52 protein-coding genes and 1 pseudogene (2 of these 53 cut by a window edge) are annotated in these 57,671 nt (G+C 41.9%); 16 read left to right on the forward strand and 37 right to left on the reverse strand.

Annotated elements, in window-relative coordinates; translation table 11 throughout:
• The 3 genes from N480_RS17645 to msrA form a co-directional block, all read right to left on the reverse strand.
• On the reverse strand, positions 1 to 423 hold the beginning of the coding sequence (locus tag N480_RS17645) for a PepSY-associated TM helix domain-containing protein (RefSeq protein WP_063373757.1). Its footprint begins 1,200 nt before the window's first position; only the first 423 of its 1,623 coding nucleotides appear in the window; it begins with the start codon at positions 421 to 423; its stop codon lies off the left edge, out of view.
• On the reverse strand, positions 420 to 728 hold the full coding sequence (locus N480_RS17650) for a hypothetical protein (RefSeq protein WP_063373758.1): 309 nt from the start codon (positions 726 to 728) through the stop codon (positions 420 to 422). The genes N480_RS17645 and N480_RS17650 overlap by 4 nt, the downstream gene beginning before the upstream one ends.
• Before the next feature lie 1,637 nt (positions 729 to 2,365).
• A complete protein-coding gene (msrA, locus tag N480_RS17660; RefSeq protein WP_081231941.1) occupies positions 2,366 to 3,574 on the reverse strand; it encodes a peptide-methionine (S)-S-oxide reductase MsrA in 1,209 nt (402 codons plus the stop codon).
• A gap of 410 nt (positions 3,575 to 3,984) precedes the next feature.
• Between msrA and N480_RS17665 the strand changes: the two genes are divergently transcribed.
• The 8 genes from N480_RS17665 to N480_RS17700 all read left to right on the forward strand — a co-directional run bounded on the left by N480_RS17665 (position 3,985) and on the right by N480_RS17700 (position 12,140).
• Positions 3,985 to 5,499 (forward strand): leucyl aminopeptidase, encoded by a 1,515-nt coding sequence (locus N480_RS17665; protein WP_063373761.1) that lies wholly within the window; start codon positions 3,985 to 3,987, stop codon positions 5,497 to 5,499.
• A 170-nt stretch (positions 5,500 to 5,669) separates the two neighbouring features.
• Positions 5,670 to 6,326 (forward strand): 5-oxoprolinase subunit PxpB, encoded by a 657-nt coding sequence (pxpB, locus tag N480_RS17670; protein WP_063373762.1) that lies wholly within the window; start codon positions 5,670 to 5,672, stop codon positions 6,324 to 6,326.
• Positions 6,320 to 7,255, forward strand: a complete 936-nt coding sequence (locus N480_RS17675; RefSeq protein ID WP_063373763.1) for a biotin-dependent carboxyltransferase family protein — start codon at positions 6,320 to 6,322, stop codon at positions 7,253 to 7,255. The genes pxpB and N480_RS17675 overlap by 7 nt, the downstream gene beginning before the upstream one ends.
• Positions 7,252 to 7,992: a DUF969 domain-containing protein gene (locus tag N480_RS17680; RefSeq protein ID WP_063373764.1), complete on the forward strand. Its 741-nt coding sequence runs from the start codon at positions 7,252 to 7,254 to the stop codon at positions 7,990 to 7,992. Before N480_RS17675 ends, N480_RS17680 begins: the two co-directional genes overlap by 4 nt.
• A complete protein-coding gene (locus tag N480_RS17685) occupies positions 7,989 to 9,011 on the forward strand; it encodes a DUF979 domain-containing protein (RefSeq protein WP_063373765.1) in 1,023 nt (340 codons plus the stop codon). The genes N480_RS17680 and N480_RS17685 overlap by 4 nt, the downstream gene beginning before the upstream one ends.
• Positions 9,004 to 9,666 (forward strand): pyroglutamyl-peptidase I, encoded by a 663-nt coding sequence (gene pcp, locus N480_RS17690; protein WP_063373766.1) that lies wholly within the window; start codon positions 9,004 to 9,006, stop codon positions 9,664 to 9,666. The genes N480_RS17685 and pcp overlap by 8 nt, the downstream gene beginning before the upstream one ends.
• A 203-nt stretch (positions 9,667 to 9,869) precedes the next feature.
• Positions 9,870 to 11,540 (forward strand): asparagine synthase B, encoded by a 1,671-nt coding sequence (gene asnB, locus N480_RS17695; protein WP_063373767.1) that lies wholly within the window; start codon positions 9,870 to 9,872, stop codon positions 11,538 to 11,540.
• Positions 11,541 to 11,666: 126 nt separating this feature from the next.
• The gene (locus tag N480_RS17700) at positions 11,667 to 12,140 is read left to right on the forward strand and encodes a peroxiredoxin (protein WP_063373768.1); all 474 of its coding nucleotides are present in this window, start codon (positions 11,667 to 11,669) and stop codon (positions 12,138 to 12,140) included.
• A gap of 108 nt (positions 12,141 to 12,248) precedes the next feature.
• Here the strand turns inward: N480_RS17700 and N480_RS17705 are convergent, their stop codons facing one another.
• Positions 12,249 to 12,521 (reverse strand): hypothetical protein, encoded by a 273-nt coding sequence (locus N480_RS17705; protein WP_063373769.1) that lies wholly within the window; start codon positions 12,519 to 12,521, stop codon positions 12,249 to 12,251.
• A gap of 231 nt (positions 12,522 to 12,752) precedes the next feature.
• Positions 12,753 to 13,196 (reverse strand): Lrp/AsnC family transcriptional regulator, encoded by a 444-nt coding sequence (locus N480_RS17710; protein ID WP_196761517.1) that lies wholly within the window; start codon positions 13,194 to 13,196, stop codon positions 12,753 to 12,755.
• 106 nt (positions 13,197 to 13,302) lie between these two features.
• Here N480_RS17710 and N480_RS17715 point away from each other — a divergent pair, with 106 nt between their 5' ends.
• Positions 13,303 to 13,896, forward strand: a complete 594-nt coding sequence (locus tag N480_RS17715) for a LysE family translocator (protein ID WP_063373771.1) — start codon at positions 13,303 to 13,305, stop codon at positions 13,894 to 13,896.
• A gap of 82 nt (positions 13,897 to 13,978) precedes the next feature.
• Here the strand turns inward: N480_RS17715 and N480_RS17720 are convergent, their stop codons facing one another.
• From N480_RS17720 to N480_RS17765, 10 genes are all read right to left on the reverse strand, one after another.
• Complete coding sequence (locus tag N480_RS17720; protein WP_063374233.1) at positions 13,979 to 14,500, reverse strand: O-acetyl-ADP-ribose deacetylase; 522 nt, start codon at positions 14,498 to 14,500, stop codon at positions 13,979 to 13,981.
• A gap of 14 nt (positions 14,501 to 14,514) precedes the next feature.
• Complete coding sequence (locus tag N480_RS17725) at positions 14,515 to 15,492, reverse strand: MBL fold metallo-hydrolase (protein ID WP_063373772.1); 978 nt, start codon at positions 15,490 to 15,492, stop codon at positions 14,515 to 14,517.
• Between the two features lie 26 nt (positions 15,493 to 15,518).
• Complete coding sequence (gene amt, locus N480_RS17730) at positions 15,519 to 17,441, reverse strand: ammonium transporter (RefSeq protein ID WP_331245801.1); 1,923 nt, start codon at positions 17,439 to 17,441, stop codon at positions 15,519 to 15,521.
• Between the two features lie 76 nt (positions 17,442 to 17,517).
• On the reverse strand, positions 17,518 to 19,389 hold the full coding sequence (locus N480_RS17735; protein ID WP_063373773.1) for a DUF885 domain-containing protein: 1,872 nt from the start codon (positions 19,387 to 19,389) through the stop codon (positions 17,518 to 17,520).
• 204 nt (positions 19,390 to 19,593) lie between these two features.
• Entirely contained in the window at positions 19,594 to 20,220 is a 627-nt protein-coding gene (locus tag N480_RS17740; RefSeq protein WP_063373774.1) for a LysE family translocator, read from the reverse strand.
• Positions 20,221 to 20,310: 90 nt separating this feature from the next.
• The gene (locus tag N480_RS17745; RefSeq protein ID WP_063373775.1) at positions 20,311 to 20,745 is read right to left on the reverse strand and encodes a GNAT family N-acetyltransferase; all 435 of its coding nucleotides are present in this window, start codon (positions 20,743 to 20,745) and stop codon (positions 20,311 to 20,313) included.
• A 36-nt stretch (positions 20,746 to 20,781) separates the two neighbouring features.
• Entirely contained in the window at positions 20,782 to 21,174 is a 393-nt protein-coding gene (locus tag N480_RS17750) for an MmcQ/YjbR family DNA-binding protein (protein WP_063373776.1), read from the reverse strand.
• Positions 21,175 to 21,180: 6 nt separating this feature from the next.
• Positions 21,181 to 21,594, reverse strand: coding sequence for a DUF3574 domain-containing protein (locus N480_RS17755; protein WP_063373777.1), 414 nt, complete (start codon positions 21,592 to 21,594; stop codon positions 21,181 to 21,183).
• A 195-nt stretch (positions 21,595 to 21,789) separates the two neighbouring features.
• The gene (gene def, locus N480_RS17760; protein WP_063373778.1) at positions 21,790 to 22,293 is read right to left on the reverse strand and encodes a peptide deformylase; all 504 of its coding nucleotides are present in this window, start codon (positions 22,291 to 22,293) and stop codon (positions 21,790 to 21,792) included.
• A gap of 212 nt (positions 22,294 to 22,505) precedes the next feature.
• On the reverse strand, positions 22,506 to 23,498 hold the full coding sequence (locus N480_RS17765) for a D-cysteine desulfhydrase family protein (protein ID WP_063373779.1): 993 nt from the start codon (positions 23,496 to 23,498) through the stop codon (positions 22,506 to 22,508).
• Between the two features lie 183 nt (positions 23,499 to 23,681).
• Here N480_RS17765 and N480_RS17770 point away from each other — a divergent pair, with 183 nt between their 5' ends.
• Positions 23,682 to 24,563: an alpha/beta hydrolase gene (locus N480_RS17770; RefSeq protein ID WP_063373780.1), complete on the forward strand. Its 882-nt coding sequence runs from the start codon at positions 23,682 to 23,684 to the stop codon at positions 24,561 to 24,563.
• 68 nt (positions 24,564 to 24,631) lie between these two features.
• On the opposite strand, the gene N480_RS17775 is transcribed toward N480_RS17770, so the two are convergent.
• Positions 24,632 to 25,039 carry a GFA family protein gene (locus N480_RS17775; protein WP_063373781.1) on the reverse strand — a complete coding sequence of 136 codons (408 nt, stop codon included), beginning with the start codon at positions 25,037 to 25,039 and terminating at the stop codon, positions 24,632 to 24,634.
• A gap of 137 nt (positions 25,040 to 25,176) precedes the next feature.
• Between N480_RS17775 and N480_RS17780 the strand changes: the two genes are divergently transcribed.
• Positions 25,177 to 27,669, forward strand: coding sequence for a cation:proton antiporter (locus N480_RS17780; protein WP_063373782.1), 2,493 nt, complete (start codon positions 25,177 to 25,179; stop codon positions 27,667 to 27,669).
• 70 nt (positions 27,670 to 27,739) lie between these two features.
• On the opposite strand, the gene N480_RS17785 is transcribed toward N480_RS17780, so the two are convergent.
• The gene (locus N480_RS17785; RefSeq protein WP_063373783.1) at positions 27,740 to 28,027 is read right to left on the reverse strand and encodes a YciI family protein; all 288 of its coding nucleotides are present in this window, start codon (positions 28,025 to 28,027) and stop codon (positions 27,740 to 27,742) included.
• An 88-nt stretch (positions 28,028 to 28,115) separates the two neighbouring features.
• Here N480_RS17785 and N480_RS17790 point away from each other — a divergent pair, with 88 nt between their 5' ends.
• Complete coding sequence (locus tag N480_RS17790) at positions 28,116 to 28,445, forward strand: winged helix-turn-helix transcriptional regulator (protein WP_063373784.1); 330 nt, start codon at positions 28,116 to 28,118, stop codon at positions 28,443 to 28,445.
• Positions 28,446 to 28,583: 138 nt separating this feature from the next.
• Here N480_RS17790 and N480_RS17795 read toward each other — a convergent pair whose 3' ends face one another.
• The 5 genes from N480_RS17795 to N480_RS17815 form a co-directional block, all read right to left on the reverse strand.
• Positions 28,584 to 28,829 carry a hypothetical protein gene (locus N480_RS17795; protein ID WP_063373785.1) on the reverse strand — a complete coding sequence of 82 codons (246 nt, stop codon included), beginning with the start codon at positions 28,827 to 28,829 and terminating at the stop codon, positions 28,584 to 28,586.
• 93 nt (positions 28,830 to 28,922) lie between these two features.
• Positions 28,923 to 29,309 carry a tautomerase family protein gene (locus N480_RS17800; protein ID WP_063373786.1) on the reverse strand — a complete coding sequence of 129 codons (387 nt, stop codon included), beginning with the start codon at positions 29,307 to 29,309 and terminating at the stop codon, positions 28,923 to 28,925.
• 183 nt (positions 29,310 to 29,492) lie between these two features.
• Positions 29,493 to 29,852: an Mpo1-like protein gene (locus tag N480_RS17805; protein WP_063373787.1), complete on the reverse strand. Its 360-nt coding sequence runs from the start codon at positions 29,850 to 29,852 to the stop codon at positions 29,493 to 29,495.
• Between the two features lie 194 nt (positions 29,853 to 30,046).
• Positions 30,047 to 30,532, reverse strand: a complete 486-nt coding sequence (locus N480_RS17810) for a DUF523 domain-containing protein (RefSeq protein ID WP_063373788.1) — start codon at positions 30,530 to 30,532, stop codon at positions 30,047 to 30,049.
• A 94-nt stretch (positions 30,533 to 30,626) separates the two neighbouring features.
• Entirely contained in the window at positions 30,627 to 31,307 is a 681-nt protein-coding gene (locus N480_RS17815; protein WP_231102283.1) for an alkylmercury lyase family protein, read from the reverse strand.
• Positions 31,308 to 31,538: 231 nt separating this feature from the next.
• On the opposite strand from N480_RS17815, the gene N480_RS17820 reads away from it, so the two are divergent.
• Entirely contained in the window at positions 31,539 to 33,548 is a 2,010-nt protein-coding gene (locus tag N480_RS17820) for an alpha-amylase (RefSeq protein ID WP_063373789.1), read from the forward strand.
• Positions 33,549 to 33,659: 111 nt separating this feature from the next.
• Here N480_RS17820 and N480_RS17825 read toward each other — a convergent pair whose 3' ends face one another.
• Entirely contained in the window at positions 33,660 to 34,691 is a 1,032-nt protein-coding gene (locus tag N480_RS17825; RefSeq protein WP_063373790.1) for a methionine synthase, read from the reverse strand.
• 125 nt (positions 34,692 to 34,816) lie between these two features.
• Positions 34,817 to 35,791 carry a DUF1852 domain-containing protein gene (locus tag N480_RS17830; RefSeq protein WP_063373791.1) on the reverse strand — a complete coding sequence of 325 codons (975 nt, stop codon included), beginning with the start codon at positions 35,789 to 35,791 and terminating at the stop codon, positions 34,817 to 34,819.
• Positions 35,792 to 36,289: 498 nt separating this feature from the next.
• Here N480_RS17830 and N480_RS17835 point away from each other — a divergent pair, with 498 nt between their 5' ends.
• Positions 36,290 to 37,105: a sulfite exporter TauE/SafE family protein gene (locus N480_RS17835; RefSeq protein ID WP_063373792.1), complete on the forward strand. Its 816-nt coding sequence runs from the start codon at positions 36,290 to 36,292 to the stop codon at positions 37,103 to 37,105.
• A 95-nt stretch (positions 37,106 to 37,200) separates the two neighbouring features.
• On the opposite strand, the gene N480_RS17840 is transcribed toward N480_RS17835, so the two are convergent.
• The 8 genes and pseudogenes from N480_RS17840 to N480_RS17875 form a co-directional block, all read right to left on the reverse strand.
• A complete protein-coding gene (locus tag N480_RS17840; protein ID WP_063373793.1) occupies positions 37,201 to 37,770 on the reverse strand; it encodes a hypothetical protein in 570 nt (189 codons plus the stop codon).
• 187 nt (positions 37,771 to 37,957) lie between these two features.
• Entirely contained in the window at positions 37,958 to 40,498 is a 2,541-nt protein-coding gene (locus tag N480_RS17845; RefSeq protein ID WP_063373794.1) for a glycoside hydrolase family 3 protein, read from the reverse strand.
• Positions 40,495 to 41,754 (reverse strand): sugar MFS transporter, encoded by a 1,260-nt coding sequence (locus tag N480_RS17850; RefSeq protein ID WP_063373795.1) that lies wholly within the window; start codon positions 41,752 to 41,754, stop codon positions 40,495 to 40,497. Before N480_RS17850 ends, N480_RS17845 begins: the two co-directional genes overlap by 4 nt.
• 93 nt (positions 41,755 to 41,847) lie before the next feature.
• Positions 41,848 to 44,817, reverse strand: a complete 2,970-nt coding sequence (locus tag N480_RS17855) for a TonB-dependent receptor (protein ID WP_063373796.1) — start codon at positions 44,815 to 44,817, stop codon at positions 41,848 to 41,850.
• A gap of 578 nt (positions 44,818 to 45,395) precedes the next feature.
• Positions 45,396 to 48,053, reverse strand: a pseudogene (locus N480_RS17860) (family 16 glycosylhydrolase); the annotation flags it as partial.
• 282 nt (positions 48,054 to 48,335) lie between these two features.
• Positions 48,336 to 49,178, reverse strand: coding sequence for a LytR/AlgR family response regulator transcription factor (locus N480_RS17865; RefSeq protein ID WP_063373798.1), 843 nt, complete (start codon positions 49,176 to 49,178; stop codon positions 48,336 to 48,338).
• 14 nt (positions 49,179 to 49,192) lie between these two features.
• Positions 49,193 to 50,299 (reverse strand): sensor histidine kinase, encoded by a 1,107-nt coding sequence (locus N480_RS17870; RefSeq protein ID WP_063373799.1) that lies wholly within the window; start codon positions 50,297 to 50,299, stop codon positions 49,193 to 49,195.
• Positions 50,300 to 50,555: 256 nt separating this feature from the next.
• Positions 50,556 to 51,542 carry a rhodanese-related sulfurtransferase gene (locus N480_RS17875; protein WP_063373800.1) on the reverse strand — a complete coding sequence of 329 codons (987 nt, stop codon included), beginning with the start codon at positions 51,540 to 51,542 and terminating at the stop codon, positions 50,556 to 50,558.
• A gap of 265 nt (positions 51,543 to 51,807) precedes the next feature.
• Between N480_RS17875 and N480_RS17880 the strand changes: the two genes are divergently transcribed.
• Both N480_RS17880 and N480_RS17885 read left to right on the forward strand, forming a co-directional pair.
• Positions 51,808 to 53,136 (forward strand): DEAD/DEAH box helicase, encoded by a 1,329-nt coding sequence (locus N480_RS17880; protein WP_063373801.1) that lies wholly within the window; start codon positions 51,808 to 51,810, stop codon positions 53,134 to 53,136.
• Positions 53,137 to 53,139: 3 nt separating this feature from the next.
• Positions 53,140 to 53,967 (forward strand): S1 RNA-binding domain-containing protein, encoded by an 828-nt coding sequence (locus N480_RS17885; protein ID WP_063373802.1) that lies wholly within the window; start codon positions 53,140 to 53,142, stop codon positions 53,965 to 53,967.
• A gap of 77 nt (positions 53,968 to 54,044) precedes the next feature.
• On the opposite strand, the gene N480_RS17890 is transcribed toward N480_RS17885, so the two are convergent.
• The 5 genes from N480_RS17890 to N480_RS17905 form a co-directional block, all read right to left on the reverse strand.
• Positions 54,045 to 55,148 carry a serine hydrolase domain-containing protein gene (locus N480_RS17890; RefSeq protein ID WP_063373803.1) on the reverse strand — a complete coding sequence of 368 codons (1,104 nt, stop codon included), beginning with the start codon at positions 55,146 to 55,148 and terminating at the stop codon, positions 54,045 to 54,047.
• 209 nt (positions 55,149 to 55,357) lie between these two features.
• Positions 55,358 to 55,783: a hypothetical protein gene (locus tag N480_RS17895; protein ID WP_063373804.1), complete on the reverse strand. Its 426-nt coding sequence runs from the start codon at positions 55,781 to 55,783 to the stop codon at positions 55,358 to 55,360.
• Positions 55,784 to 55,931: 148 nt separating this feature from the next.
• A complete protein-coding gene (locus N480_RS25420; protein ID WP_155732891.1) occupies positions 55,932 to 56,105 on the reverse strand; it encodes a DUF6435 family protein in 174 nt (57 codons plus the stop codon).
• An 86-nt stretch (positions 56,106 to 56,191) separates the two neighbouring features.
• The gene (locus N480_RS17900) at positions 56,192 to 56,548 is read right to left on the reverse strand and encodes a VOC family protein (protein ID WP_063373805.1); all 357 of its coding nucleotides are present in this window, start codon (positions 56,546 to 56,548) and stop codon (positions 56,192 to 56,194) included.
• A 263-nt stretch (positions 56,549 to 56,811) separates the two neighbouring features.
• Positions 56,812 to 57,671: the 3' portion of a methyl-accepting chemotaxis protein gene (locus N480_RS17905; RefSeq protein ID WP_063373806.1), read on the reverse strand. It continues 775 nt past the right edge of the window; the window shows 860 of its 1,635 coding nt (coding positions 776-1,635); its start codon lies off the right edge, out of view; it ends in the stop codon at positions 56,812 to 56,814.

Below are 57,671 nucleotides of genomic sequence, written 5' to 3' on the forward strand. Positions count from 1 at the left end.
GATACCAGCAGAACGGTGTAAATAATCGATAAGCATCGACAGTTCATTTACATGCCGCAATTCTGATACCAACTTACCTTGCGCATCCAAAGTGGCGTGCATCATTTGATCATCAAGCGAAAATCCGCCTGCTGAGCCACTGTCATACCAGTATACAGGTGAACTATGTTCATCAAAGCTTACTGTAACATTACCTACAGTATCAGGATATGCAGCAAAAACTTGTCGTAATAAAACATCATGCTGCCCGGTAGCAACTTGCTGTAATTGATAATCAGGAGGCGTTGCCCAGTCATCAATCGCACTACCAAACATCGTCAATGCACCTGCAAAAAAGCCGATAAATAGTAGTAAACCCGCAGTTATGCCAGTCCATGTGTGTACGCTTTGATAAGTTCTAAGAATATCAGATCTTATTTTCATAGCATGCCCCTTAAACCCGCTACGATGGCAATTGTTAAGCACGCAAAACCACCTAGCCAAGTCCAAGCTTGTTTGCCTGTTCTAAATAAGTAGACAAAACTCAAAACGATTAACCAAATAGGTGTAATAATCCACATGTTAAACTGTGTTTTCCAAAGCCGCTGCTCTTCAGAAATATGCTGAGTCAACCCATCTGGGCCTAGCCATGCGAAAATACCCACAACCCCTATACTCAAAAAGAAACCTGCAAAAATGCCAGCAAGCGTTTTACTCCACCAATGAGACTGAATTTTAGATTCATTCATAACTGCTAGTTTCTCCTCAATACCAAAATAAGCATGGGAACGCTAAACAGCGCTGTCATTAAAGTCACCAACCATAGAAAGACCGCAGCAGAAGCCGTAAAATTTAATAGCGCTATGATCATGCCCATCAACAAAAATATATATCCGAGCCTTTTAGATAATTTGCTTAATGGATTTTTTAATAATCGTTGGTGACGGCTAGTTAGGTAGATTAGCAGTATGCCAGTTGTGACTAGCAGTACTATCAAAAAAGTATACAAACGCGTGCTCCTTGTTTCGCATTGTTCATTTACACATACTTGCGGATTATAAACAAAACAGGAACGTAATGATAATGGTTATTATTACATTGCATTCTACTTAATGAATTGGCTCATAATAATCGCTTTGTTAGACCAAATACGTTACCTATAACATGATCGCTATGTGCCGTATTAAACCCAATGTTAGCAATATTTTAGTTTAATTAACGAAGGCACAGCAAAAAACCGCTTATTCGTAGCTAGTTTTTGTCTAGAGTGCGGGCACTACTGCACTTTATATCAGAGTGATGAGTTTTGAGTAATGGGTAGTTATTGAAAGTCATTATTCACACTGGTTGGAGGCTAGCTTAAGCGGTTTAATAGTCAATTGCTAGGTGTTTACAACGTTAGTACCAATTAAAAAAGAACGGGATTTCTAAGTCTCCCGTTTAATATTTTAAAGCTTAAGCTTCATGCTTTTAGACAAGAATTCACGATACGGGTAGCAAACGATATACATGTGAACCACGGTTTGAACAAACATAGCCATGAAAAGGTATGGAACATTAAAAACCTCTGTGATCTCGTAGCCTCGCAATATGAATTGAATAAAGCAAAGCGTCAGGTTATTAATTAACATATATACAAAAAGCTTCGAAGGCTGCTCTATATGGACTTTAGTGAACTTATGAAGCGCATATAAAGAGGCGGCTGCAAATAGAACAAATAGCATTTTGCATAAATAAAATAGCTTCCTCTTAGTGATGTAATCTGTACTTAAACTAAGTACTAATTCATCGGTGTACACACTACCGAACCAGTTTAATAAAGCCATAGAAGCGACAATAATCCAACACGCCTGTTGATGAAATAAATCACTTCCCTCTTTTGTTTTGATCAACGACACCAGCTGAACACGCCATTTAAATAGATAAACAGGTAGAAGCAACAAAAGACTGAATAAAAGAAACTGATTGAACAAGGCAAATGTAGCCCTAAAGAACTCTAAAGACTCTACCAAAACGATAGCCCTTTATGCCGTTCGTTATACCGCGTGTTTAATTCGAACATAAAACTCCCAATTGCTCAAAATAAGACTATTTGCCACTCTATTGGCAACACAAGATAATGAACTTCTTTATGTTTGACAATAAAAAGTTTAGGGCTACGTGTTTATCGACCAGATCGTAATTAACGGCGCTATGTCGTTATATTGTCTAGCGTTTACACTAGAACTAAAGTTAAAAGTGAGTTTGATTAGATTCGCAAATACCGTACGAAATAAGTGGCTGGTTAAAAACACTGAGGGTCGTTTATTTTGCTGTGAGCAGTTTAACAATGGGATATGATTGCCCTAGCATTTCAAGCAAGGGCAATAGAGCTATACATGTGGCCTTAGCCTCGTGCTTTGAAGTCTAACACCGTCGCGTTAATACAATAACGGTCTGTGCCATTTGGTCCCTCGTTTTTAAAAACATGCCCAAGGTGAATTCCCGACGATTTTGACCTTATCTCTGTTCTTACCATCCCATGACTCAGATCTCTATGATAAGTGACACTATCTTTAACTGGGTATTTGAACGATAACCACCCCGTACCTGAATTAAACCTATCCCGAGTATCAAAAAGAGGAGCTCCGCTTAGTTTATCAACAAACATTCCGTCCGGTGTATTCTTGAAAATATCATACTGTTTACAAAAAGGTCTTTCAGTCCCCTTTTGAAAGGCTATATCGTAGGCTTCCGAGTCGCCTAGTTTAAATGCACCCAGTACTTTGTAAAAAGTTTCTCTGTCCATGTAACCTTGAAAGCCTGTCACCTCCTTGCCATTTTCAATAAGAATGATAGTCGGTGTAGCCCATGTAGCCGACATGATCTCTAATCCCTTTAGTTGGTCAGCATATCTATAGTGTAATGGAATCGAACCTTCATAATCGTTTACGACATTATTTTTAAATTTTTCGCAATATGGACAATAACTACGAGAATCTAGAACCACGATGTGCTTACCTTTGAGCAGCGCTTGATTGTCTATTGCAGGCTTATCAACCGTTTTATTAAAAGTAACGCCAGTGCTGTGGTCTGGACAATATCCGTTCGGGTTTTTAGCTAAATAATTTTGATGATACTCCTCTGCCGGATAAAACTTTTTAAGCGGCTTTATCTTGGTTTGAATATCGTTATACCCTTTTTTCTGTAACAGGAGCTGGTATTCAGACTTGAGTCGAAAAGCTGTTTCTTTTTGCTCATCATTACTATACAAGATCACGGATCTGTATTGCGTACCGACATCATTGCCCTGTCTATTTTTCTGTGTGGGATCGTGGCTTTCAAAATATGCTTTGATTAAACGCTCTGTTGAAAGCAAGTTAGCGTTGTAAGTTACTTTAACCACCTCTGCATAGTTATTATCGTCAAACCTTCTTTGCGAACTAATGATATTTTTATAGGTTGCTTTAAAGCCTTTACCGTCTGCGTACCCAGACTCGGCATCAATGACCCCTATCATCGCTTCGTAACGTTTTTCAGGCCCCCAAAAGCACCCAGAACCCAACACGATGGTTTCTACGTTGACGCTTGCATTGTCCATTTGCGGTTTTGGCATCTCACTACCAAACGCGCTAAAAGTGTAACAGCCTAGTACAAAAGCAACTATTAGATTACTTTTCACACATATGCTCCTTAATTTTGTTTATCTGACTAATCAGACCGCACTTCAGTCAAATCCATTTCAATCGAACTGGCTATTTAGGGGATTACCCTTAGAAATTTTTAGTTAAGCAAAATCGTTTTTAAACTAATTAACAGTAACGTATCGGCTTAAACACTCTACTCATGTTCGGTTTTCAATCTGCTGCAAACCGTATAACCAATTGCTACACTATAATCACAGTGAGTTATTTCAAGTTGCACTTGCAACTCACCCTAGAATCCAAGCAATTCAACGACATTCAATTAATATGATATTGAAAATAAGGTAAAACGTTGTCACTCAATATTCAGAGGATTTTTAACATGTCTTTTATTTCTCGTCTTTCAACGATTGCCGTTGCCCTAGGCGCATCAGTCTCTGTACAAGCAGCCGATATTCAATTCACCTCAAAGCTGCAAGAAGCTAAATCTTTAGTTGTATTCAAAACTGAAGACCAAAAGCCTGCATTGAAATTTTTAGATAAGGCGACAAGAGCGCAATTAAATAAAGCACTAGAAAGCGAAGAATTCCAAGGTAAATTCGGTAAAACTGTAGAAGTTTTGGCCCCTGTTTCTTCTGAGTACGCACGCATTGTTGTTGTTGGCTTAGGTAAAGAAGATGAACTAAACGCAAGTAAAATGACAAAGCTCGGTGGCAACCTACATGCACAACTCGAGGCTAAAAAGTCAGAGACTGTCGCCATTGCTTTTGAAAACTTTGAGGGTGAAATTAACAACTCAGAGCTTGCTGCTCAATTAGCACATGGTATTAACCTTCGTGACCACACTTTCGAAGTATACAAAAAAGAGCCAAATACCTTTAACGTTAGCTATAGCATCGACGTAGACAGCAAGCGTAAAGCCGCAAAAGAATATTTAACACTTGAGCACATTCAATCAGGTGTTTTCTTAGCACGTGATCTAACCTCTGAAATCGCCTCAGAAATGACACCTGTAGACTTTGCCAAAGCAGCAAAAGAACTTGAGCAGTATGGTGTTGAAGTAAAGGTATTAGAGCCTGCTGAAATCAAAGAACTTGGCATGGGTGCCCTAGAAGCCGTCGGTCGCGGCAGTGCGCAAGGTTCTCGATTGGTTATTGCACACTATAAAGGCAATAACGACACACCTATCGCCCTAGTAGGTAAAGGGATTACTTTTGACTCAGGTGGCTACAACGTAAAAACGGGTAAATCAATTGCTTTAATGAAAGTGGACATGGCAGGTGCAGCCGCTGTTTTAGGCACTGTCCAAGCAATGGCAAAGGCAAAAGCGGATGTTAACGTTGTAGCCGTTATGCCGATGGCCGCCAATATGGTTTCTGAAAACTCTTTCGCACCAGGTGACGTGCTGCGCACTGCGGAAGGTTTAAGCGTCGAAGTATTAAATACAGATGCCGAAGGTCGACTGATTTTAAGTGATGCACTTTGGTATGCTCGTCAATTTTACAAGCCAGAAATCATGGTAGATGTGGCAACTCTTACGGGCTCTAAAATTAGAGCTGTGGGTAACGACTACTCAGCTATTTTTTCTGAAGATGATCAGCTTGTTAAAGAGTTCACTTTGGCCGGTAAAACTGTAAACGAGCAAGTCTGGAGGCTACCGCTTGGCTATAAAGGTGCATTAAAATCAGACATTGCAGATCTAACTAACATTGGTTCATATGGCCCTGGTGCTTCTACAGCGGCTACTTTCTTACAACACTTTGTTGGCGATACTCGCTGGGTACACTTAGATATTGCAGGTAACGCAATTTCTAAGAAAACCAAAGATGAAGTACCTGCCGGTGGCACTGGTTACGGTGTAAGAATTCTAAGTGAATGGTTATTGAGCGGTAATTAATCATTTTAAGAGAAAGGCCATGCATCAGCATGGCCTTTTTGTATTGGTTATACCCTTTTATCGTATGGTCACACTTCTTCCAAAAATGTATATTGAATGCGCAACCAAAATGTAATGACAACAAAAATATAATAATCAAGTCGCGTTCTAATCACAGTAAAGACAATTGAATGACAAACAACAAGACCTATATTTTGGGCGAACGTGCACTCGTTATCGAAATCGCCCAAACGACCCTATCACAGCAGCAACAAAATAAACTATTTGCGATGCATACTTGGATGCGGCAACAAAAAGTCTTTATTGATATCGTTCCCGCTAAAACAACGATCACTGGTTACTTAATGCATTCGCAAGACCCAGATTATTGGCTACAAAAAATGCAAGACGCTTGGGACAATATTGAGCCTGAACAATATCAACCAAGAACACATGAAATTATGACCCAATATGGGGGAGAATCAGGGCCTGATTTAATAGAGGTCGCAAACTTACTCAATTTGTCGCCATCTCAAGTTATCGAGCTGCATTCATCTCAAGCGTATCAAGTCAAATTTTTAGGCTTTTTACCCGGATTCGCTTATTTAGGAGAGCTAGACAAACAGCTTCACTTACCAAGGTTGGCATCGCCCAGAACACATGTACCCAAAGGCTCTGTGGCCATTGCAGAAGACCTTACAGCTGTTTATCCGAGTGAATCACCCGGTGGTTGGCGGCTTATAGGCCAAACAAACATGACACTATTCGATCATCACTCAAAAACGCCAAGTATTTTTCAACCAGGAGATATTGTGAAGTTTATTCCAAGCAAGGAGAGCATATGTTAAAAACTTTAAAAGGAGGGATTCAAGCCTGCGTACAAGATGGTGGACGCAGTGGCTATCGGCATTTAGGGGTATCTCAAGCAGGTGTGCTCGATCCACTTGCGATGCATTATGCCAATGCATTGCTTCACAATGAAGATGACTGCGCGGTGATCGAAATCACAGTTGGTTTATGCCAATTTGAATTCAAAGAAACAACTAATTTTGCAATCACAGGGTCAGATTTAGGTGCAAAGTTAAATAACAAACAGCTTGCTAGTGGCTGGCGATACTCTGCTACAGTTGGTGACAAACTGACTTTTAGTTCAAGCAAGGATGGACTAAGAGCCTATTTAGCTGTTCAAGGCGGATTTAGATTAAAGCCTGTTTTAGACTCTAACTCAACCGACCTTCAAGCTGGCTTTGGCGGATTAACGGGAAATGCACTTAAAGATGGCGATGTGCTCGATTACAATCGTAAATCACCTTTGCCAAGCGTCGGGGCTGCTCAGCCACCCTACAACAAAAAAATTCGAGTTGTAGCGGGACCCCATTCAGATTTAATTAGTGAAGCGCAATTCAAACAATTATTTGAACAACATTGGCAAGTCCTACCTCAAAGTAATAGGATGGGAATTCGCATAGATAGCAAACTAGACCTATGCCACAAGCAAAGCATACCGAGCCAAGCTGTAATGCCAGGCATAGTGCAATTGCCGCCTAATGGAAAACCCATTATTCTGAGTAATGATTGTCAAACAACGGGAGGCTATCCTATCATCGCGCAAGTCATTGAAGCTGATTTAAGACATTTAAGCCAACTTGCTTCAAACCAGCACTGCTCGTTTGAGTTAGTAACCCGTCAAGATGCAAAAAAGGCGTTAATTGAACAACAGCAACATCTTGCTCAGTTTAAAATCGCCATAAACAATAACGATAAGAATCTAATATGAGTGAACTTAACCTACTCCCTTTAACAGGGATCTTAGTTGTGGTGTTAGGCTTTGCCTTTCGCTTCAACCCCTTATTGGTTGTCACCGTAGCTGGCCTAATTACTGGCTGGGCGGTAGACCTCAATTTCGCTGAACTACTTGCTACATTTGGCGAAAAATTTATGAATTCAAGACAGCTAGCCAGCTTTTTATTGATTCTTCCTGTGATTGCCATTCTTGAACGATATGGACTGCAAAATAGAGCTAAAAACTGGATTGCGAATATTAAAGGGGCTACTACTGCGCGTATTCTCAGCGTTTATTTTGTGGTTCGAGAGTCTTCTGCTGCATTAGGATTACTGAGCCTCGCTGGTCAAGCGCAAACAGTACGTCCGTTATTGGCCCCTATGGCGCTCGGCGCTGCGGCGAACGCACACGGAGAATTGCCAAAGGAAGTTAAAGATATGATAAGCGCGCATTCTGCCGCTTGCGATAATATCGCCGTATTTTTTGGAGAAGATATTTTTATTGCATTTGGCGCTGTTCTTCTCATGGATGCGTTTTTGAAAGAAAATGGTATTGCGGGTATTGAACCGCTTCATATTGGCTTGTGGGCCATTCCGACAGCTATTGCGGCATTAATTGTTCACTTGTTTAGGCTGGCTAGACTTGAAGCAAAAATCTGCAATAAAATCGCAGAACTTAAGAGTACCTCAGCAAATTATAATAAATCAATCGACAGCGAGGAGACAGCATGAGCGCAGTAAGTTCAAATACTCAGGGCGCTCAGCCTGCACTTCTATCCATAGATAATATTTACTTGTTAATTGGGTTTGTTGTTTTATTTTTAGTCGTCAAAACTTTGCAAGACAAAAACCACCCAAAACGTTTAACCACAGCATTATTTTGGATGCTTTTTGGTAATGTATTCTTATTTGGTGATTTATCGATCGCCTTGTTAGGTGAAACAATAACTTACCAATGGGTTGGGGTCAGTGTTTTACTTATCGCTGCGTTAGCTGGGTTGGGCCTAGTCTCGATGGGCACCTACAATATGCCAAAAGAAGATGAACTAGAGCGACATTCACAAAGCATCGGTAATAAGCTTTTTATTCCTGCAGTACTGATCCCAATCATTACCGTAATTTGTACTTTGTTTTTGGGTGGCCTAAATATCGGTGGCGTTTTTCTTTTTGATCAAAATCACTTAACACTCGCGTCTCTCACATTAGCCTGCGGTGGAGCACTACTAGTGGCTTGGAAGTTTACATCTGGAAGTCCCGTTCAAGCACTGGGTGAATCGAGAAGACTAGTAGACTCTATTGGTTGGGCAGCCATCCTTCCGCAAATGCTAGCTATGCTAGGCGGTGTGTTTATCGTTGCAAATACTGGCACTGCTATACAAGACATTGTAACCTTGTTTATTTCTCCAGATAATCGCTTCATGTTGGTCGTGTTGTACTGTGTTGGTATGGCATTATTTACGATGATCATGGGTAACGCATTTGCTGCATTCCCAGTCATGACAGCTGGTATTGCTGTACCTTTCTTAATCCATGGCCATGGAGCAAGCCCGGCACCATTAGTTGCAATTGGCATGTACTCTGGCTACTGCGGTACGCTGATGACACCTATGGCCGCTAATTTTAATATTGTCCCAGCCGCTTTGTTAGATTTAAAAGATAAATATCAAGTGATCAAGGTTCAGATCCCTACTGCAATCGCATTGTTGATTGTAAACATTTTCCTCATGTATGGAGTTATCTTTAATGACTAATGCAAATCACCCGACAGTGTTGATCACCGGCTTTGAACCATTTGGCGGTGAGAAAGTAAACCCGTCTTGGCAAGCCGTACAACAATTAGAGGGGCTTATTATCGAAGGGCACGTTGTGATCACACGAGAATTACCCTGTGAGTTTGATACTTCCTTAGAGTCACTCTATAACAATATCGCGTTGCATGAACCCGCACTTGTTTTATGCGTTGGCCAAGCCGGAGGTAGAAGTGATATCAGTATAGAGCGCATTGCAATCAACATTAACGATGCGCGAATACAAGATAATGCAGGCCACCAGCCAATAGATACGCCTGTTGTTAAAGGTGGACCAGACGCTATTTTTGCCAAGTTGCCTATTAAACATATGCTTTGGGATTTGCATGAGAATCATATACCGGCCAGTATTTCAAATACTGCGGGTACCTATGTATGTAATCATGTTATGTATGGCCTTTGCCACTATATTGACAATCATAAGCAAAATTTAAAGGGCGGTTTTATTCACATTCCTTATTTGCCTAGCCAAGCCGTGCACCATAACGGTGCACCAAGTATGTCTCAGTCTACTGTGATTTCCGCCCTGAAATCGATGATTTCGTCAGCCTTAAGACACGATCAGGATCTCGAAATCGCGGCAGGCACAACACACTGATCCTTTCTAACCACTTTGGTGCAAAACCGCACTAAAGTGGTTACATTCACTCCGCTTTATGTTGGTAATTTTGTATGTGACTTATGCAAAATTTTCTGATAGTTATATCCTCTAAGCAGTAAAAATATCACCACAACAAAACTGCTGCGTCGACAGCATAACTACAAAAATACGTCATCAAACACAACAGGAATGAGGGTACTATGTGTTCAATATTTGGTGTTTTAGAAATAAAAGGTTCAGCCGACAAGTTAAGATCGCAAGCTATTGAAATGTCTAAAAAGCTTAGGCACCGAGGACCAGATTGGTCAGGTGTTTATGCAAGCGACAAAGCTATTTTAGTTCATGAGAGACTAGCAATCGTAGGGGTTGCAAGTGGCGCCCAGCCATTATTTAACCCAGAAAAAACGCACGTTTTAGCGGTTAATGGGGAAATATACAACCATAAAGCGCTTGCAGAAACATTAAGTGTCCCTTTTGAGTTTCAAACTAAATCTGACTGCGAAATTATCTTGGCACTTTACAAGCAAAAAGGTCCTGAGTTTTTGGATGATCTAAACGGGATTTTCGCATTTTGTTTGTACGACGAAGAAAATGACGCCTACTTAATTGGTCGAGATCATATCGGTATCATTCCACTTTACACAGGTAGAGATCAGCATGGAAACTTTTATGTCGCCAGCGAGATGAAAGCACTCACGCCGATATGTACTCAAATTGAAGAGTTCCCTCCAGGACATTATTTGTATTCGAAAGAAGGTTCGTGCCATAAATACTATCAAAGAGATTGGCAAAGTTTTGAGTCGGTACAAAACAACGCTGCCAGCGCTAAAGACGTTAAAGAAGGACTCGAGTCAGCTGTCAAAAGGCAACTAATGTGTGATGTACCTTATGGTGTTTTATTATCCGGAGGCCTAGACTCCTCTGTAATTTCAGCTATCACACAGCAGTACGCAGCAAAGCGTGTCGAAGATAATGACGCAAGCGATGCTTGGTGGCCTAAACTACATTCATTCTCAATTGGGCTTGAAGGTTCGCCAGATCTCGCCGCCGCACAAAAAGTTGCAGATCGAATCGGCACTGTTCACCACCCTATTCACTTTACTGTTCAACAAGGTATCGATGCTTTAAAGGAAGTTGTCTATCACCTTGAAACTTACGATGTCACCACGATACGTGCGTCTACGCCAATGTACTTAATGGCGAGATACATCAAAGCAATGGGTATTAAAATGGTGTTATCTGGTGAAGGCGCCGATGAGTTGTTTGGCGGATACCTCTATTTCCACAAAGCGCCTAATAGCAAAGAGTTCCACGAAGAACTAAATCGCAAAGTATCTAAGTTGCATATGTTCGACTGTTTGAGAGCAAACAAGTCTATGGCTGCTTGGGGTGTTGAAGCTCGTGTGCCATTCCTCGACAAAGAGTTTGTCGATGTCGCCATGCGTACTAACCCAGAGTATAAAATGTGTAAAGAAGGCCGTATAGAAAAACACATTATCAGAGAAGCATTTGATGGTTACCTGCCTGATGATGTGCTTTGGCGTCAAAAAGAACAATTCTCAGACGGGGTTGGCTACTCTTGGATTGACTCCCTGCGCGAGTATGCTGAAGCACAAGTCTCTGATCAAGATTTAGCGAACGCACAATACCGTTTCCCCATCAATACACCTGACAGTAAAGAAGCGTTTTTCTATCGCACCATATTTGAAGAGCACTTTCCAGGCGACGCTGCCGCTAAATGTGTACCGCACGGAAAGTCAGTCGCTTGCTCAACGCCTGAAGCTCTTGCTTGGGATAAAAGCTTTGAAGAAAATGCTGATCCTTCTGGCCGAGCGGCAAATGTACACAATGATGCCTATAAAAATGACTAATCCCACCTTTTTGCCTACAGTTGATTAGCTGTAGGCAACATATCTCTATAACCCTGCTGCTTGTCGGTGTTTTAATGTTTAAGAAAGTAATACACTGCACTAAATTCAATATAAAGAGAAAACCATATGATTGAACAAGGACAAAATATTCCAGCGTCGGTACTATCTGAATTAACTGCTGATGGCATGCAAACGCTTTCAACCCAAGATTTATTTGCCAACAAGAAGGTCGTTGTTTTCGCCGTACCCGGCGCATTCACGCCGACTTGTTCTGCTTCTCACCTTCCAGGGTTTGTCACTCTTGCTGATAAAATTAAAGCAAAGGGTGTCGACGACATCATGTGTGTATCTGTAAATGACGCGTTTGTAATGAAGTTTTGGGGCGAAGCACATAACGCTGAAGAAATTCGCATGCTAGGTGACGGTGACGCAAGCTTTACTAAAGCATTAGGCCTTGAAATGGATACAGAAAGCTTCGGTGGTGTACGCTCCCAGCGCTATGCAATGGTAGTTGAAAACGGTATCGTCACACAACTTAACCTAGAAGCACCAAAATCGTTTGAAGTAAGTAAAGCGGAAGTTATTTTAGAGCTTTTATAGCCTTATAATGTAGCCGTATTCAATTGAAAACGGCTTTTATCATTTTCACACCTAACTGTTTTGTGGGCAAACCGCATCTAAGGTAAAAGTTTGTGATGGCAGTTATCTTTACAGCAAACCGCTCAATACCTTGATCACAGATATTAAAATCATTAACCCCGAGAGTTCGATAACCAGCGCCTTAAACCAATGACATGACTCTTCATCATCCAAACTTTCACGCGGGAAAAAGCCAATTGATAAAGAGCGATAAAAATACCAGCCAATCGACCAGCCTACTGTTGAGACCCCAATGTGCCAAGCAAGAAAGTGTAACAACCGTAATATGCCTAATACCACTCTTGCAACAGTATAAAATAACCCTTCAAACAGTTCTGTCATTAATACCTCTGAACCAACGCTTGTACTACATAACACTGCATAATACCGTATCAAAAAATTTAATCTATTCAGCTAAAGTAACGATCAATGAAAAAATTCTTTTATGTTTTCGGGTAATGCGTTACTACGCTCTGGATTGCGCTCTAATTTACCTTAATCACTGCGACCGCCATGTTGCCGATATCATATATACTAACAGCAGCGCTCTCACCAACTGATTAACTTGTTCGTTCAAGCCCTTTCGTCTTTAGTTGAATCCATGACTACATGCGTAGTGATATTGCTGACTTGAGGAATGGCTCCAAGTACATCAGCATGAAAAGTTTTATAGGCTTGTAAGTTAGTTGTCTCTACTCGTAATAAATATTCGAAAGTACCTGTAACATTGTGACACTCTTTAACTTCGTCTGCTAATTCAATAGCTTCTTCAAAAGCTCGCTGAGCAGGTGTTGAGTGATCTCTGAGACCCACCCCCACATAAGCTATGAACTGCACGCCTAATAACTCACCATCCAATATTGCCCGATACCCCTTAATGACCCCCCTGGATTCGAGCTCTTGTACTCTTCGTAAGCAAGCAGAAGGAGAAAGCCCTATTTTTTCTGCAAGCTCAACATTTGAAATACGGCCATCCTGCGACAGCTCTCGCAAGATAATTTCGTTAAACCTATCCATTTCCATTTTTTATTGCTCATATTGCGAATAATAACATTCAATACGCGGCCCTATTGTTTATCAAACAGCGTAAAGTTGTTTTATACAATACTTAGAGGTTATACCAATGAATATAGAATTACTATCTGCTTTGGCGCTATTTGCTTTTGTGTCTTCCATCTCGCCTGGTCCAAACAATCTAATCTTACTTAGCTCAGGTATCTCATTTGGCGCTAGACGATGTATAGCGCTGCTGCTTGGCATAAACCTTGGGTTTATGGTGATGATTTTGACAATAGGCTTAGGGATGGGAGAAGTATTTAGGCATTTCCCAATTTTATATGAATGTCTAAAGTGGATAAGTACAGCTTACCTATTGTATCTCGCTTATAAAATAGCTAGTAGCGCCTCAACCATTACAACAGAGCAAACACAAACGCAGCCTATGACTTTTATACAAGCGGCTCTTTTTCAATGGGTTAACCCTAAAGCTTGGTCAATGGCTTTATCAGCGATAGCCGTTTACGCGCCATCAAACAAGCTAGAATCAACGTTAATCGTGGCTGTCATATTTGCCATTATTAACTTGCCTTGTATCCTCTCATGGCTACTTGTAGGTGATAAGCTATCTGAAGTACTTGAGGATAAACGTAAAGTACAAGCTTTGAATTATTTTTTGGCTTTCTTACTCGTTGCGTCTGTTTTGCCTACCGTGCTCTGAGCGTCACATTTAACACGCTAAAAGGTGATGTATATTCCACTACAGCATCACCGCTTAGCAACTTGATTTATATTTCATTGTATTAAGGCAATACATAGCGTGACAATGCGTCTTTCCATATTTGGGTTAATTTATCATCAAACATATAAAATACGACCTCCAGGCCATCAGCAGCGAAAGGTAGAGCCGTACATATAGCAATACGTGCAGCTTCCTCTAGTGGGTAGCCATAGGCACCACATGAAATTGCTGGAAACGCGATAGAATGGCAGCCATTATCTACAGCCAACTGAAGTGCATTTGAATATGCCGAAGTTAACGTGGCTTCTGGGTTTTGTGCTTGACGATATATTGGGCCAACAGTGTGGATCACATACTTCGAACGTAAATCTCCACTGAGTGTTATTCTTGCTTCTCCAAATGGGCAGCGTACGCCATCAATTGACTTAACTTTTTTGCAAGCTTCTAGCAATTTAGGCCCTGCTGCGCGATGAATAGCGCCATCGACACCACCTCCCCCGAGCATTTTGGGATTAGCGGCATTGACTATCGCATCTTGGCTTGCAGAGGTGATGTCACCTTTTATTATAGATATGTTTTTCATGCAATTAAGTTCTTTTAGTTGGTTAACCATTTAAATAAGTTGCTAATAGACTTTTGTAACAAGCTCATTGGTTGGATCACAAAAGACTTAAGAATGATTTGTTGCTCGTTTTCACTTTTTTGCAAGGCTTCATTTAATGCGTAAAGGTCTACAACCGATAGTGGTAAGGGTGCTTCATTAGGTTGATAGGTCGAGCCAATTGGGTAATATTTACCATGAGTTTTAGTCATTTCAATGTGACCACCAAGTATGTATTTTACATCATTTTGCTGAGCAAACTTAGTAAGTTTGGCAATGCTTTGTTTATACGCTTCCCAGTCTTTTACATATACCAAACCAGGATATAAAGTGTCGCCAGTTATCAACCATTTATTTTTGTGGTCGAATACAGTAATGGCCTCCTCTTGATGCCCAGGTGTTGGCAGTATCGTAATCAAGCGTTCGCCCAAATCTAATTGGTACTGCCCGTTTGGCCAGTTTGAAACCCCTACAAAGTTTTGTACTTGCGTCATATTAGGTGAAATGACTTGCGTATTTTGTAACACGCGAAACCCCGAATCTCCTTGATGGTGGTCGCTGTGACTATGCGAGTGAATAACAATTGTTTCTTTTGTTTCAAATGCCGCCTTACCCAATACAGCTCTAAGCGCTTGCGCATATGAAAAATCCACACCATCGGGAAGCGCTCCGGTATCAATCACCAAGATTTTATCATTACCCTCCAAAACATAACTGAATGGAGCTTCAAATGTTAGGCATTTGTTTTGTCTAATAACTGTGGAGCGACTGTCGTGTTTAAAGACATCCAAAGTCGGCTGTTTACTCGTTTCGCAGCGCTGTGCTCCGTGCATCCATGGTACAGTCTCTAAATTGGGCGCTGACGTAATATCGTGTATTCTCGCCAGCTCTCTTTCAACGACAGAGAAATTAGACATGCCTGTCGCACTGCAGCCACTCAAAAATAGGCAGGTGATCAATACTTTAACTTTCATTTTTCATCCTTATTGTTTAGGGTAGTTCAGTCCTCCCCATTAAATCGCACTTGGTTTCTCCCCGCAGCCTTAGCTCTAAAGAGCGCCATGTCAGCTTCATCAAATAGCAACTGCGGGTTCACCTCATAATGTGGCTCCCAGATCGAACCGCCAATGCTCACAGTGACAAACTCGTCTTTACCCTTACAATGCGGTATCTCAAGAGCACGTACTGCTGCACATATCTCTTGCGCAATCTCCTTGGCATTTTTCTCGTTCGTGTTTGGCAAAATAATGGCAAACTCTTCGCCGCCAATTCGAGCCAGCAGCCCATTTTTGACCTTTAATTTACTCGATAACGCCTGACATACATTTTGCAGACAGTAATCTCCAAGCTGATGGCCGTAATGATCGTTGTACTGCTTAAAATTATCTACATCAATGATAAGTAGACAAAAACTGGCTTTTTGCCTTTGCGCCAACTCAAAAGTTTCTGACAAAACTTGTTCATAAACACGCCTATTTGCAATACCGGTTAGCGGATCTAAGCTTGCTAACCTAAGAAGTTCGTCCTCTCTGGCTTTAAAGTGCCTACTGGTATGATCAAGCAAATAGTTATATGTCATACATAAAGACGCGTTACTTGAGCCGTGCTCTACATTCAGATGTTGCAATGAGCTTTCATTCTTAGCTATCTTGTCAAATTGCTCCATTAGATCGATCAATTCGTCTTTCATGCCATGTTCGCCAAAGTTCAACCCGATGGTTTCAGTCTGAGCTGACACTCTTAAGGGGTGCACTTGATTAACCAGCCACAAGAAACCAAAGCCAATTGCACAAACCCACAGAGCACAAGCGAAAACACCCGTTAATTGCACTATGAGCTGATCTGTATGTGATTCAAGTTTTAATTTTTCTAAAGGCACGAACAGTGCGACCGCCACAGTCCCCCAAATACCTCCGCCTAAATGTACAGGGACCGCGCTAACAACATCGTCAATGTTAAACCTTTCTAACAGATCTGCGAGCAGGACGCTTATACATCCGGATATTGCACCGATTACAATCGCCGATGGTAAATTGACTAGATCCGCACAGGCAGAAATCGCAACCAATCCAGCTAATAACCCATTTAATACATATCGTATGCCTTGCATAGAATGTAAATTCCATGACAGCAAGAGTGCACTGACACCACCAGCACAAGCCGACAAAGCTGTATTTGAAAATACCCGCGCGAGTTCCGTGCTCGGGCTACTCACACTGCCACCGTTAAAGCCAAACCAGCCTATGAATAATAAAAATGTACCAAGGGCTGATAACGGTAAATTTTGACAATACATTTCTTTGGGTTCACCTTCTCGGGTGAACCTGCCCAACCTCGGACCAACCATTATCAATGCAATGAGCGCAATCCATCCGCCAACTGAATGCACTACCGTTGCGCCTGCATAATCAATAAAGCCCAGTTCTAATAACCACCCTTGAGGGAATTGGTCAAAATGCTTGCCATGCCATATCCAGTGTCCGACTACAGGAAATAACAAGGTTGCGGTAAGAAACGAGCAAATTATGTAACCCGAAAACCGCATGCGCTCCGCTACAGCACCCGACAAAATCGTCGCTGCCGTACCACAAAACATCATTTGAAATAAGAAATAAGCTAAAACGGATGGGTTATCAAAACTATCCAGCGCGAACTGACTCGTACCAAAGAACCCATTTGCACTGCTGCCATACATGAGCCCGTAACCTATTAACCAAAAACATACGCCGCTGATGCAAAAGTCAGCCACATTTTTTAGTGCCACATTAATATTATTCTTATTGCGAACCAGACCGCTCTCTAAACAAGTAAACCCCGGCTGCATAAGCAATACGAGTGCCGTACATAGAAGAGTCCATGTAATAGAAATCGTTTGTGGGTCTATTTCAATATTTTGCAAAAAACCCTTGCCCGTTAATCTCAATGAGTATTAAGGAGCTTAGCTAAGCTCCTTAATTTTCTCCACTTAAGGCCCTTAAGATTTTTGGCTTGCACGCTTACTAAATACGCTTTTGTGCTTCAACCCAAAGGTTCACACGCTTTTCAAGTATAGAAAGTGGCATCGCGCCTCCACCCAAAATTGTGTCATGAAAGCCTCTGATATCAAATTTACTTCCTAGCGTTTTCTTTGCATGCGCTCTCATTTCCAATATTTTGTTCATACCTATTTTATAAGAAGTCGCCTGCCCTGGATTGATCATATAGCGGTGGACCTCTGAACGAATAGATGTTTCTTGAATTGGCGTATTTTCTTTGAAGTACGCAACAGCCTGTTCTTCACTCCACCCTTTTGCGTGAATGCCTGTATCTACCACCAAACGGACTGCTCGCCACATTTCATTCACCAACCGTCCAAAGTCGCTATAACTGTTTTCATAAGCTCCCATTTCTTTTGCGAGTAACTCAGCATACAAACCCCATCCTTCTGTATACGCCGTAAACATAGCCTTAGTTCTAAACTCAGGTATGCCTTCCAACTCTTGAGCTATTGATAGCTGCATGTGATGACCTGGGTTACCTTCGTGATATGCAATCGCTTCCATATTGTTCTTTGGCATACTTGTCATATCGATTAGATGCGCGTAATAAACACCCGGTCTACTCCCATCTTTAGTACCTGGCATATAGTGTTGCGCAGCACCTGGACGCTCTCTAAAAGGCTCAACGCGTTTAACCACTAGCTCCGATTTCGGTAAAATGCCAAAATACTCTGGAAGCTTTTCATTGATTTTATCTAGGTAAGCAATTGAGTCATCAATGTACCTTTGTCTTCCTTCGTCATTATTCTCATAGAAGAACTGCTCATCAGCTCTAAAGAACTCAAAAAATGCTTGGAGGTCACCTTCGAACCCAGCTTGCTCTACAAGCTTTAACATCTCTTCTTTTATCCTTGCCACTTCTGAAATGCCTACTTGATGAATTTCATCGGCAGTTAGGTCCGTTGATGTTTGGTTTGCAAGTCGGTAATTATAAAAAGCCTGACCATTGGGCTGTTCACTCACGCCAAATCCATCTTCTTGTTGCAGGTTGTGTATATCTTTTTCAAACCAGCTCACAAGTTGTTCATAGCTGTTTTTATACTCTGTTATCAGCGCCTTTCTCGTTTCCGCTAACAAGTTATCTGCCGCAACTTGAGAAATCACTTCCCTTTCAACCAAGCTACGTATTTTTTTCTTGGCATCTGCCCACAGCGGTGCATCACTTTCACTCTCTGAAAATGGAGCGCCTGTGATCATTGCTTTAGATTGCTTAATGATGCCCTCATAAGAGAACTTTGGCGTTCTTATCCCTAAACTGGCTTTATTTTTTGTTTGCGCAAGCAATTCATTCAGTGCATGAGAGATGGCTGTCAGACGTTTGTTATAGTCTTCCATATCTCGCTGCGTTTCGACCTTATGAAAATTCATCATAAACTGCGTAGCCCATGACTGTATGCCGTACATATGCGTGAAGATATAACTATTATTTATAAACTCGAGGCCTTTTTTCTGCTGTTCATATTGATAAATCCATAAATCGTATGAGATTTGCGCTTCGGCATCTAATTTGGTGTAGTCAAACTGTGCTCTCAACTCCGCCACGGTGCCTGCTAACCAAGCAAGATTTCGGCGTGCGCCTTGAATAGTGACATCGTCAATTTCACTATACCTGTCTTTTCTTCCATACATTGTCATCCGCATTGGGCTCATTTGCAGCTGTTGTTCATATTTTTCAGCGAACCATGCATTTATTCTGTTAGTTTCTATGTCAACGCTACTCAAGGTTGCAGAAACAGTTTGTGTAGCATTTAAGCTAGTTTGGTTTTGTGAATTATTCGTTTGACAGCCGGTGAGGACCGCGACAACAGATAGCGCAACTAACGATCTGTACATGTATTATTCTCCTGACTCCTTTTTAGATACAATAAAGAGAAAATATATATACTCCAATACCTTACCTACTCTAAAGTGTAACGAATCATGAAGAATGAAATATAATTTAATGTTTGAAGATTAAAATCAAAAAAAGGGCAACTAACGATCTGGTTACCCTTCGTGAGCTAATTTAGCTCAGCTTACTTGTAAACTTTAACTCTCTTACTTTTGCTTCATAAATGCTACCGCGAGCCCCGCTGTGACAAATGTCACTCCGGCAGAAATATTTAAGCCATTTTGTAACCTTGGTTTAGCTTGTAACACATACTTAAGGTGATGCGAGAATATACCCATCAATGAAAATCCGACTGTTGTCATTAACGCAAACCAAAACCCGTAAACAATCATTTGAATAGACACACTACCCAGTTCAGGGTTCACAAATTGAGGAATAAATGCCAATACAAATAAGCCGGGTTTAGGGTTAAGTGCGGCGGATAAAAATCCTGTCATAAAAATAGTGTGAAGTGGCTTTTTCTCAACGCTTTCAATCGAAATCAGATCTCTGTTGCGCAACACCTTAATGCCCAACCAAATAAGGTAACTCGCACCAATAAACTTAATTACATAAAACGCGGTCGCAGATGTTTGAATAAGTAATGTCAGCCCAGCTGTTGCTGCCACAACATGGAATAAGATCCCAATACCAGACGCAGTACCAGAAACGCAAGCAGCCAGCTTCCCTTGACTCACGCCTCTGGCGATAGCCAAAATATTATCCGGACCAGGAGACAACACGAGTAAGATGCAAGCTGAGGTATAGGCTAAAAAAACTTCGATTGGGAACATGAGATGCATTTTCCTTGTTACATTTACTCTACTTTGAACAAAGAAAAGATTTAAAGTTCCAAATAATTTACTGTGGGAAAAGCGGCTAGATTAAATGTATTTAATGTACTGTATTGAGGTCTTTTTTTGTTTGAAACCCATTTGCTTATAGAAGTGATGCGACCCTTCTCGTTGCGCATTAGAGCTCACAACTACCTTGTTTAGTCCTTTGGAATGAGCCCATGATATCGCCGCCTGAACCAGTTGCTTACCTACCCCCTGACCTCTTGCTAAGTCGTGAACAACTAGACCTGTGATTTCAGCCCTATCTCCGCCTTCTAAAGTGATTCGCTGCTCAATAACAATCCACCCAACGACTAGAGTTTCATTGTTTTGAAACACCAGAGCCCTATGTTTGTCAGAGGATAAAATGACTTCTAGCCGATTAGCCAACTCACACCTTGTACTTTGATATCCTAGCTGCGCTGTAAGCACTAAAAGCGCATCAACATCATCCATTTTGGCTTGTCTAATGCTCAATAACATTGTTTCATATCCCTAGTGGTTGCAGGTGTATAGTATTTAGTCTTTTTCAAGATGCAGTAGTATGGCGCGTTGTTCTGCTTTTCGCATTTTTTGCACAACTAATGAAAATGAATTGTCAATCATGCGCTCTATTTCTCCTTGAGGTATAGAGCCATCCAATATTACCGTGTTCCATAGCCGCTTATTCATATGATAGCCGGGAATAACTGCATCAAAGATATCCCTTAAAGCTTGTGCTTCATCAGGATCGCATTTTAAGTTTAGCCACCAATGACTGTCAGTTTCAGATTTAGCTTTCATGTTAGATAACGACAATGTTGCGAACATTTTGTCTTTGACTTTGTAAACGTCAACTTCAGGACCAAACGGCTGGCTGACACTGGCATAGGGCTTTGTCATTAAATATTGGTGAACTGTTTTATTATTCAACGCGTTTTACTCCTTTCCTACAAACTCGATTTGCTCTACACCTAGCTGAACTACCAATACAGAATCTTGATCAAACAACCGGCAATATTGGCGGGCTAACGCCTTGGCCGTTACCCAATCTTTAGTGGTCGCATTATACAATGTGACAATTTTTGCCCCCTCTTTGCTGCCTTTGTAGTAACCCGCAGCATCTACCAGTGCAAACCCTTCAAATGCTTGAGCTAAAGGGCCTGTTTCAAACTTAAGCCACTGTTGTTGTGATATCACCCCACCATTGGGCTTTGACAAACCAAAGTACATTTTAATGCCTTGATTATTGCTCGAAACAGCTGCTGGCTTTGAAGTCGGTGATAAGCTGGTTGTTTTACATCCCGGTAATAGCGCGATGGCTAAAAATACGAAGAGCGTGCGGTAGTACATAGTCAAATCCTTTCTTTATCAAACGTTAACAAAATCTACTTAGGCACAATCAGTACTAGGTTATGTAGTTACCCATAGGGGAAACCTTTAAGCCCTCATATAGCTTTTAATGAAAGTAAAAGCGCCAGTTTTCTTACTTATTTTTGTCATTACTGGCGCGCGTTACAAGCCCTCTATAAAATATGCTCTATACCTTTAAGCATGAAGCTTGAGGTATTTTTTGACTTTTTTCATCGCCATTTTTTGTTTTAGCGGCGACAAATAGTCAATAAATAAATTACCGTGAAGATGATCTATTTCGTGTTGCATCACGATTGCTAAAAACTCGTCGCTTTCTACTTCAATTGTATTACCCGCTCTATCTTGCGCGGTTACTTTCACAGACGTAAAACGCTCAACTTCTGCAAAATAATCTGGTACAGATAAACACCCTTCTTGGCCTTTTTCTTTATTTTTCCCTTCAGTGACTTCTGGATTAACCAAAATGAGGGGGTCGTTGCGCTCTTCTGAAATATCAATAACGACAACAGCCTCTTCTCTTCCGACCTGCGTCGCAGCAAGGCCAATACCATTGCTGGTCGCATACATTGTTTCAAGTAAATCATCTATCAAGGTTTGTATCCCCTCAAAATTGTCTACTTTTTTTGCTTTGGTTTTTAGTCTTGGATCTGGTGCAGTTAAAATTTCTAATACAGCCATAACTTAGTGCTTGCTCTTATCAGTTTTAAGCTAAATGCGTATATACATAGCTTGATTAATAAAGTGTATTGATGTGGGTCCTCATTACTCGCTGCTCTTCGCAATACGAATATCATCAGTGGATCAAGCTGATGCGAGCAACATTCTATGTACTGACTATGTAAATGCAACCAGTTTCTTGGACAACATATCAATGGTCGTGCAATGTTCAATTAATCAAATTTACTCGCGTAAGAGAACAAACTGGGTGTTCCACCAGTGTGCCAAAATAAGACCTGCTTTGTATTATCGAGCTCTCCACTTTGCACCGAATCAATTAATGCAGCCATCGCTCTAGCTGTATACACAGGATCGAGTAAAATGCCTTCGGTATGCGCGAGGAGTTCTATGGCATGTTGTTCAGCCGTACCAATAACCCCGTATCCACCGCCCAAGTATCTATTATCCAGTACAACTTCACCTTCCTCATAACAGGTATCTAGACCTAAAAAGTGACATGTTTGATTAGCCAGTTCATTTATTTGAGCTTTAAAAGAGCAGCCGTCTAACTCATCTTTATCTATCTGAACGCCAACAAGGTTAAATGATGCATTTAGCATCGACTTGGCAATCATAAGACCAGCATGGGTCCCACCAGAACTTGAAGCAAAAAATATGTGGCTGAGGCTGTGATAATCCAGCTGTTCACTGAGCTCCATACCTGCATTTACAAACCCGCAAGCCCCCAATTCATTCGAACCACCATATGGGATTACATAAGGATTTTTACCTTGCGCGACTAAAGCCTCTTGCACAGAGGGAATATCTTCGCCCTTTCGATGTTCTTTTGTCCAATGTATGTGCGCACCAAAGAGTTTATCTAAAAGCAAGTTGCCGTTAATTTGAGCAGGTTGAATCCCCCCTAACAATAGGTGACACTCGAGGCCCAGTTGAGCAGCCGCTGCTGCTGTTTGCCTACAATGGTTTGACTGTTGAGCTCCAGCGGTAATTACCGAGTCGCTTCCTTTTTTGATGGCTTCTCCGAAGATAAACTCAAGCTTTCTCGTTTTATTTCCACCAAGCGCCAAACCTGTTAAGTCATCTCTCTTTATAAGAATTTCAGGTCCCCCAAGATGGCGCGACAAATTCTTCAACGGCATGATAGGCGTGGGGAAGAAACCGAGATCTGCTTTAGGTAAATCAATCAACCTGTTGTGAAAAGTCATATATTAATTCCCTGTACTGATTTTATTCCCATAATACCCAGATGCATTGAGTTTTCAATTGATGAACGATTTACTGCTCCTACACACTTACACAGCAGCTTTTAACTCAAATCCGTGGCTTTCCTTTAAAAACAATAGCACTTGTATCGTCCTAGCCTTAACACAACTAAAGGAGTGAACTTTATGAAGCACCTTGCTCTCATCTTACTATGCGCTTTAAGCTGGCTTTCTCACGCATCTTATCTTAACTATAAATACGAACACTTGCCCACCGAACACACAATAAATTCGTCAACTTTAAATGAAGAGCGAATCGTTTGGGTTGTGTTACCTGAAGGCTACTATGCGCCCGAAAACAGCGATAAGACTTATCCTGTAATCTATACAACAGATGGTGAAAACTTACAGTATTTAACAGGTCATAGCATGTGGTTTTTAAATCGAATGGGCATGTTACCTGACTCAATTTTAGTCGCCATTAATACTCGCCACCACAGGGCAAGAGACCTAACTCCAACAGAGCCAAAAGATAGCCCAATTCCCGAGTTAACTGGGCAAAGCCACTTACTTAAATCGTTTATTAAAGATGAAGTGATCCCATTTGTAGATAGCACTTATCGCACTGATGATTTTAGAATTTTGTCTGGTCATTCGTTGGGCGGGCTGTTTAGTATTACAAGTTTGCTATCAAAACAAATGCAGCCATTATTTAAAGGGTTTGTTGCCGTAGATCCCTCTTTATGGTGGGATAACGGCGTGGTTGCAGACTGGGTTGAAAATGCTGATGATATGTTCGATGAAAGCGCGTTTTCAGTCTATATTGTTGCCGCGCATGAAGACAACGTTCCGCCGGAACATCAAGACTTATATTTACGTCACATCAATGCTATTAAGCGCACCGCCAACGAACTAAAAGATGCAGATGCCACAACAATTCGTTATGACATTACAACAGATGAAAACCACGGTTCTGTACTGCACGTGGGTATCTTTAGAGGTATTAGAGAAGTGTTTAAATGCTACCCTGCTGTTTGTCCTAAAGAGGACGACGATAGAGAAGAATAAGTCCAGTTTTACGTTTAAGTCACTTTCAGTTAAGTGGCTTAAACGTCAATAATAATCAAAAAGACTTATCACACGATACTTTTCAGGTGCTGTTTACCATCATCACCGATTTTGTCCCAGCAAGCTTTTGATTCAACCCATAAATGGTGCGTGACACTAATGCCTTGCAAATACTCATTAGAAACGAGCCCGGCTGGGATATACATTCTTTGTTCGTCGTTTTCACCAGGTAAACTTGAGCCACACTCCGTGCAAAAGCTACACACCCAGTCATGCTCAGGTTTTTGCCATGTTTTTATATAGCCCATGCCTGAACTCCACTTGAAATCTGTTTTACTCGCTATCATTACGGCAACACCATTCGCTCCGGTTGCTCTTCGGCAAATCGAGCAATGGCACACATAGATAGCGTTGGAATTAACCTTAAACTCGAAACGTACAGCTTTGCAATTACAGCTCCCTTTAATAGCATTCATAACGCCCCCCTAAGCATTGCTTTGTCTAATTTGACGATAGTTTATTACACTTGTAGACGTAAAAAGAAGACAATTTAGCGAACTGCTCATAACTTTTCTAAACTTATCTAAAACATACCTTACAAGAGAAACCAGCTATGGACTTTAGCACTGGTTTGTTAGTCCTGCTTTTTGTGATTTTCGCACTTTTTACAGGGGCATTTGTTCGCCACGTATTAAAAGGGACACAAGTCCCATACACTGTGGCGCTATTATTACTAGGTATTGTCATAGGCTTACTTCAGCGTGCTGACGTATTTCAATCCCAAGCGCAAGCGTTTGGTGACAGCCTTGTGCTCATAGCCGATATCGACTCTCACCTATTTCTCTATTTATTTTTGCCCACCCTTATTTTCGAAAGCGCCTTTGCAATGGAAGTGCACTTATTTAGACGTATGTTTACTCAAATAGCTTTACTAGCCGTACCTGGCCTGATGCTGGCAATTTGGCTAACCGCAGAACTTATCTTTGCGATAACGCCGGATTCATGGCAATGGAGTTGGGCTGTATGCTTGATGTTTGGCGCACTGATAAGTGCCACAGACCCCGTCGCAGTGGTGGCTTTACTCAAAGAAGTCAGCTCTCGAAAACGATTAGAAACGTTAATCGAGGGTGAGTCGTTATTAAATGACGGGACGGCAATAGTTTTCTTCTCATTATTTTTTACTTGGGTGACTGCGACGTTTTCTGGCACCGATATTGGAGGGATCACCTCCCCTTTGCATGTCACTGTTGAGTTCATCAAAGTCGTTTTGGTTGGTTTAATTATCGGATTAGTAGTTGGTTGGCTATGTATTTTATGGATAGAGCGGGTATTTAACGACCCAATGATTGAAATATCTCTGACCATTGCCGCTGCTTATTCTGTCTTTTTTATCGCCGAAAATTTCCACGTTTCAGGTGTTGTAGCAGTTGTAACCTTGGCAATTATTTTCGCGAGCATTGGCCGTACCCGTATTAGCCCTGAAGTTGCAGGCTTTTTGCACCACTTTTGGGAAATGATGGCCCATATGGCCAATACCTTAATATTTTTATTGGTTGGTATCTTAGTCGCTATAAGAGTGCCATTGAATGATGCACAAGCATGGCAAATGCTGTTTGTTCTATACGGTGGTATTTTGCTGATTCGTGCCTTTTCAATTGCGGTATTTATGCCTGCGCTAAAAAGACTTGGCATTGGAATAAACCTCGCTAAAGCTTCTGTACTTTGTTGGGGCGGCCTAAGAGGCGCGGTCTCATTAGCGCTAGCATTAGCCGTCGTCGCCAGTGATGTTATTCCAAAAGAGATAGGTGATCGTGTGCTCTTTTTATGTGCTGGTATTGTGGTGCTCACGATTATTGTAAATGGCTCTACTATGGGACTGCTACTGAAATTTTTGGGCCTCAATACTTTACCACCCGCAAAACAAGCGACGGTAGATAAAGCGCAAACCAAAATTAGTGCAGAACTTCACACTATGCTGCCTCAAATGATGACAAATGAATTCTTAAAAGGAGCGGATTGGGAAGCCGTCAAGCAAAAGTCTCAGTTAAAGCATGTGGATGAAGTGAAAAATATCGACAAGGTATCTGAACAAGAACTTGATGTTGCGTATAAAAGAAGACTGCTCGAAACGGAAAGAAAACACTACTGGACTCAGTTTGAACAAGGAATGCTAAGTAAACAGGCAACTGCAAAGCTTGTAGAAGCGGTAGAACAAGCGCTAGATGGAGAGCCCTGTATTGGCCCGAGGACATTTATTTACGGCACTTGGCAATTACCCAATTGGCTCGCTCCAATAAGAAGTTACCAACGGTTAAACCGACTATTGCTTAAGCTTTATTTTGACAAGCTTGCCCTAGGCTATGATATTGCGCGCGGTTTTATTCATGCTCAAGAAGCACTAGAAAGCCATGTGCATGCACTTGCGCCAAACCAGCAAGCTGCCCAAGAGGTTATGAACTCTGTACTTGCGAATAAAAAGACCACACTTGAAAAAATAGCAGCGCTTCGAGATAGCTTTCCGGAAATAATTCAAGCATTGCAATCGCAAGCCGCAACTCGACTGCTCCTAAACCGTGAACGCGCGGTGATAACTGAGCAACTCAAACAAGCGGTGCTAGACAAACCTGAGGCACAAAAGCTACTTATGTCGGTTGAAGACAGAATGCAAGCTCTTCAAAATCAAACCATATTTAAGACGACACAAGAACAACGCTTAGTAAACGACATTCCATGGGCAAGACGCCTTTGCCAACAGACTCGACAGCAGCTGTCTACCTTGATCGAACACAATGTTTATGAGGCAGGCCAAACAATCTGTGACGCCAATCAGCCACTAAACAAAATTGGTATCGTCAGTAGAGGGAGCATAAAAGAACATTGGACTGTCATTAACGACTCAGAACAAAGACATATATGCACAAGCAAAGGGCCTGGAGAGTCCATTGCCCTTCTAACACTGTTTACGGCCACCAGTAAAACGCAATGTGTGAGTGAAACACCATGCGATGTAATGTGGGTCTCTTGCGATAAGTTAAAACAGCTAATGCAACGAGATAACCAATTAACCCAAGTAATCTGCAAGCTAATGCAAGATTATTCTTTATGAACAGCTTGAAGCATTTTTATCTAGGCTCTTTTGAGCCTAAATAAACCCAATCGCCATGACACATGAAAAACTACGCAACCAGATGCGCGTAGTCTTTTGATGCCATAACGGGAGTAAACTCGGTAATTGTGAAGCTTACCGCACCACTTTGTATAAATGGATCTGCATTTAGTACTTTTATCAGTTCTTCTTTAGTTTCGTGCATAGAAATCAGCACCCCGCCCGTCCTTGGTACTTTTCTGCCGCCAAACATCAGCTTATTTGTTTGATATTCTCGCTCAAGGTATCGCCTGTGCTGACCTGTTAATTCTGGTGTGACTAAATCCATATTGATAAAACTCATATCTACTAGGAACATAATTCCCTCGCTTTTTTAAATTATTAGTATAGAGTGCTTCTTATTTCGTAGCGCATCGTACCGCTACTAATTTAGAAGCGCAAGAATTATGACCACACCACTACCAAATAAATCAGTGAGAGGTTCCAGCTCAGGTGTCGCAATCATGGCGGTATTTGACTTGTTGGGCCGAAAATGGAATATGAGAATTCTATGGGAGCTCCGTTCCAATTCATTGAGCTTTAGAGCATTACAAGCGAGATGCGATGGGATGTCTCCATCTGTTTTAAATTCTAGACTTAAACAGTTATCAGAAGCTCAATTGATAATAAGTTCTACACAAGGCTACCAACTTACAGAATTAGGTGTGTCTTTAATGACAACCCTAGATCCGTTGCGAAATTGGGCGACCCAATGGGAAAATGAGCTTAAGACATAGCCTTTTTTAAACTTTGCTTTGTGAAGGAAATAAAATACGGTTCAGAGAATGCGTCTTGAATCCAGCCAACCAATAGCCAAAATGGTTTTAACGAATAAGCCCTTTTGTATGCGCTACTGGTGGTCTGGTTCAATAGGGCTACTTTAAGTTTTTGTCGCGAACCCCTCCATAGCTAAAAAGGCCCAAAAGAAATTTAGGCATGTACCCAGCAACGACAATATAAGAAAAAGAAACAGCCCCAACCAACATACCTGAAGCAAATTGCCAATCTAGCACCCCTGTTTCATTAACTGACATTAATAACAAAATTAGGACTGCCCAACATGGTAATGCCATACACAGTGCGAGTACTCTAAATAACGGGCGGGCTTCATTCGCTTTCATGTCTTACCTTATTCATTTCTCATTGAAACATTAAATAGGTTAGTAAAATTGCAATCTCAACGCTCATACTTAACCGATAGTGGGAAAAATGTTTTATACATTTACGCTGTATTTTAGATCTTTAACTTCATCACCGGTTATACCTCGAAAGCCCCAACAATGAGCTGGTTGCTCCTTTATAGTAATTTCTATGTCTACAGGTTTGATGCCTAATTTAGCTTCAATATTTTCGAAAAGCATTTTAATCAAAGCTTTTTTGGTCTCCACTTTTCGACCAGCCATCATGTTGATTTCAATGACCGTATAGGCATCCGTCCTACCACTTGGGTAGTAGTAATCAGAGCTGTCCATCGGTATAAAACGATGAGCTCGCTTATCTTCTGGCAAGCCTAACACGTGTGTCATTGTAGACTGAATAACATCCGAAAGCTCTGCTTTGATGGGGTTGAGGTTTTCTGCAATTCCGTATACGACAATCATGGTTCTTCCTAGGGTTTCAAGAGCCTTTAAGCTTAGCGAGTAAAGTTTAATAATCATATTACAAACGGCTCATACCATTACCTTTGTTGAATTGTTCAACGTAGCGGAAAACTAGGCCACTGCAGTAATCCCTTTTTCAAAAACATCAAACTCAGGAAATGAGATGAAAAACATATCAATTCACTACTCTGAATATAAGGTGCTTTTATATGCCTTTAGCCAATTGCCACAAATTACAAATTTAGGGAACGTATACAGTTGTTCCAAAATAATTCGTAAAATGGCATTAGTTGGCCCAGTAAAAGGCTCTGGCGGTAATGATTCTTTGCTATGTCCTATTCCTTGAACCACGATAGAGCCCACCATGAGAGACACTGAAATAGCAATCAGAGGGAAACTAAGATTAAATATGCTGAGCACTAACAAGATAACACCCACGATAAAGAATGGTACTGCGATAATATGAAGCAGTAAATTGGCACGTGACCTATGATATTTGGCGTAGCCATCCCATTGCCATTCTAAAATTTCTTTAATTGACATATTTCCTCCATGATTTTTACTTAGTTTTTAACTGCAATTATAAACCATTGCAATAGCCCGCTTTAGTCTTGCCGAGCTTACCTTACACTAAATGAAAGCGATTAAGTCCATGCTATAGCCTATCGTGTGGCTATGTTTGTATTTGTGTTAAGCGACATAGCTGTAAGTTTAAGGCAATAACTTAATCACCAAACTTAGCACTCCTTTAATTTGCTTATTAATTGTCCCGCAGTATGTTGGCTGTATACCTTTACCCCATGAGCAGAGAGTAATTGAGCTGTCACACCAGATCCAGAAACTTTGTTGCCTGAAAAAGTACCATCGTAAATTTTTTGGCTGCCGCAAGATGGGCTACCCTCTGCCAATATTGCATAACGAATGTTCTGTGCCTGGCAAAGTCTTAATGCTTGCCTAGCGCCTTCTAAAAACTCAGTGGTAACATCAACACCGTCATCGCCTAATACACGTGCTCCCCCCTCAATAACATCACTGCCATAGCCACCTATAATCTCAGCGGGCGCTCTCGGGATTGGTAACCCTGCGGATACTTCGGGGCAAAAAATCGCGAGTTCCACATTTAAATCTAGCCACTGTTTGTCGGTTTTATCCAAGCATAAGCTGCTGCCGTTATACCGCACTTTATTACCTACCAAGCAAGCACTTACGAATACTTTTTGCATAAATTACTCCCACGACAAAAACTAAATATCATGCGTAGTCTATATCGTTTAAAACAAAAGTGTTTTAAGTGCGACAAAATAAGCTAACCGCTGTTTAAAACTGCTTATTTTCACAAGGTAGTGACCAAATATCATGGGTTAGATTAAACCTTTCAAAAATTGCTTTGGCTTCTGCTATCGACCATTTTTCCCATTCAGGGTTTAAATGATTACCATACCAAACCTTGGCAAACTCCCAAACATTGTCGATTGGTTGCACATCACCTTTATTGATTTGATGGCGTTGACACCACTTATCGATTTGCGCTTGCGAATCAAACAATAGCATTGTGCTGCAAGTGTAAATCACGTTGTCCCACGCAGCTTGCATAGCAATAGGAAAATGTACATACAGGTTTGTTGATGAGAGTTGTCCACCTTTTACTTCAATAACCACCTGCTGCGATTGAGCACCTAACGTCGTGGTAATAGTCAGATCTCTGTCGAGTAAAAATGCGGCTCCTAACGAGCACCAAGCGCAGTTTCCCCACCATGAACGTTCACCTGACTCGATGTAAAAATTGGTCGGCGCCGTTGAAAACGGGTGCATTACCCAAACCTCTGAAGAATGAGGGTGCAGCACTACCCCGTGTATGTCTTGCAGTGCTTTGAGTGCTGCAATGATTTCCTCCTTTGAACAACTAAAATCTTTCGCAAGCTGCTCAACTTTTGGAGCAGTGCCTGTATCGACAAAGCTTTTCATAATAGAAAAATGTAACGTTGAATTGTTTAACACTGTGCTTTCCTTTTTAAACAATCATAAACCTCATGATATTTAAACATACACACTCTGCCTACAGCTTCAAACATGAAGAAAATTATTATTGAAAGCCTTGATTGGAGTACATATTTATTTCTACTATGGAATATATGATACATATACCAATCATTTATTGCATACGTATTCAATAGATTGTTCTGAAAAGAACTATATATTGTAAATCTCATGTAAATGAGAGGCACAATAATGAATAAAATAAAATTCCCAATCGCTGCAAGTTTTGCTGTACTTGCCTCAACCTGTGCGTATGCGGCTCCAAATAGTACCGGTGCGCCCACCACATTTGTTCACCTTTTTGAATGGTCATGGCCAGATGTCGCCAAAGAGTGTGAAACATTTTTAGGTCCTCAAGGTTATGCTGCGGTCCAAGTATCACCACCAAATGAACACATTACAGGCAGTCAATGGTGGACTAGATACCAACCAGTGAGTTACCAACTTAAAAGCCGAGGCGGTGATCGCAACGCTTTTGTCGATATGGTTTCTAGATGTAAAGCTGCAGGTGTAGATATCTATGTTGATGCAGTCATAAACCACATGGCACACGGCAGTGGTACAGGCACTGCTGGCAACACTTTTGGTAATAAGCAATACCCAACTTACAGCCCCAATGACTTTCACCAAACCTGTGCCATCAATCCAGAAGACTATGGAAACAATGCTTGGCGAGTTCAAAACTGTGAGCTGGTTGGTTTACATGACTTAGACACCGACACCCCCTACGTACAAACACAACTAGCAAACTTTTTAAACGATTTGCTTTCGGTGGGTGTAGCTGGATTCAGGTTGGACGCAAGCAAACATATGCCAGCTTCAGATATTGGCGATATTTTAGCAAAACTAAATAAAGAGTCCGTTGTATTCCAAGAGGTTATCGACCAAGGAAGTGAAGCGATTAAAGCGTCCGATTACTTCCAAAATGGGTTAGTAACAGAGTTCAAGTACAGCTTAAAACTGAGCGAAACATTTAAAACTGGCAAACTTGCATGGCTTAAGAATTTTGGTGAGCAATGGGGTTTTATGCCAAGTTACAAAGCCGTCGTATTTACAGATAACCATGACAATCAGCGAGGCCATGGTGGTGCAGGCTCTATCGTTACCTTCCACGATGGAAAACTGTATGACCTAGCGAACGTCTTTATGCTGGCATATCCATATGGTTACCCAAAGGTGATGTCTAGTTATGAGTTCAATGGCAACACCGATGCGGGTGGCCCAACAGTGCCTGTTCATCAGGGCAGCTCTTTAAACTGTAATGCTCAGCAATGGCAGTGTGAGCACAGAAAACCGCTCATCGCAGGGGCAATGCGATTTAGAAATCACACAAACGATAATTGGACTGTTTCAAATTGGTGGGACAATGGTAATAACCAGATTGCTTTCTCTAGAGGCGACCAAGGTTTTGTTGCCATTAACCGAGAAGCTGCGAATATGTCCGTCAAGCTTCAAACAGGATTAAAGCCAGGCACATACTGCGATGAATTAAGCGGTGGAAAAAATGCAAATCAATGCGCAGGAAGAACTGTAGTCGTTGACCAAGATGGAAACGCACAGGTTTCTTTAGGTGCAATGGACGCGATTGCCATTCATCACCAAAGTATTACTGATGGGCTACCACCAACTGGTGACTGGCAACGCACGGTTGTATTCATTAAGGCCGAAACTCAAAGTGGTCAAGATATGTTTGTGCGTGGAGGTCTGGATCACAATGCAGCATCACAACGTGGCGTAAATTGTCAGGTCAACCCTAGCTTATGTCAAATACCAATCAAACACCTTAATCTACGAAATGACACAACTGCGCCATGGAAAACAGGTGATCGGTATTTAGATTGGCAAGCTTCAGAAAGTGGTCAGTCAGCGCAAGCACAAGGTACTGCGTTAGATTGGACAACCAACCAGTGGCCTCTGCAGTGGGGGGATAAAAAGACCTATGACTTACACGGTTTTGGAGAGTCAAGTCTAAACCAATGGGGTCCCCATTACTGGAAGCTAGAGGTCGAAATGGATTGCAGTAAAACATACCAAGGTTGGTTTGAGCTCAAAGCCTATGTGAAAAACGGCCAAGGCTGGGAAGATAACATTACACAGCAAAATCGACCTTATGCGAGTAATAATCACTTTGCAAAATGTGGCATGCTCAATATGTTTGAATTTGGAAAGCCCACCCACTTTATACAAGCTTTAGCTTTATAAGCCATTTAAATTAAAAATAGACTGACAGCCAATTAATCTCCCATTGGTTATCAGACCAAAGCAACCACGGCAATGCTATGGTTGCTTTTTTATCATTAGAAATAGGCAAGGTTACTGAGTTAAAAGCTCTTTACGCACAATCTCGGCACCAGCGCTTAGTGCACTTAATTTGTCTCTTGCAACTGAGCGTGATAACGGGGCTAAGCCACAGTTTGTGCACGGGTACAACTTATCAGCGTCAACATACTTTAAGGCCTTGCGAAGTGTGTCTGCCACTTCTTCAGGTGTCTCGATGGTATTTGTTGCAACATCAATTGCACCAACCATGATTTTTTTCCCTCGCACCAATTCGAGTAATTCAATCGGCACACGTGAATTGTGGCACTCTAATGAAATAATATCGATGTTCGATTGCTTGAGCCTTGGAAATACTTCTTCGTACTGTCGCCACTCAGAACCTAGCGTTTTTTTCCAATCCGTATTTGCTTTAATTCCATAGCCGTAACAAATATGCACTGCGGTTTCGCACTTTAAGCCCTCAATTGCTCTTTCTAAACACGCAATACCCCACGCATTGACTTCCTCAAAAAACACATTGAATGCCGGCTCATCAAACTGAATAATATCAACGCCTGCCGCTTCGAGTTCTTTAGCTTCTTGATTGAGTATCTTTGCAAATTCCCAAGCCAGCTTTTCTCGACTTTGATAATGGGCATCGTACAACGTGTCTATCATCGTCATAGGGCCTGGCAGTGCCCATTTGATTGGCTTATCTGTTTGCGAACGAAGAAATTTAGCATCTTCAACGAACACTGATTTTTGACGACTAACCGGGCCAACAACGGTTGGCACACTGGCATCATAACGATTACGAATGCGAACTGTCTCACGCTTTTCAAAATCTACGCCGTCTAAATGTTCGATAAAAGTTGTTACAAAATGCTGACGAGTTTGCTCTCCGTCACTGACAATATCAACACCAGAAAATTCCTGCTCTTGCAACGAAACGCGAAGCGCATCATGTTTACCATTAACCAGCGCTTCTCCCTCAAGTTTCCACGGAGACCAAAGTACTTCAGGCTCAGCGAGCCAAGAAGGTTTGGGTAAACTACCCGCTGTCGATGTAGGTAATAAAGTTTTCATAATAAATGCCGCTGTATTTTTAATTTGTTTTAAGCCTTCGTTAGCGTGTCTTATGAGGCGAGCTCTATTTGATAACTAGCTAGAGCTGCCGATGCAAGCTAACAAACTATCGATTATTCATTTCGTTAAGCGTAACTTGCTGACCATTGATCAAGAATGGTCTGATAAGGTTTGATGAAGTTCTCTTCTGCAAACTTACCTTGCTCCTTCGCTAATCGACTACGCTCTTCTCTGTCATACACGATTTGAGTAATCGAGTGATCTAAATTTTTTAGGTTTGGCTTGTAGCAAGCACCTGCAACAGCGTTCGCATTATATATTTCTGGGCGATAAATTCTTTGGAAAGTACCCATCGTGCTTATGGTGCTGATCAATTCAAGGTTACTGTAGTCGTTAAGTAAGTCACCAAAGAAGTAAAAAGCAAATGGTGCCACACTGTTTGGCGGCATGAAGTAACGCACCTGTAAGCCCATTTTCTTAAAATACTGCTCGGTTAACGAAGACTCATTGGGTAGGTATTCAAACCCTAACACTGGGTGCTGATTTTCAGTTTTATGATACGTTTTATTATCTGACACACTGAGACAAATCACCGGTGGCTTTTTAAAGTTGTTTTTGTAAGTCTCTGAATTAACAAAGTACTTAAATAACTTACCGTGCAGCTCACCGAAGTTATCTGGAATACTGAACTGCGGCTGATCTTTGTTATGGTCAAGCAGTAACACGCTAAAGTCATAATCACGTACATAAGATGAGAAGTTATTCCCGACAATACCTTCAATGCGCTCGCCCGTTTTGCTGTCCAAAACATAGGTTTTTAACACTTCAATAGAAGGAAAAGTCTCACCACTGCCTTCTATATCCATATCCACAGAAACAATCTCAAGCTCAACTGAATATCGATCACCAGCGGGATTATCCCAATGAGCCAAAGCGTTAAAGCTATTATCGATCATTTGTAAAGCATTACGTAAGTTTGCCTGGCGGCTCTCGCCTCTTGCTAAGTTAGCAAAGTTAGTTGTAATACGCGTGCTATTTGACGGATGATAATTCTCGTCAAGACGAAGGCTCTTAATTGAAAACGTAAATTCTTTATTCATGATGATCTGTATCCAAATTTTAGGTAAAACCTTAAATAATTTCTCCCCCTAGACTCGGCAAAATAGCCTTATCTTATAATTCTAAAATCGGATGTTTGGTTTACATACCTTCAAGCTTTTTAGAATTCTAGACGTCTAGAGCTTTTCGTTGAGTTAGTTATACGTGGATACGCGTTTATTTCAAAATGTTATAAATTCAAATTAACCATGAGTAAAATTCATAATCAATAAATCCGCGGCCTCCAGAAGACATCTAGCCATCTTGACGTAAATTAATGTACAACGTGAGGTAAATTCATAAATAGCCTTACTTGCAAAATGTCAGCCGTCACCAGACCAATTCAAAATACTAACCCTATGTTTTATATACACTAACCATTGTTAAGTATGTTTAAATCTGGACGTTACTTAGTCAAATATGGTTTAAAACAGCATGGTGCGAACGTAATTTCATTCATGTAGTATTGCAGCCCCAAATATTAAAAAATGTTGAATGGAATGAGTGAATTGCTGTTGTTGATTGTTTATTGCGCACTGCTAGGCAGCGGTGTAGGCTTTTTGGCTGGGCTACTCGGTATTGGTGGCGGATTAGTCATTGTCCCTATATTAAGTATTATTTTACTTCAATTTGAGGTGTTACCAGCTGACCAAGTAGTTGTAGCTGCGATTGCAACATCATTGGCATCTATCCTGTTTACTTCGACTTCTTCGGCCATTGCGCACCATAAGAATGGCAACGTCCCTTGGGAACTAGCACCATGGATAATGACGGGTGTCGCACTCGGTGCTCTAATAAGTGGGTTCCTAGCCGCCATGTTGCCAGAGCAAATAGTCAGATGGGTATTCGCGATAAGCGTTGCGCTCATATCTGTGAAAATGTTTTATAGCAGCGCAAAAAGCGAAACTGATGAAGAGCGCAAAATGCCAAATAAAGGCCTGCTTACAGTATTAACCACAATTACTGGCGGACTGTCTGCAATGATTGGCATAGGCGGCGGCGCTTTGTTAGTGCCTCTGCTGACTTTCTTTTCTGTTAACATGAAAAAGGCTATCGGATGTGCATCCGCATGTGGGATAGTGATCGCACTCTTTGGTTCAATCGGTTACATAAGCTCTGGTAGTGCACATTTTGATTTGAAAGACGGTTTTGCTGGATTTGTTTACTTGCCTGCATTATTAGGCATTGTTTGCACTTCTTGGTTTACCGCGCCTTTAGGAGCCAAAGCGACAAACTACCTACCAGTTTCAACGGTAAAGAAAATCTTTTCAGTACTACTGGTCGTTATGGCTGCAAATATGATTCTAAACCAGTAATTAAAAGAACGCGGGCCAGCAGATTTAAACTGGCCCTCGCCCTGCTCAGGCGCGTTTAAACACGTATCAATCAAATTTGACCCGTGTTCAATAGCTTACTGCCCAGTTAAGGTCACTTGAGTACCAATAATCACTAAAAACCAAAATACCAAACCAATAAAAATCCACACAAAGTTTAGTAGCGTAAATCTATCATTGGCACTTCCCGAAGGATCTGAACTGGCCAAGTTTGCAAGTGTTTGCGCCTTGTATAGGCAAAAACTTGAAACAAACAAGGTAAAGTACATTGCGAAAGCACTGAATGGCAAACCTATTCCGTTCTCTGATAAACGGCCTACGATATTACCAAGCACCGAAAACACAACAAATACGGTTGCGAAATGCGTTATGCTTATTGGCTTTTCTTTGAGGTTGATTTCATATTTGGCTTCAAATAGTGAAAACAACGAATGCGCATAAAAGATTGAAAAAATACCTCTCGCAATAGGCCAAACATCATCACCATAGCTCTTTTTATATTCGCTCCAATGTTTGTAAAACCAATAAACGGAATAAAACCCAAAAGTCATTAGGTTGAGCGTCCAAAACTTTCTCGCTGATACTATATAAAATTGCATTTCTGCAGGTTCGTCTGTAACTGACTTAGGTAAAACTTCTTCTGTCATTGCTTCCTCTATGCTAATAATTCTTGGCAAATTAACCTGCTAGAAACCATGCCATGCAAATGCAATTTATGCAATTATTCTTCTAGATTTAAAATTAGCCTGAGCGAACAGTGGATATACCTTTTATGTCATGTTTGTACATTTGGAAAAAAGCGGCCACCAATGACATCTAGTGGCCACAACTATTTTAATTACATGAAACAATTAATGTTTCAGCGGCTGAAGTTCGTAACGCTATTTTACTCAACTCAAGTTTAGCGTCTCCATTTAACGCAATACTAAAAGGAGACTCAGTGTGAGATAATCTCGCGCCAAGACTTTCAAAACATGCCATAGGCACTGCAACTCGTTGCCATTGGTCTTTAAGTTTAGAAGGCGGTATTGCAACCTTTGACCGACATTGCACAGCAGTGATGCAGTTCATTCCAACCGTAGCACTAGAAATAACGCCCTCTTTCACAGAGATATCAAAAGTTAAGTATGCGTTCGAATCTACATAAGCACTTAAATCTTCAGCAAAGCCGTGTTTACTTATTAAAGAAATACCGGCATTTTTTGCACCATCAAGGGTTAGTTGAATACTGTCCTCTTGGACAAAACGGTCAATGGTTCGAAACTCAAGTCCTTTTAATTGCTCGCTATTTGACTTAACTAGCTTTTGCTCATCATCAGTAGAAATGTGTAAGGCCCAAGGCCTCTTCGGCTGCACATCGTATAGGAGCTCCTCTTCATTAACACTTGAATTTATATCAAAAGATTCATTCAATGTGTCAACTAGGGTATCAGTCATTGAATAATTCAAACCGTAGCCATAAGGAAATAATGGCAGCTCTTCATCAAAACGATTTACATGTTGAGTCGGTGAATTAGGCCAAGAAAAAGATAAAGCACCGGAAAAATCATGCTGTATTTTGCCAGTGTTATCCGTTAACAGGACATCTGCAATACCGCCCCCTTCTGAACCTGGCAGCCACACTGCAACAAATGCATCACTGGCATTTAGCTCTGCATTCACCCACAATGGACGCCCACTGATAAACAAGGACACAACAGGTATTCCACTCGATTTTAAAGACTTAATTAACTGTAAATCTTGTTTATCACCATACTGATAAGCCAAATGTGGCCTGTCCCCTTGCCCCTCTGCATAAGGTTCTTCCCCGAACACAACAATCGCAACATCCGGCTTGTTACTTTTATCAAATGAGCCATCCGCACTTAGCGTAATTTCACCGCCTGCTTTTTCCACTTGCTGCCTGATACCTTCAAAGATCGACATACCGCCCGGAAAATCAGCGTTGGTATTGTTTGTCCCTTGCCAAGTAATCGTCCACCCTCCAGACTGTTTACCTATGTTGTGTGCTCCATCACCACTCACCAAAATGTTTTGTTTCGGCGAAAGAGGTAAAATACCGCCCTTATTTTTGAGAAGCACCAAAGATTTTCGCACGGCCTCCCTAGCTAGTGCTCTATGTTGCTTGTTACCCATAAGTTGACTGTTACCCGCATAAAGCCGCTGAGCAGGGTTTGGTTTTTTGAATAAGCCAGCTCGTAATTTCACTCTAAGAATGCGGCTTACTGCATCATTTACTCTGCTTAGGGGTATCGTGCCGTCTTTCACCTGATCAACAGTGTTATAAAACAAAGGCTTCCAACTTTTAGTTGGGGCCATAAACATGTCTAACCCTGCATTGATTGCCTGGGGACAACTCTCATTCGTACACCCTTGGATCTGACCGTGTCCATTCCAATCTCCGACAACAAACCCATCAAAACCCATTTGGCCTTTTAACACAGTGGTCAATAAGTATTTATTGCCATGTATCTTATCACCATGCCAACTGTTAAATGAGGCCATGACTGACTGCGCGCCAGCTTTTAGTCCACCTACATAACCTTGCGCATGGATCTTAAAAAGCGTCTTTTCGTCGTTGATATTGTCCCCTTGGTCATCGCCTTTCACTGTACCACCGTCACCCACAAAGTGCTTGACGGTACTAATAACATGTTGCTCTCTAAAGAACTCGCCTGAGCGACCATTCCCTTGTAGGCCACGAACAATGGAATACGCATAATCTCTGACGATTTCTGGGTCTTCCGAATACCCCTCATATGTTCTTCCCCACCTGTCATCTCTGACCGTGGCAACCGTTGGCGCAAAAATCCAATCAATGCCTGTTACTAACACTTCTTTTGCAGTTACTTGCGCGATTCTCTCAATCAACTTCGGGTCGTTAGCGGCCCCTAGCCCAATGTTATGGGGAAACAAGGTTGCGCCAATGACATTATTATGGCCATGAACCGCGTCAGTACCCCACATTGTTGGGATGCTAGAACCATCTACAGACGCATCTACCGATGCTTGATACATAGATTCCGCCAGTGCCACCCAATCACGTACAGAAGCATGCTTGTTACCATTTGGAAATGCACCACCACCATTTAAGTAAGAACCAAAACCGTATTTACGCATATCTTCAACTGTAATATCACGTATCTCAGGTTGAATCATTTGCGCTACTTTTTGCTCAATGGTCATTTCGGCAAGTACCTCGGCAACTTGTGACTCTATATCTGCCGAGACAACCACCTCCGACGTAACGTAAGGCCAAATTGATGGTTTTTTATCTTTCGCCGTTTGTGTTTCAAGTTGCTTGGACTGTCCACAAGCACTGAGTAGACTGAGCGTACAAACGCACAATAAGGCTTGTTGTTTGATATTTTTCATTGCGCGGCTTCCTTATTAGACTTTTTATGACATCCCCAAAGACCAAAATAAGCAATGAAGATATAACACGCTGCGGGTAAAAAGAATGAGTTTTCAAGCCCGATATTGTCGGCAAGTAACCCTTGCAAAATCGGTATGATCGCACCACCGACTATCGCTAAACACAATAAACCAGAGCCACGGCTTGCCTCTTTGCCTAGCCCCGAAATGGCCAAACTAAAAATGGTTGGGAACATAATTGAGTTAAACAAGCCAACAGCGAGCATGGCCCACATTGCCAGTGCCCCCGTTTGATTTACTGCAAAAATGACCAGCATCATCGAGACGACAGCATTAAAAGCTAACACTTTCCCACCAGCTACTTTTTGCATAATCGCTGCACCAATAAAACGCCCCACCATTGCGCCCCCCCAATAATACGCAATGAGCTTAGCTGCTTGTGCTTCATCCAAGCCCGCTATACTGGGTTGATGTAAAAAGCTTACTAGGAAACTGCCAATTGACACTTCTGCGCCCACATATAAAAAGATACCTATCGCACCGAGAATTAAGTGCGGATATTCTGTTAGCGGTCTTGCGTTTGTAGAGGGTTCATCACTTTGTTCAACCAGTTTCGGTAACTTAAGAACTGCAAAAATAATTGCCAAAATACCCAATGCTGTCGCGAGTAACAGATATGGTACTTTTACCGCATCGGCACCACTTGATACGGTCTCCTGCCCTGATGAAAACAATAGGTAAGCACCAAAAAACGGCGCAATAGTCGTCCCCAAAGAATTAAATGCTTGAGTAAGTGTTAGTCTTGATGGCGCTGTTTCTGGTTTACCCAATGCGCTGACATAAGGGTTAGCAGACACTTGTAATACAGTTATCCCAGACGCCAACACAAACAGCGCGAGCAAAAATACTTCATACAATCCAATAATCGCTGCTGGTACAAATAACACGCACCCCAGCGCAGCAATCATAAGCCCTAGCACGATCCCTTTTTGAAACCCGATCCGACCAACCAGATTTCCAGCAGGGATTGAGACGATGACATACGCGCCAAAGAAGCAAAACTGCACCAGCATAGCTTGTGTGTAACTTAGCTGAAACGCGCCTTTCAGGTAAGGAATTAAAATATCGTTCAGGCAGGTAATAAACCCCCACATGAAAAATAGACTTGTAAGCGCAGACAATGCAAAACCAATGTTTTTAGGATAGCCAGACGATTGGTCCACGTGCGCTGCTTTTGAAGCAAACTCGGTTGCCATAATAAATAACTCCAACGAACGCCAAGATATACAGCAGCTCGCGCTGCACACTCGACGTTCTAAAATAACTAAGAGATAAGAAAGTGGTTAGATTTACTGAAAGCTGTACCTGACACCTAAGGTATACCTAGGTCCATACTGCCTAGCGAATAGGAACTGGCGCTCATATCGACCAAAGCCTTGCTCGGTTTCATCATTGAGATTTATACCCTCAAAGAAAACCGTCCAACGCTCGTCAATGTCGTAGTTCACACTGGCATCTAACTGGGCGTATGATTTAGCAAACTGAGGTGGGTTATCAGCAGAGCCTTGGTCTTGACCTACGCCTATCAAGTATTCATCACGCCAAGCATAAGTGAGTTTGATAGATAGTCCGTCTTTCTCATAAAACACTTGTGCGTTAGCTGAATCACTCAAACCTGTGAGCGGTGTTTGCTGCTCTAGACTGTTAACATCAAACTCCACATCTCCATCTACAAACGTTGCATTTAGCCCAATGCCAAAGCCACTCTCGCCAAACACATGCTGAAATGCCACTTCGAAACCGTCCACTTTTTTGGTATCAGGCGCATTAAATGGCTTAGTTATTTTCCACACTAATAATGGATCGTCTCCCGCGGGCTCAATGTAACCTTGTGCATTCAACACTGCGCCGTTTGCCTGCATTTGCAGAAATATCGCATCAGTTTTTGCCTGCTCGCCACGCGCTTCAATATCAGCTACAGCTTGGTTCCACCTTGGCCCTTGATAAATGTCATTAAAGCCATCAATGGTTGTTTCGTTGACCTGACTACCGATGAAGTTTTTAACCGATTTTTTGAAGTAACCGATTGCTGCATAGCTACTTTCATCGTAATAGTATTCAAGGCTTAAATCTAAGTTGGTTGATTCAAAGGGTTTTAAATTGGTATTGCCTTCACTACCATTACGAGAGCCTATCTTTGGACTTGTTGATAGAACCCTACCACCAGACAAATCACCGAGTGGCGCACGTGTGATTGTTTTCCCCCAAGATACACGACCGACCAGCTCTTCTGTAATATCAACTTTGACGTCAATCATTGGCAGCAATACATCATGTTGCCCCTCAGAGGTGTATTCGCTATTGTCCTCTGGTAAGTACTGTGTATGCCACTCGCTGCCGCCTAACCACCATACAGATACTGGGATTGGCTGCTTATCAACACTGGTTACATCAGTTTCTTCGTATCGAACACCAAGGTTCAAGAACACAGGTAAAGACGCGACCTCGAACTCCCAAGCGCTTTGAATATAAAAGCTTGTTGTCTCTTCTTGAACAGAGCTTTGAGAGAACGTTCCTAGGTCATGATAAGCGGTTGTCGCAAAATAGTCGTCACCGCCTAACACGTCGTTTGTTAAAAACGCCTCAGACCGCGCGACCACTTCATCAAAGCTAAACGTGTAATAGTAATTCGGATTTAAGTTTGCGCCACCGCTGGCAAACGCATCCAAGAAGCCATTGGTATTATTTCTGACAAACATACTGTCAGGGAACAGTTGTGGCCAAGACGGATTAAACAAAAACCCGCCAATCAAACCGCTCCATGCATTAGAGCCGCCCATAGTTTGGTCCGTCACGGCAACCCCAAATTTGACATCAAGCAGTGGAATATCAAAACGGTCATTTTCCCATACCGTATCTATTTGAAGCTGCTGAACCTCTGATTTACCGGGAGAATGAACAAACTGACTAAAGTGTGAGTCGATTTCACTTTCAAGCAAGGTTGTTGAGCCATTTAACCAATGAATTTGCGCATGCGGAATATCACCGGTGCGATAATCATAGGTTTTGGTTCTTAGCTGATCTGACCCCAACACTAAAGCGCCTTCACTGCCAATGCCCTTATCTATGCCATTATCGGTTTCACTCGAAGAGTCGTGATAGTCAATAGAAACATGCCATGCATCACTGACTTGCCAGTCAATATTAATACCAGCGGACTTTTCAATGACTTCAGTTGTTGAACGCGATGCCGTAAAAGAGCCATCATTGCCGCTGATATCGGCAAAAATCGCAGTGCCATTTTCATCTAACTCATACGCATTTATATTGCCGCCATATTCATTCCACATCCCCCAGCCTATGCCATTTTTACCTGTCACGGCTTTGGTATGGGTGTAATCTACCGATAGTACTAAGTCGTCGCTCGGCGCATATTGAAAAACAATATGACCATTGGTTCTGTCCCTTTCTAAATCTTCGATGCCATAGTTCATATCACGGGGAAAAAAGTAGTCTCCTACTCTGTTTCCTTCGCTATCCAGCGGCCTGGGATCAACCACCTTGCTTTGGTCGATATTGCTAGGCAAATCGACATTGGCCTGCCACCCTTGAATATGGGCTTGCTGTTTCTGAAAGTCACGTTCATGATGCGTGAGAGAAAACGACACCCCAAGCGTGTCGTCAACGAAGGTATTTGAATAAAGCGCAGACAGCTCAGGGGTTAAATCATCATTCTCGACATTTGACGAATCATGAATCCCCTTAGCAGAAACGGTATAACGCTCTCCCGGACTTGCCAGAGGCTTTCTGGTCACGATATTGACCGTTGCACCAAGCCCACCACTGGGGTTTTCTGCGCGCGCAGTTTTAAAGACCTCTAACGCCATAACACCGTCTGCAGATAAGTTTTCCAGGCTATATGACCTTGAATTACCCGTACCCGGCATTTGTCGGCCATTTAACGTAATCAAGTTAAAGTCAGGGCCAAAACCCCTAACCGTAATTTGAGAACCTTCACCGTTACTGCGACTAACCGCAACACCGGTAATTCGCTGCAAAGACTCCGCCAAATTGGTATCAGGGAATTTTCCCATCTCTTCTGCTGAAATCGCATCAACAACCCCAGATGCATTCCTTTTTAGATTCATTGCTCGGGTCAAACTTCCTTTAATGCCACGGATCTCAATCACTTCTATTTCTGGATTTTGTTCTTCTGCCGTTAAATTAGATGCTGATTGCTCCTCAGAATACGCTTTCCCTGATAGAGCTAATGCGACACACAAAGCCACGCGCGAAGATACAAATTGAACTTGTTTCATAACTAACCTACTAAATTCTCTGTTCTGGGGGAAAGTGATCCCCCCTTGTATTTGCCGCGTTACGGCACCGTGATTTCTGCGTTATCAATCCTGTAAACAGCACCTTCACCTGTGCCCCATGCAGGAAAAACCATAACGACATTGATTTTTGATAGATCTAATCCTGCGTCAGCTAAAGCTTGCAAAGAGTATGTGTACGTTTGCCACTGCCCGACTTCTAGCGCTTGTGCTTCGATACTCGAGCTCAAATCCAGTTCTACGGCGGTTTCGGCATCTAGTGATTCAATTTTGAATTTCCAAGTACTACTCACATCATTCGGAGCGTTGACTACTTTCAAGTCAAATCGGACAACACCACCTGTGAGTAAAGCGCTGGCGTCAAAGTGTGCGCCTTCGTTTGCAAGAAACCCCATCACCGTCGGCTCAGCACCAATTGAAAATTGCGCAGTTACACCATGTTCAGCATCATCTTGTTGCTCTGAAGGGGTCGAACCACCGCAGCAATCCCAAATCGGCCAGTTGCTGTTTTGCCCATCTTTGAATAAAGTCAGAGATTGCGGTTGAGGTACTGAGCTGTGGTTATAAATTAGTACGTTGTCTAGTCTAAATACGGCACCTTCACCCGTTCCCCAAGCAGGAAACACCATCACAACATCAATCGCTGTGACATCTAGACCTGCAGCGACCAAACTTTGCAAGGAATATGTGTACGTTTGCCATTGGCCAACCTCAGGCGCTTTACCCTCTATGCTTGCTGATAGGTCTAGCTCTACCGCCGTAGTAGCATCCATAGATTCAATCTTAAACTTCCAAACAGAGTCAGCGTTTGCAGGCGCATTGACGACCTTCATTTCGAATTGAATCACACCGGATTGTAAAAATGCGGAGCTGTCGAGATACACCCCATCATCAGCAAACAAACCTACCACGGTTGGTTCAGCACCAATGGTATATTCAGCCGTCATGCCATGTTGTGCATCGTCATTGACAATTTCAGGTGTTGACCCACCGCAACAGTCCCATAGTGACCACTGTGACAGCACATCATCTTGAAATAGCACATGACCTTCGAAAGCTGGTGCGTCTGTTGGTTGATAGAATTTTAAATTGTCTACGCGATAAAGTGCGCCTTCACCTGTACCCCATTCTGGGAAAATCATCACCACGTCAATACCACTCACATCTAACCCTGCACTGGCTAAATCAGAGATCTTAAATGTATAGGTTTGCCATTGCCCTGTAACCGGTTTTAACCCCTCAATACTACTGCTAAGGTCGAGCTCTGCAGCGGTTTCAGCATTGTTGCTCTCTAATTTTAATTTCCAAACCGATTCGGCGTTCGCTGGCGCATTAACAACTTTCATTTCAAATTGAAGCATGCCATTGTCAAACATCGGTGAGGCGTCAAACGGTGCTGGTGATCCCCCTGCTTCGGAGGTATTGTCAGTACGTGATATAAAACCTAAGACAGTTGGTTCACTCCCCACAGAGAACTCAGCAACATTGCCGTGCTGGGCATCGTCTTCAACAATTTGTGGTGTTGTGCCTCCACAGCAATCCCATAATGGCCAAGCTGGATTAATCATATCTTCAAAAACGACAAATGATTGGGGCGCAGATACCCCATCGCCAGCAATACGCATGTTGGTAACTTGATATACCGCGCCCTCGCCACTGCCCCACGTTGGGAATATCATCACAGCATCGATTGCATTCGGAGTAAGTCCGCTATCTACCAAAGCTTGCAAAGGAAATGTGTACGTTTGCCACTGTTCAAGTGCCGGTGCTTGACCTTCAACACTGGTGGTCAAGGCAACTTCGGCTACCGTTGATGCATCAACGCTCTCAACTTTTAACAGCCACGGTGTATCCGCCGCACTTGGCAAGCTCACTACCTTCATATCAAAGCTGAGAGTGCCGCTACTTATAAGCGGGCTTGCATCAAAAGGCGTGGCTTCACCCTCGGGGTCAGTAATAAAATCCTCGCGAGAAATAAACCCATTCACGGTTGGGCTCTCTCCAACCACAAATTCATACACAGCGCCTTTTTCAGCGTCATCGACTAAGGCTGGTGTCGACCCGCCACAGCAGTCCCAAGCAGGCCAATTTGGATTTGGCGTGCCAGCAAAAATATCCAGATCCTGGGCGATGCCGGAAGAAGGCGGAATTGGCGTGGGAGCTTTGCCCTCCACTAATGCATCCTCTAAACTATCAAACCCACCGCGTACTGTGTCACACCCTTTACCCGTTTCTGGGTTAATTTGGCATTGATACACACGCACATAATCGATCTCAAAATGTTGACCCTCGGCAAAGGCAGAGGCATCGACGCCTAACTCGTTCACACTTTCAGGCCAATTCCCACCTACCGCAAGATTGAGCAACATATGGAATTCTTGATCATAAGGGGCGTTATCCCAATGGGTTTCTAACTCGCCAGAATCTTGCCCAAAATATTCCGTGAACCATCCGCGATAAATGAGCCCAACGGCGTCGCCATCACCATTATAAAGCGCTTGCGAACGGCGCTGAGTTTGGTAAAGGTGACCATCTACATACCAACGAATTTCCCCTTCTTGCCACTCAATCGCATAAGTGTGAAAGTCATCGGCGGGGTTCATCTCATTGGGCAAAAGATATTCTTTTCCACTTGATTCGTTGTCTGGCCAATCTTTGCCATAATGCAGTGTGCCATATACGTGGCGCTCTAAACTCCCGTCTTCTCGTTTCGCTTTTAGGTTAACCGACTCAACAACATCGATTTCACCAGATTTTGGCCACCCGCCGTATACTTCATCCGTCGGCAAAAGCCAAAATGCTGGCCAACTTCCCTGGCCAGATGGCAATTTTGCGCGAACTTCAAAGCGTCCATACTTGAAATCTGCTTTGTTTTTTGAACTCAATCTCGCTGATGTATAAGCCTTTTGCTCTCCTTCTGCGGCGGGTAGAGCCACAATATGTAGAATGCCGTTTTCAATATAAGAATTCTCATTGCTGGCTGTGTAACACTGTTGCTCATTGTTGCCGCCGCCGTCACAATTGACTTCATGCAGCCATTTATTGGCATCAATGGTGTCTGTGTCGAACTCATCACTCCATACGAGTTGCCAATCAGATACGGGAACCTCTGGTGATATTTGGCTGGTATCAGTGTTCGTTTCAGCGCCCCCGCCACACCCTTGCAGTGTCGCACTCAGCAGGCAAACGCCAAACACTTGGTTTACTGTTGGTTTCATTTCATCACTTCCACATTTGCTCACAGTGCATATGTGACGTTCACCTTGAAAGCAAATATCACAACTGTGAGCCTTGGCACATTTATCGTTGTCATTTGGCCAAATGCATTTATTTTAAATGCAAATTAAAAATGTAAATTTGGCAGTTAAAATATTGATAGAAAGATAATATTGTGACAATTGAAATGCGCTATCGCGGTGCAATTTTGCGTCAATGCTGGTGCAGTTGCACCGCGCACGATAAGACGAAACAATTACACGATGAAATGTGAGACATAAGAACTACGAAAATGTATCTCCCACACGGGATTTCAACAATGACTTCAACGTGTCACTATAATTGCGGCTCACTTTAAGCCTAATATCTCCCCCCAAATCCAACATCGATTCATTGTTCTTTAGTGTGGTAAAACTTTTAACAAAATTCACATTTACTAAGGTTGATTTATGGATCCGCGCAAACGATCCATTATCAAGCTCTTCGCTGAGGCGCTTGAGCGTGATCCGCACAACGTAGTTTTCCTTCTCAGTGTGAATACACATGTAGTCTCCGGCAGCATCAACCCACATAATGTCGTCAACACGCAGGAACACTTGCTCGTTATCATGATTTTTGATCAGTAATTCATGCCTTGGTTTTGCCGGAAATGGCGCACTTTCTTTATCAAGCCACTCTTGTAACTGCGCAATACTCAACCCTGAGGATTCACCTAACGCTTTTAACAGCTTGGCTTTTTCTTCACTTTTAGGCGCATGTTTTGACTCAGCCAAGGTGTCGCGTATTCTTTCGACCGTTTTTTTCAATCTGCCTAGATTTACGGGCTTCATTAAATAATCCAACGCGTTGAGTTCAAAGGCCTCAATCGCATAATCGCTGTACGCGCTGACAAACACAACCAGTGGCATGGTATCTGATTGCAGACCCTGAACCACTTCGAGACCGCTAAGCCCCGGCAGTCTTAAATCAATAAAAAGTACGTCAGGTTGATGCTCATGACATAAACGAATTGCATCATCGCCATCGAGCCCCTCTCCCACCACCTGAATATCAGAGATGTTTTCGAGTCGCAGCTTCAACCCCTCTATAGCTAGAGGTTCATCATCAACCAGTACCGCTGTAATCATATTTAATCCAATTCTTATTTTTCTATCACAAAAGGAATGACCATCGTGACACGAGTTTTTGTTTTGCCATTTTCCACGCTAAGTTGGCATGGCGTATTAAAAAAGGTATCTAGGCGCTCTTTGGTGTTACTTAAACCAATTCCAAACCCTTTTTCCAAAGGCTTATCTGATTCTCCACCTTCATTTTCTACCAAGATCTCTAAATGCCCTTCGTGCCTGGTCACGATAATATCTATAACATTGTGTTTTTTTCTTACCTCTAGGCCGTATTTAATCGCGTTTTCTACAATTGGCTGCAATATTAACGGTGGTAGCTTTGCCTGTTTTGAATAAGGGTCTACGTCATAATTTACATTGAGCCGCTCGCAAAAACGCACCTTCTCTATACTCAAATATAAATCTAACAGTTCAAGTTCTTTGCCAAGATAGCTGGCGTCTGATGCGTCTTGCTCAAGCGATGCACGAAAGAAATCACAGAGTTTGTCTAACATCTCTTGTGCCATGCCATTCTCCTTTTTCATGATCAAAGTAGAAATGGCATTCATCGTGTTAAACATAAAGTGAGGATTTAACTGATATCGGAGCATCTGAAGTTGGGCATCTTTGGCGGCAGTTTGGGCTCTGAGCAACATTTCATGCTCTTTTTGTAAACGTGCGTTGTATAACATAATGAAGAATATGGCTGTCCATACAAACATGGTAGAAATTGAAAACAAAAACCAGCCCCCAAACTCAAGCATATTGAGCTCTTGATACCAAACTTGGTGATAAACAATGGTTTTGTATGATGCCAGCTTGATGACATTAAATACCAAGCCAAGGACAGCAGCACTGGCAAAACTCGCGATCAAAGTGTGCTTTAACGGCCAGTGTACAATCCGCCTTATAATCGACCACTGTAAGAAAGACAAAGTGAAGCCACAGATCACCTCAACTGATAAATTAAGCAACTGACCTCTTAAGTTAAAATCGTTGTCGTCAAACTGCGGGTGAATGATGGAAATGAACACCACCATTGTATATCCGAGCCACCCAAGTATCTGTAATGACCAAAATTGGTGGCTTTGTTTTGAAAAAGCTTGGAGCGAAATTGTCAGTTCTGACTGAATTGGTGCATTCATTGTTGTTGTTCGGTATAGACGTATCCTTCCGAAGTATAAGCGCACACCATCAAGGAACCCAAATTAGCAACAATATAATTGAGCGCGCTCAAAAAATAATTATAAACGATTGAATATAATAAACTTATGGTAATATCTAAGACAAAAAGCAAGTTCGACTAGAGTAAACATTGTAAAAAGTACAAATAAAAACGCCCCCAGCCAAAATGGCCGAGGGCGCCTAAAATAGGTTTAGCTATTTGAAAGTTAGCTCAAATTAAGCTGATTGCTTACGCTGCGCGTCTTTTTGAGCCTGCTTTTGCTCTTTACGTTGACGAAGCGCTTCTTGTGCTTCATGGCCGATGTGGCCCTCTCCGCGCTCTTTAGCTAACTCCATTTGCTTTTGGCGTTCAGCAAAACGCGCTTTTTGTTCCTCAGTCACATTGTCATAGCAGTGATGGCACGATACGCCTTCCATGTACTGCTCTAATTTCATTTCTTCTTCAGTGATTGGCATACGACAAGCATGACATTGCTCGTAAGAACCTTTGTTCAAATCGTGATCGACCGCTACGCGGTTGTCGAATACAAAGCATTCGCCTTCCCACATTGTCTCTTCTTTTGGCACATCTTCTAGATACTTAAGGATACCGCCTTCAAGGTGATATACCTCTTCAAAACCTTGCTCTTTCATATAAGCAGTTGATTTTTCGCAGCGAATACCACCAGTACAGAACATTGCTACTTTTTTGTTCTTCTTAGGGTCTAGGTTTTTTTCAGCCCATTCAGGGAATTCACGGAAAGTTTTGGTTTTAGGATCTACGGCGTTTTTGAAAGTACCAATTTCGATTTCATAATCATTACGCGTATCGACCAATACAACTTCAGGGTCAGAGATAAGTGCATTCCAATCTTCAGGCTTAACATAAGTACCCACCACTTTCTTGGGGTCAATACCATGCACACCCATGGTCACAATCTCTTTTTTCAACTTCACCTTAGTACGGTAGAACGGACATGTTTCGTCAAAAGACTCTTTATAAACAATGTTGTCCAGACCAGGTTGCTTGTCCAACCACGCAAGTAACGCATCGATACCTTCACGTTTAGCTGCCACAGTACCGTTAATACCTTCTTCAGCAAGTAGTAAGGTACCACGTACCTCGTTCTCTTCCATTACTTGCAATAAAGGTTGACGGATCTGCTCAAAATTAGGCAACGAAACGAACTTATACATTGCACAAACAACATAAGGTTTAGTCATAATAATTCTCTTTTATAAGCTTTAAAACAACCTACACTTAAACACGACGCGTAGGCACAAACCGAATCGTAAATCCGGCGCTGAGGCGTGTATTTTACGGATTTATAAAACAAATGCAAAAAGCATAGAATCAAGTGCTGAGTTTTTATTCCAAGTGATTAAAACAAAAGCAAAAACAATTTTAAACTAAGATTTATATAGTGCCTTTGTCTGGCTCTTTGCTATAATGGCGCGTTTTTTAGAATAATGACTGGAGAAAGTAACTTTGAGATTTTCCGAACTCGGCCTTGACCTTCGCTTTGAAAAGCAACTACAACATCAGGGAATTAATGAGCCTACTGAAATTCAAGCACATGCCATCCCCACAGCTTTAGCAGGCCACGATGTTTTTGCACAGTCAAAAACCGGTTCAGGAAAGACCTTGGCGTTTTTGTTACCCGCTGTACAGCGTGTAATGAAACAAAAAGCGCTGAGCAAACGCGACCCTCGTGTTCTCATTGTTGCCCCGACTCGCGAGCTAGCCAATCAGGTATTTGCCCAGTGCCGCTTATTAATTGCCGGTACGTCAATGACAGCAACCAAAGTGCTTGGCGGCGAAAACTTTAACGACCAAGTAAAAGCATTGCGTAAAAACCCACATTTTGTGATTGGTACGCCAGGTCGTATCACTGACCACCTTGAACAACAGTCATTACACCTTGCAGGTCTTGAGCTGTTAATTTTTGATGAAGCAGACCGTATGCTTGATTTAGGTTTTGATAAACAACTCAATGCCATTAATAGTCAAGCCGATCATCGCCTTCGTCAAACCATGGTATTTTCAGCGACATTAGAACATGCACAAGTTGAGCTTACCGCAAAAGCGCTATTAAAGTCGCCGAAAAAGATCCTACTAAGCGGCAGTAATGAAAAGCACGAAGATATTCAACAGGCATTGTATTTTGCAGATCACCTAGACCACAAAGAAGCGTTACTTAAACACTTTGTGCAGCAAGATGACGTTGGACAATGCATTATCTTTACCGCAACGCGTCAAGATACCACGCGTTTGAGTGACTTACTGAACGAAATGGGAATTAAAGCCATTGGTTTAGCGGGTGATTTAGCGCAAAACAAGCGTCTTGATATTATGGATGCGTTTAGCCGTGGTATATATAAAGTTTTGGTCACAACTGATGTGGCATCACGTGGTCTGGATCTATTAAACGTTACGCACGTTATCAACTTTGATTTACCAAAACAGGCTGAAGAATACGTACACCGTATCGGACGTACAGGCAGAGCAGGCTTTAAAGGTACTGCAGCTTCGTTAGTAGGTCCAAAAGATTGGAAGAGCTATCAAGCAATTGCACAGTATCTGAAAGAAAAACTGACTTTCCACACAATCGAAGGCCTTGAAGGTAAATTCAAAGGCTTTAAAGAAAAGCCTAAAAAACCAGCGTATAAAGGTAAAAAGCCTGCTGCTGGTAAAAAGCCTGAGCAAAAACGCAAGTTTACGAAAAAGCCTAAGGCGCCTAAAAAGCCGATTGCAGCCCCATTTGACGTGGATGGAAATGCACCACTTCGTAGAAAACCAAAGCCAGCCGAGGAATAAACCATGCTAGGTACTAAGCAGTTTTTAATGATTGAAGAGATCAGCGCTGAAGGCGCATATCTAGACGGTAAAGAGCTTGGCGATGTGTTTTTACCTTTGGATGAAAAGCCTGAATATTTAGAAGAAGGCGACAATGTTGAAGTGTTCATCTATTCAGACAACCAGGGGCACCCTTGCGCAACCACAAAAGCACCGATCGCGCAGGTGGGTGAGTTCGCGCTGTTACGTGTGAAACAAATCAACAAAGTCGGTGCGTTCATGGACCTTGGTATTGCCAAAGACGTTCTTGCGCCTTACAACGAGCAAAAGCCAAAAATGCGCGAAGGCTACAGCTACCTGGTAAAGCTGTACTTAGATAACGCGAGTAAGCGCCTGTGTGCTTCGAGCAATATCAATAAATTTGTCAATAAAACCCCAGCAAACTACAGCAAGTTTGAGGAAGTGGACCTGATCATTGCCTCAAAAACCGACCTTGGCTATAAAGTCGTCATCAATGAAACCCATTTTGGTATGGTGTTTTTTAACACGGTATTCAAGCGTATGTACATTGGCCAACGTATGAAAGGCTATATTAAGCAAGTACGTGAGGGAGACAAAATTGATGTGTTACTTGAAAAGCCTGGTATTGAGAAGATTTCAGGCTTAGGAGAGCAAATTCTAGCCAAGCTAGAAGAGAACAATGGCTTTTTACCATTGGGTGATAAGTCCGATCCTCAACAAATTAAGCAGGCTTTTTCGACCAGTAAAGCGAACTTCAAAAAAGCAATTGGTGGACTCTTTAAGCAAGGTAAAATTGACATAGAAGCCACTTCGATTTCGCTCCGAAAGTAATCGCCTGTAAGTGATTTGCGTCTTTGGCACAAATCACCTAATGAACCCTATCAAGCCCAGCTATATATAAACTCTGTTTAGCGTTTAAAGTCGTCAATATAAAGCGCTGCAATGTTGTCTACAAATTGGATAGGCAAAGCACCCACTAGATTTGTTAACACAACAATCGATACATTATCTTCAGGGTAATGGATCATAGTTACCGCATTGCCGCCACTTGCACTCACCGCCGGGTGGTGCCCGCGCTCCAATACTTGCCAGCCAATTGCATAGCCATTTTCCAAGTTGCTAAAACCACCAATTTTACCATTGTTTAATTTAACTGGTGTCCAAAGCAGTTTGGTGTTTTTAACAAGCTTGTTAGACTGCAATGCGATTAAGTACTGTGCAAGCTCAGTCGCAGTTGAATTCATACCTGCCGCCGTTCTCATGATGTAGGAAAATCGCCCATAGATATTAACGAAGCGCTTGGCTTTATCCTCATATAAATACTGCCGAGCTTGATTTTTTATCACTGGCGTCATGTATTCGAAACCCGACTTTGCCGTCAAGTGCATACCGGTTGGCTTTAATTGATGATCGGTTATAAATTCAACAAAGTTCCCATCAACATATTTGTCGATGATTTTACCGATGATGACATAGCCTGTTTGGTTGTAATCAAAACGCGTGTTTATGTCAGATATCATTGGTAACGTTTGTACTTTCTCCCAAGCAGCCTTAGGATTACCTCTGACAATCAAATCAATATAATAGCCACTCAGTATTTTTGGTAGGCCCGACGTATGTGCCATTAAATGCTTAATCTGAATTTTATGCCAAGCCTTTGGTAATTCAGGAAGGTGCTTACCGATTTCGTCATGAAGGGTAATGATGCCTTTTTCCACCAGTTGTAAAAGCGCCACGCCAGTAAAGGCTTTGGTCATAGAGTTAATGGAAAAAACAGTATTGTTAGTTACAGCAACATCATCTTGCAAATTTGCGACGCCATAGCTTTGCGTTTTTATAATCTTTTTATCTTTGACGACAGCCAGTTGTAATCCGGGAATATGACGCTGCGCCATTATCTGCGTAATAGTTTTATCTACCTCATCTGCTTCTACAAACAGAGAAGTGAAAAAGCACATACAGACAAGAGGAACGACTTTAATTTGTTTCAATATGACTGAACTTGTTTTCATAAATTTTCTTATTTTTAGTGCGTGAAGTTAATACGATGAAAGTTAAACACTACCGTTTATTATCGATAACAAGATAGAGAGTTTTTATGGTAAAGACAGCTATAAGCAAAGATTATGAAAATTAAAATATCCGCGAAACTGGAATTGCCCTAAAAAGCTCGAAAGCGTGTCCGAGCTTATTTTCTATTCACGCATATTTGAAGCGCTGTTTAAATTTCTTTAATCTGGTCTAAAGAGGTTACACTAATTTCAGTTAGGAAAAAGTAGCTAGACATTTTTATACCGTTAGACTTCAAAAACACTTGCTTTCTTTTTGCCTCTCCAGTGACTTGAATTTTTTTGCCTATAAAATAAACTTTAGGGCTCAGTCCTTCTTTACGAATAAATGCCCTTATCACTTCGGGTGATAAGGCTATGCTAATAGAGCGCCTATCTCGGAAGTTTTCTTGTGTATTTAAAAAAATTTCGCCGTCAACTTTACCTGCGGCTTTCACCTCAAACTCAAATGTTCCGCTTACACCATGTGGAGCTTTTGCTTCTGATGCAGCAATCAAATCCATTGTTTGCTCCAACTTATAAGTAGTAGAACTACACGCGCCGAGTAAAAGAGCAAACGCAACTGGTAAATATTTCATTTTAGGTGTCCCTGTTAGTGTAACTGTTCCTAATTATTATACTCGCAGGAACTGAAGTTAAGCTACCCAGCTCCTGAAGTTTTAATATAAATTTTATATTTAAACCGTTAACGACAATCCATGATAGGTATTGAGGTTTTAGTGATATTTAATGTTGCTGCTCGATACGTTCTATTTCTTGCCACAAAGAGTCGGCTTCTGCCGTGAGCATCGCATACCCTCTAATATCACCGTTTCTTTGCGCATGCATTGCCTTTTCAAGCAGTATACTGTGTGATTTTCTCAATTTTTTTGATGGATTGGATTTAAAAATACCAAACATATAACCGCCCTCGTTAATTGCTTCGCTTTCTTAAACGAAGCAAAATTCAGTAGGGATCACAGTGTTTAGTAAAGAATCATAATTGACTACTTTTGCTCCGACCAGACAGCAAACTCGTTGCCACTGGGCTCTTTGAAATGAAAACGACACCCGCCAGGAAAGTCAAAAATTGGCTTTACTATCTCGCCACCATGCTGTTCCACCTTATCAAGGGTTGCTTGAATGTTGTTGCTGTAAAAGACCAATAGTGCACCGCCGCTACTTGGCTGACTATTCATATCTGCCCTGTAAAACCCACCATCTAAACCTTGGTTTGAAAACGCCGTATATTCTGGTCCATAATCGACAAACTCCCATGCAAAAACCGCATTGAAAAATGCTTTAGTCGCATCCAAGTTTTTTGCTGCAAACTCTACATAGTTAAGTTTTTCATGTTGGTTCATAGTAAACCTTTATTGTTTTTTATTTATCTTTTGAAACTCTGTAAACTTTTACTGAATTTCAAATTATAGTTATCAGTGTATACGAATACTAACGCCAACCTAGATAAAGAAACAAGCTGGAACTATTTAAGCAGTTACATTTCAAATATGTACATATCACTTTTAGGTTTCTTAGAACTAAATGAGCACGACGTGGGCACAAGTCCTTTTTACTAGGTCGTTTAAATATTCGTATGACACACTTTAGTTAGCGCAGTCATTATTTAGTCTAATTTAAACCCACCAACAGCTTGCCTTAACCTTTTCGCACTGACCATTGCTTGGTCTGCAACGGATTCGTTTTCAACGGCAGTGTCAAAGTTTTCGCGAGTTCCCTCAGACATACATGTCAGATTGCTGCTGATATCGTCTGTCACTTTACTTTGCTCCTCTGTTGCTGTGGCGGTTTGCAAAGCCATGTCAGACACCCGCTGCGAAGCAGTCGCTATTTGGCCCAAGGACTCAAGTGTTTGTGCTGAACAATCCACTGTTGACTGTGTTGAGTCATTGCCTTTTTCGATTGAGGAGACAGCTTGACCAACTCCCTGTTGTAAATTTGCAATCATCTCTTGAATATTTTCTGTGGATTGCTGGGTTTTGCTGGCAAGTGTTCTTACTTCATCTGCAACAACAGCAAACCCTCTGCCCTGCTCACCTGCTCTAGCGGCTTCAATAGCCGCATTAAGCGCAAGTAAATTCGTTTGCTCAGCAATGCCGCGTATCACATCTAGCACAGAAGTAATATTGGTAGAATCTTCCGATACTTTAGAAATAGTTTGAGAGGCCGTTGCAATAATATCCGAGAGCGCGTTTATCTCATCCACCGTTTTGTTGGTGACTTTTGTACCTTCGTCTGTGAGTTGATTAACGTCAGTAAGGTCCTGCGCAGTTGAACTCGCATTTTCAGCAACTTCTTTTATCGCATAAGACATCTCATTCACAGCGGTTACGATGACCTCTATCGCTTGAAGCTGGTTAGAGCAAGTGTCATGAATACTTTTCGAACCTCTCTCCAAGGCTTCGACACCATTGGTAACAGCGACTGTCTCGTCAACAATCGTGCGGATTAACTCTGACAAACCAG

This window comes from Pseudoalteromonas luteoviolacea S2607 (genome assembly GCF_001625575.1).
Lineage (GTDB): Bacteria > Pseudomonadota > Gammaproteobacteria > Enterobacterales > Alteromonadaceae > Pseudoalteromonas > Pseudoalteromonas luteoviolacea_E.

Bases quoted from the DNA above. Each gene is read 5' to 3' on its own strand.
- N480_RS17650 (WP_063373758.1), bottom strand. From the start codon at position 728: ATGAATGAATCTAAAATTCAGTCTCATTGGTGGAGTAAAACGCTTGCT.
- msrA (WP_081231941.1), bottom strand. From the start codon at position 3,574: ATGCCAAAACCGCAAATGGACAATGCAAGCGTCAACGTAGAAACCATC.
- N480_RS17665 (WP_063373761.1), top strand. From the start codon at position 3,985: ATGTCTTTTATTTCTCGTCTTTCAACGATTGCCGTTGCCCTAGGCGCA.
- pxpB (WP_063373762.1), top strand. From the start codon at position 5,670: ATGACAAACAACAAGACCTATATTTTGGGCGAACGTGCACTCGTTATC.
- N480_RS17675 (WP_063373763.1), top strand. From the start codon at position 6,320: ATGTTAAAAACTTTAAAAGGAGGGATTCAAGCCTGCGTACAAGATGGT.
- N480_RS17680 (WP_063373764.1), top strand. From the start codon at position 7,252: ATGAGTGAACTTAACCTACTCCCTTTAACAGGGATCTTAGTTGTGGTG.
- N480_RS17685 (WP_063373765.1), top strand. From the start codon at position 7,989: ATGAGCGCAGTAAGTTCAAATACTCAGGGCGCTCAGCCTGCACTTCTA.
- pcp (WP_063373766.1), top strand. From the start codon at position 9,004: ATGACTAATGCAAATCACCCGACAGTGTTGATCACCGGCTTTGAACCA.
- asnB (WP_063373767.1), top strand. From the start codon at position 9,870: ATGTGTTCAATATTTGGTGTTTTAGAAATAAAAGGTTCAGCCGACAAG.
- N480_RS17700 (WP_063373768.1), top strand. From the start codon at position 11,667: ATGATTGAACAAGGACAAAATATTCCAGCGTCGGTACTATCTGAATTA.
- N480_RS17705 (WP_063373769.1), bottom strand. From the start codon at position 12,521: ATGACAGAACTGTTTGAAGGGTTATTTTATACTGTTGCAAGAGTGGTA.
- N480_RS17710 (WP_196761517.1), bottom strand. From the start codon at position 13,196: ATGGATAGGTTTAACGAAATTATCTTGCGAGAGCTGTCGCAGGATGGC.
- N480_RS17715 (WP_063373771.1), top strand. From the start codon at position 13,303: ATGAATATAGAATTACTATCTGCTTTGGCGCTATTTGCTTTTGTGTCT.
- N480_RS17720 (WP_063374233.1), bottom strand. From the start codon at position 14,500: ATGAAAAACATATCTATAATAAAAGGTGACATCACCTCTGCAAGCCAA.
- N480_RS17725 (WP_063373772.1), bottom strand. From the start codon at position 15,492: ATGAAAGTTAAAGTATTGATCACCTGCCTATTTTTGAGTGGCTGCAGT.
- N480_RS17735 (WP_063373773.1), bottom strand. From the start codon at position 19,389: ATGTACAGATCGTTAGTTGCGCTATCTGTTGTCGCGGTCCTCACCGGC.
- N480_RS17740 (WP_063373774.1), bottom strand. From the start codon at position 20,220: ATGTTCCCAATCGAAGTTTTTTTAGCCTATACCTCAGCTTGCATCTTA.
- N480_RS17745 (WP_063373775.1), bottom strand. From the start codon at position 20,745: ATGTTATTGAGCATTAGACAAGCCAAAATGGATGATGTTGATGCGCTT.
- N480_RS17755 (WP_063373777.1), bottom strand. From the start codon at position 21,594: ATGTACTACCGCACGCTCTTCGTATTTTTAGCCATCGCGCTATTACCG.
- def (WP_063373778.1), bottom strand. From the start codon at position 22,293: ATGGCTGTATTAGAAATTTTAACTGCACCAGATCCAAGACTAAAAACC.
- N480_RS17765 (WP_063373779.1), bottom strand. From the start codon at position 23,498: ATGACTTTTCACAACAGGTTGATTGATTTACCTAAAGCAGATCTCGGT.
- N480_RS17770 (WP_063373780.1), top strand. From the start codon at position 23,682: ATGAAGCACCTTGCTCTCATCTTACTATGCGCTTTAAGCTGGCTTTCT.
- N480_RS17775 (WP_063373781.1), bottom strand. From the start codon at position 25,039: ATGAATGCTATTAAAGGGAGCTGTAATTGCAAAGCTGTACGTTTCGAG.
- N480_RS17780 (WP_063373782.1), top strand. From the start codon at position 25,177: ATGGACTTTAGCACTGGTTTGTTAGTCCTGCTTTTTGTGATTTTCGCA.
- N480_RS17785 (WP_063373783.1), bottom strand. From the start codon at position 28,027: ATGTTCCTAGTAGATATGAGTTTTATCAATATGGATTTAGTCACACCA.
- N480_RS17790 (WP_063373784.1), top strand. From the start codon at position 28,116: ATGACCACACCACTACCAAATAAATCAGTGAGAGGTTCCAGCTCAGGT.
- N480_RS17795 (WP_063373785.1), bottom strand. From the start codon at position 28,829: ATGAAAGCGAATGAAGCCCGCCCGTTATTTAGAGTACTCGCACTGTGT.
- N480_RS17800 (WP_063373786.1), bottom strand. From the start codon at position 29,309: ATGATTGTCGTATACGGAATTGCAGAAAACCTCAACCCCATCAAAGCA.
- N480_RS17805 (WP_063373787.1), bottom strand. From the start codon at position 29,852: ATGTCAATTAAAGAAATTTTAGAATGGCAATGGGATGGCTACGCCAAA.
- N480_RS17810 (WP_063373788.1), bottom strand. From the start codon at position 30,532: ATGCAAAAAGTATTCGTAAGTGCTTGCTTGGTAGGTAATAAAGTGCGG.
- N480_RS17820 (WP_063373789.1), top strand. From the start codon at position 31,539: ATGAATAAAATAAAATTCCCAATCGCTGCAAGTTTTGCTGTACTTGCC.
- N480_RS17825 (WP_063373790.1), bottom strand. From the start codon at position 34,691: ATGAAAACTTTATTACCTACATCGACAGCGGGTAGTTTACCCAAACCT.
- N480_RS17830 (WP_063373791.1), bottom strand. From the start codon at position 35,791: ATGAATAAAGAATTTACGTTTTCAATTAAGAGCCTTCGTCTTGACGAG.
- N480_RS17835 (WP_063373792.1), top strand. From the start codon at position 36,290: ATGAGTGAATTGCTGTTGTTGATTGTTTATTGCGCACTGCTAGGCAGC.
- N480_RS17840 (WP_063373793.1), bottom strand. From the start codon at position 37,770: ATGACAGAAGAAGTTTTACCTAAGTCAGTTACAGACGAACCTGCAGAA.
- N480_RS17845 (WP_063373794.1), bottom strand. From the start codon at position 40,498: ATGAAAAATATCAAACAACAAGCCTTATTGTGCGTTTGTACGCTCAGT.
- N480_RS17850 (WP_063373795.1), bottom strand. From the start codon at position 41,754: ATGGCAACCGAGTTTGCTTCAAAAGCAGCGCACGTGGACCAATCGTCT.
- N480_RS17855 (WP_063373796.1), bottom strand. From the start codon at position 44,817: ATGAAACAAGTTCAATTTGTATCTTCGCGCGTGGCTTTGTGTGTCGCA.
- N480_RS17865 (WP_063373798.1), bottom strand. From the start codon at position 49,178: ATGATTACAGCGGTACTGGTTGATGATGAACCTCTAGCTATAGAGGGG.
- N480_RS17870 (WP_063373799.1), bottom strand. From the start codon at position 50,299: ATGAATGCACCAATTCAGTCAGAACTGACAATTTCGCTCCAAGCTTTT.
- N480_RS17875 (WP_063373800.1), bottom strand. From the start codon at position 51,542: ATGACTAAACCTTATGTTGTTTGTGCAATGTATAAGTTCGTTTCGTTG.
- N480_RS17885 (WP_063373802.1), top strand. From the start codon at position 53,140: ATGCTAGGTACTAAGCAGTTTTTAATGATTGAAGAGATCAGCGCTGAA.
- N480_RS17890 (WP_063373803.1), bottom strand. From the start codon at position 55,148: ATGAAAACAAGTTCAGTCATATTGAAACAAATTAAAGTCGTTCCTCTT.
- N480_RS17895 (WP_063373804.1), bottom strand. From the start codon at position 55,783: ATGAAATATTTACCAGTTGCGTTTGCTCTTTTACTCGGCGCGTGTAGT.
- N480_RS25420 (WP_155732891.1), bottom strand. From the start codon at position 56,105: ATGTTTGGTATTTTTAAATCCAATCCATCAAAAAAATTGAGAAAATCA.
- N480_RS17900 (WP_063373805.1), bottom strand. From the start codon at position 56,548: ATGAACCAACATGAAAAACTTAACTATGTAGAGTTTGCAGCAAAAAAC.